41 protein-coding genes, 1 tRNA gene and 4 pseudogenes (1 of these 46 running past the window's edge) are annotated in these 57,671 nt (G+C 44.4%); 23 read left to right on the forward strand and 23 right to left on the reverse strand.

Features of this window, described 5'->3' with window-relative positions:
* Positions 1–331: 331 nt before the first annotated feature.
* The 13 genes and pseudogenes from JCM15124_RS13415 to JCM15124_RS05750 form a co-directional block, all read right to left on the reverse strand.
* Positions 332–1,491 (reverse strand): annotated as a pseudogene (locus JCM15124_RS13415) (OmpA family protein).
* Between the two features lie 170 nt (positions 1,492–1,661).
* Positions 1,662–3,509, reverse strand: a complete 1,848-nt coding sequence (gene mutL, locus JCM15124_RS05700; protein ID WP_024998658.1) for a DNA mismatch repair endonuclease MutL — start codon at positions 3,507–3,509, stop codon at positions 1,662–1,664.
* A gap of 11 nt (positions 3,510–3,520) precedes the next feature.
* A complete protein-coding gene (locus JCM15124_RS05705) occupies positions 3,521–3,793 on the reverse strand; it encodes a hypothetical protein (protein WP_024998659.1) in 273 nt (90 codons plus the stop codon).
* A gap of 19 nt (positions 3,794–3,812) precedes the next feature.
* Positions 3,813–5,753 carry an OstA-like protein gene (locus JCM15124_RS05710; RefSeq protein WP_024998660.1) on the reverse strand — a complete coding sequence of 647 codons (1,941 nt, stop codon included), beginning with the start codon at positions 5,751–5,753 and terminating at the stop codon, positions 3,813–3,815.
* The gene (locus tag JCM15124_RS05715; RefSeq protein ID WP_024998661.1) at positions 5,750–7,183 is read right to left on the reverse strand and encodes a peptidylprolyl isomerase; all 1,434 of its coding nucleotides are present in this window, start codon (positions 7,181–7,183) and stop codon (positions 5,750–5,752) included. Before JCM15124_RS05715 ends, JCM15124_RS05710 begins: the two co-directional genes overlap by 4 nt.
* Positions 7,184–7,199: 16 nt before the next feature.
* On the reverse strand, positions 7,200–8,627 hold the full coding sequence (locus JCM15124_RS05720) for a peptidylprolyl isomerase (RefSeq protein ID WP_024998662.1): 1,428 nt from the start codon (positions 8,625–8,627) through the stop codon (positions 7,200–7,202).
* Between the two features lie 111 nt (positions 8,628–8,738).
* Positions 8,739–10,222 (reverse strand): annotated as a pseudogene (guaB, locus tag JCM15124_RS13420) (IMP dehydrogenase).
* Positions 10,223–10,351: 129 nt separating this feature from the next.
* Positions 10,352–12,925, reverse strand: a complete 2,574-nt coding sequence (locus tag JCM15124_RS13425) for an outer membrane beta-barrel protein (RefSeq protein ID WP_232220097.1) — start codon at positions 12,923–12,925, stop codon at positions 10,352–10,354.
* 70 nt (positions 12,926–12,995) lie between these two features.
* Positions 12,996–13,157 carry a peptidase associated/transthyretin-like domain-containing protein gene (locus JCM15124_RS16505; protein WP_232220098.1) on the reverse strand — a complete coding sequence of 54 codons (162 nt, stop codon included), beginning with the start codon at positions 13,155–13,157 and terminating at the stop codon, positions 12,996–12,998.
* A 786-nt stretch (positions 13,158–13,943) separates the two neighbouring features.
* Positions 13,944–15,823: pseudogene (locus tag JCM15124_RS13430) on the reverse strand (DUF349 domain-containing protein).
* A gap of 207 nt (positions 15,824–16,030) precedes the next feature.
* Entirely contained in the window at positions 16,031–16,957 is a 927-nt protein-coding gene (locus JCM15124_RS05740) for a magnesium transporter CorA family protein (RefSeq protein WP_024998663.1), read from the reverse strand.
* 229 nt (positions 16,958–17,186) lie between these two features.
* Complete coding sequence (locus tag JCM15124_RS05745) at positions 17,187–18,641, reverse strand: aminoacyl-histidine dipeptidase (RefSeq protein WP_024998664.1); 1,455 nt, start codon at positions 18,639–18,641, stop codon at positions 17,187–17,189.
* A 50-nt stretch (positions 18,642–18,691) separates the two neighbouring features.
* Positions 18,692–19,705, reverse strand: a complete 1,014-nt coding sequence (locus JCM15124_RS05750; protein WP_024998665.1) for a lysylphosphatidylglycerol synthase transmembrane domain-containing protein — start codon at positions 19,703–19,705, stop codon at positions 18,692–18,694.
* Between the two features lie 77 nt (positions 19,706–19,782).
* Between JCM15124_RS05750 and rsmA the strand changes: the two genes are divergently transcribed.
* The 4 genes from rsmA to rsgA all read left to right on the forward strand — a co-directional run bounded on the left by rsmA (position 19,783) and on the right by rsgA (position 22,714).
* Positions 19,783–20,583, forward strand: a complete 801-nt coding sequence (gene rsmA / locus JCM15124_RS05755) for a 16S rRNA (adenine(1518)-N(6)/adenine(1519)-N(6))-dimethyltransferase RsmA (protein WP_024998666.1) — start codon at positions 19,783–19,785, stop codon at positions 20,581–20,583.
* 15 nt (positions 20,584–20,598) lie between these two features.
* Complete coding sequence (gene msrC / locus JCM15124_RS05760) at positions 20,599–21,075, forward strand: free L-methionine (R)-S-oxide reductase MsrC (protein ID WP_024998667.1); 477 nt, start codon at positions 20,599–20,601, stop codon at positions 21,073–21,075.
* Between the two features lie 76 nt (positions 21,076–21,151).
* Entirely contained in the window at positions 21,152–21,712 is a 561-nt protein-coding gene (gene frr, locus JCM15124_RS05765) for a ribosome recycling factor (protein ID WP_024998668.1), read from the forward strand.
* 57 nt (positions 21,713–21,769) lie between these two features.
* Positions 21,770–22,714 (forward strand): ribosome small subunit-dependent GTPase A, encoded by a 945-nt coding sequence (rsgA, locus tag JCM15124_RS05770; RefSeq protein WP_024998669.1) that lies wholly within the window; start codon positions 21,770–21,772, stop codon positions 22,712–22,714.
* A 279-nt stretch (positions 22,715–22,993) separates the two neighbouring features.
* On the opposite strand, the gene JCM15124_RS16170 is transcribed toward rsgA, so the two are convergent.
* The 3 genes from JCM15124_RS16170 to JCM15124_RS05785 all read right to left on the reverse strand — a co-directional run bounded on the left by JCM15124_RS16170 (position 22,994) and on the right by JCM15124_RS05785 (position 25,811).
* Positions 22,994–24,382, reverse strand: a complete 1,389-nt coding sequence (locus JCM15124_RS16170) for a choice-of-anchor J domain-containing protein (RefSeq protein WP_024998670.1) — start codon at positions 24,380–24,382, stop codon at positions 22,994–22,996.
* Positions 24,383–24,562: 180 nt separating this feature from the next.
* The gene (locus JCM15124_RS05780; RefSeq protein WP_024998671.1) at positions 24,563–25,012 is read right to left on the reverse strand and encodes an HU family DNA-binding protein; all 450 of its coding nucleotides are present in this window, start codon (positions 25,010–25,012) and stop codon (positions 24,563–24,565) included.
* A gap of 520 nt (positions 25,013–25,532) precedes the next feature.
* Complete coding sequence (locus JCM15124_RS05785) at positions 25,533–25,811, reverse strand: hypothetical protein (RefSeq protein ID WP_024998672.1); 279 nt, start codon at positions 25,809–25,811, stop codon at positions 25,533–25,535.
* Positions 25,812–26,161: 350 nt separating this feature from the next.
* Between JCM15124_RS05785 and JCM15124_RS13435 the strand changes: the two genes are divergently transcribed.
* The 4 genes from JCM15124_RS13435 to rmuC all read left to right on the forward strand — a co-directional run bounded on the left by JCM15124_RS13435 (position 26,162) and on the right by rmuC (position 31,333).
* Positions 26,162–26,968, forward strand: coding sequence for a GSCFA domain-containing protein (locus tag JCM15124_RS13435; RefSeq protein ID WP_036885184.1), 807 nt, complete (start codon positions 26,162–26,164; stop codon positions 26,966–26,968).
* Between the two features lie 5 nt (positions 26,969–26,973).
* Positions 26,974–27,402, forward strand: coding sequence for a Fur family transcriptional regulator (locus tag JCM15124_RS05800; protein ID WP_024998673.1), 429 nt, complete (start codon positions 26,974–26,976; stop codon positions 27,400–27,402).
* A gap of 140 nt (positions 27,403–27,542) precedes the next feature.
* Complete coding sequence (locus JCM15124_RS05805) at positions 27,543–30,023, forward strand: bifunctional UDP-N-acetylmuramoyl-tripeptide:D-alanyl-D-alanine ligase/alanine racemase (protein WP_024998674.1); 2,481 nt, start codon at positions 27,543–27,545, stop codon at positions 30,021–30,023.
* An 11-nt stretch (positions 30,024–30,034) separates the two neighbouring features.
* Positions 30,035–31,333, forward strand: a complete 1,299-nt coding sequence (gene rmuC / locus JCM15124_RS05810; RefSeq protein WP_024998675.1) for a DNA recombination protein RmuC — start codon at positions 30,035–30,037, stop codon at positions 31,331–31,333.
* Here rmuC and JCM15124_RS15855 read toward each other — a convergent pair whose 3' ends face one another.
* Together JCM15124_RS15855 and JCM15124_RS15860 are read right to left on the reverse strand one after the other, a co-directional pair.
* On the reverse strand, positions 31,334–31,558 hold the full coding sequence (locus tag JCM15124_RS15855) for a hypothetical protein (RefSeq protein WP_156930674.1): 225 nt from the start codon (positions 31,556–31,558) through the stop codon (positions 31,334–31,336).
* Positions 31,559–32,052: 494 nt separating this feature from the next.
* Positions 32,053–32,283, reverse strand: a complete 231-nt coding sequence (locus JCM15124_RS15860) for a hypothetical protein (protein ID WP_156930675.1) — start codon at positions 32,281–32,283, stop codon at positions 32,053–32,055.
* 517 nt (positions 32,284–32,800) lie between these two features.
* On the opposite strand from JCM15124_RS15860, the gene JCM15124_RS05830 reads away from it, so the two are divergent.
* From JCM15124_RS05830 to JCM15124_RS05880, 12 genes and pseudogenes are all read left to right on the forward strand, one after another.
* Positions 32,801–34,420 carry a BACON domain-containing protein gene (locus JCM15124_RS05830; RefSeq protein ID WP_024998678.1) on the forward strand — a complete coding sequence of 540 codons (1,620 nt, stop codon included), beginning with the start codon at positions 32,801–32,803 and terminating at the stop codon, positions 34,418–34,420.
* Positions 34,421–34,543: 123 nt separating this feature from the next.
* Positions 34,544–36,148, forward strand: coding sequence for a BACON domain-containing protein (locus JCM15124_RS05835; RefSeq protein ID WP_024998679.1), 1,605 nt, complete (start codon positions 34,544–34,546; stop codon positions 36,146–36,148).
* Between the two features lie 19 nt (positions 36,149–36,167).
* Positions 36,168–38,930 (forward strand): S8 family serine peptidase, encoded by a 2,763-nt coding sequence (locus JCM15124_RS05840; RefSeq protein ID WP_024998680.1) that lies wholly within the window; start codon positions 36,168–36,170, stop codon positions 38,928–38,930.
* Positions 38,931–38,941: 11 nt separating this feature from the next.
* A pseudogene (locus JCM15124_RS13440) lies at positions 38,942–39,894 on the forward strand (PorV/PorQ family protein).
* A 48-nt stretch (positions 39,895–39,942) separates the two neighbouring features.
* Entirely contained in the window at positions 39,943–41,505 is a 1,563-nt protein-coding gene (locus tag JCM15124_RS05850) for a hypothetical protein (RefSeq protein ID WP_024998681.1), read from the forward strand.
* A gap of 145 nt (positions 41,506–41,650) precedes the next feature.
* Positions 41,651–42,820, forward strand: a complete 1,170-nt coding sequence (locus JCM15124_RS05855) for a sensor histidine kinase (RefSeq protein ID WP_024998682.1) — start codon at positions 41,651–41,653, stop codon at positions 42,818–42,820.
* A gap of 394 nt (positions 42,821–43,214) precedes the next feature.
* Complete coding sequence (locus JCM15124_RS05860; protein ID WP_024998683.1) at positions 43,215–43,733, forward strand: YceD family protein; 519 nt, start codon at positions 43,215–43,217, stop codon at positions 43,731–43,733.
* 24 nt (positions 43,734–43,757) lie between these two features.
* The gene (gene rpmF / locus JCM15124_RS15075; RefSeq protein WP_084608902.1) at positions 43,758–43,943 is read left to right on the forward strand and encodes a 50S ribosomal protein L32; all 186 of its coding nucleotides are present in this window, start codon (positions 43,758–43,760) and stop codon (positions 43,941–43,943) included.
* Between the two features lie 6 nt (positions 43,944–43,949).
* On the forward strand, positions 43,950–44,969 hold the full coding sequence (locus tag JCM15124_RS05865) for a beta-ketoacyl-ACP synthase III (RefSeq protein WP_024998684.1): 1,020 nt from the start codon (positions 43,950–43,952) through the stop codon (positions 44,967–44,969).
* 80 nt (positions 44,970–45,049) lie between these two features.
* Positions 45,050–45,931: a GTPase Era gene (gene era / locus JCM15124_RS05870; protein ID WP_024998685.1), complete on the forward strand. Its 882-nt coding sequence runs from the start codon at positions 45,050–45,052 to the stop codon at positions 45,929–45,931.
* Positions 45,932–46,099: 168 nt separating this feature from the next.
* Entirely contained in the window at positions 46,100–47,413 is a 1,314-nt protein-coding gene (gene der / locus JCM15124_RS05875; protein WP_024998686.1) for a ribosome biogenesis GTPase Der, read from the forward strand.
* Positions 47,414–47,427: 14 nt separating this feature from the next.
* A complete protein-coding gene (locus tag JCM15124_RS05880) occupies positions 47,428–47,826 on the forward strand; it encodes a hypothetical protein (RefSeq protein ID WP_024998687.1) in 399 nt (132 codons plus the stop codon).
* Between the two features lie 329 nt (positions 47,827–48,155).
* On the opposite strand, the gene JCM15124_RS05890 is transcribed toward JCM15124_RS05880, so the two are convergent.
* Entirely contained in the window at positions 48,156–48,923 is a 768-nt protein-coding gene (locus tag JCM15124_RS05890) for an ABC transporter ATP-binding protein (protein ID WP_024998689.1), read from the reverse strand.
* Between the two features lie 33 nt (positions 48,924–48,956).
* Entirely contained in the window at positions 48,957–49,703 is a 747-nt protein-coding gene (locus JCM15124_RS05895) for an MlaE family ABC transporter permease (RefSeq protein WP_024998690.1), read from the reverse strand.
* Positions 49,704–49,841: 138 nt separating this feature from the next.
* On the opposite strand from JCM15124_RS05895, the gene lptB reads away from it, so the two are divergent.
* Together lptB and ettA are read left to right on the forward strand one after the other, a co-directional pair.
* Positions 49,842–50,669 (forward strand): LPS export ABC transporter ATP-binding protein, encoded by an 828-nt coding sequence (gene lptB / locus JCM15124_RS05900; RefSeq protein WP_024998691.1) that lies wholly within the window; start codon positions 49,842–49,844, stop codon positions 50,667–50,669.
* A gap of 63 nt (positions 50,670–50,732) precedes the next feature.
* A complete protein-coding gene (ettA, locus tag JCM15124_RS05905) occupies positions 50,733–52,430 on the forward strand; it encodes an energy-dependent translational throttle protein EttA (RefSeq protein ID WP_024998692.1) in 1,698 nt (565 codons plus the stop codon).
* A gap of 291 nt (positions 52,431–52,721) precedes the next feature.
* On the opposite strand, the gene JCM15124_RS05910 is transcribed toward ettA, so the two are convergent.
* Positions 52,722–53,630: a hypothetical protein gene (locus JCM15124_RS05910; RefSeq protein ID WP_024998693.1), complete on the reverse strand. Its 909-nt coding sequence runs from the start codon at positions 53,628–53,630 to the stop codon at positions 52,722–52,724.
* 323 nt (positions 53,631–53,953) lie between these two features.
* Here JCM15124_RS05910 and JCM15124_RS05915 point away from each other — a divergent pair.
* A tRNA-Gln gene (locus JCM15124_RS05915) sits at positions 53,954–54,024 on the forward strand.
* Positions 54,025–54,451: 427 nt separating this feature from the next.
* Here JCM15124_RS05915 and recQ read toward each other — a convergent pair.
* Positions 54,452–56,635: a DNA helicase RecQ gene (recQ, locus tag JCM15124_RS05920; RefSeq protein WP_024998694.1), complete on the reverse strand. Its 2,184-nt coding sequence runs from the start codon at positions 56,633–56,635 to the stop codon at positions 54,452–54,454.
* A 94-nt stretch (positions 56,636–56,729) separates the two neighbouring features.
* A protein-coding gene (gene clpX / locus JCM15124_RS05925) for an ATP-dependent Clp protease ATP-binding subunit ClpX (protein WP_024998695.1) crosses the window boundary here: on the reverse strand, positions 56,730–57,671 show its 3' portion. It continues 291 nt past the right edge of the window; the window shows 942 of its 1,233 coding nt (coding positions 292–1,233); its start codon lies off the right edge, out of view; it ends in the stop codon at positions 56,730–56,732.

Genomic DNA, 57,671 nt, shown 5'->3' on the forward strand with positions numbered 1-57,671 from the left:
CTACCCTTGATATATTCGTCATTCTTGAACATACTGATGGCTGCCCACAGCATAAAGAAGGGAATTACGCTGATAGCAATACTAATGCAACCATTGGATAATTTCTCTTTCATATTCTTCAATTGGTTATGTTTTTTCCTTTTATCTCCTTACCGGTTTCATTTCTTTGATGATACATGGATAGGAATAAAGTTCTATGCTTTTTCAAGATAACCCCCGCTCGGTTAAAAGAAAGAAAAAACAATGAAGGTGTTTTTATTTGTCTTAAACGAAAAGAAGTCGTGCCAAATAGACACGACTTCTTTGTATTTCAAGTATTATGAACTCTTTATTAGTCTGTAACCTGAACAGTTGCACGACGGTTGAAAGAGATTGGTGTCAATGTTTCTACACCACCCTTACCAACTTGGGTAATCTTGTTAGATTGAACACCCATCTTAATAAGTTCGCCTGCCAAAGTCTTAGCACGTTCCTCAGACAACCATTGGTTGCGCTTTGGAGTACCTGTTGCACTATCGGCATAACCTGTAACGAGGAGGTTGTTGTTGTTATCAACAGCGTATTTAGCAAGAGCACGTACGTTTACGAGATCCTTCTGAGAAGCGATGTTTGTCTTGTCTATATTGAAGAATACTGAGATAGGAGTAGAAATCAATTCCTTAACAGATTCGCTTATCGTCTCAACCGGCTTCTGGTTTGCAAGTGCTTCGCGGAGACGAGCATTTTCTGCTTCTGCATCGCGGAGACGTGAGTTCAAAGCATCGAGAGCTGCTTGATGTTGTGCGTTGATAGCATCGAGGTCCGGAGTCTTTTCCCAACCTGTTTTGCCAAGGTTGAACTGAAGACCTAACTCAACATAGAGGTTGTTATCGTGTGAATCCCAACCACGGTTGCCGTAGTACTGGTCGTATCCATCAAGGTCGCCTTCATAGCGATTCCAACCAGCTTCAACATAGATGCGTGCAAGTTTGCTTAAACGAGCAGAAGCCTGAACGCCTGCACTAAGACCTGTAGCATAGTAGTCGTGGCTCATAGAACGACCAACGCCCGCACCTACAAATGGGATAATGTCCAAAAAGCGGTTTTCGCTGTAGCCTAAGAACATATTGGTAAGGTTGAACATTGCCTGACCTTGTGCAATCCAATACTTGTTACCATTGTCAATATTTGAAGTTGGTGAATCGTTATCGCCCACGCGCTTACCCCAAATACCTTGTGCTTTGACACGAAGACCGAGTCCCGGAGTGAACCATTTACCAATAGCGAGTGCTACACCCGGGTTGCTACGGAAATCCTCAAATGGATTTACCTTCAAGTTTGCACCATGTTCCTGCCCAGAGTACCATGCATTCCAATCTGCACCTACTTGAACAAACCAATTGCTCCAAAAAGAATTAGTTGCAACACTATACTTTTGGTAGGCACTTCGTCTTGAGCAAAGCCAGCCATTGAAACACCGGCAAATGCTAATACCATTAAAAATTTTTTCATAACTTTTATTTTATTATACAATCAAATTATCTTTTATCTTGTAATTAGTAAGTTACTAACATATCAAATTATGTGGCAAAAGTACGCATTATTTTTTATATAAGCATCATTTCCTGTTTAAAAAAGCACTTTTTTAGGAAATATTTTTAAGAAAAAGGTAATTTTTCTCTTTATTCCAGCATTTTTTCAATGTCGAGTTGCTTTAATATTGTCAATGTCGTCTTGCCGGTTGGGGTATAGTTTACATTATTGCAAGCAAACAGCTCGTTCACTAAATTCTCCATTTCCTCGTTTCCTAAGACCTGTCCATATGGAATGGCTGCATTTCGTGCAAGGCTTAAAGCCAGAGCTTTGTCTATTTCTTCACTCGCAGAACTGCCACCTTCAAGTGTTGATGCTACCATATCGCCAACAAGGGCTGATATGTTTAAGCCTTCAATACCGGCAGGTACGCCATTCACGGCATAGCTTCCACCGCCCATATTGCTAAGTTCAAACCCCATTGTCTGCATTTCTGAAAGTATCTTTTGCAATATTGCTTCGTTACTTACAGGCAGGTTTACCATTTCAGGAAAAAGCATTTTCTGCGTGTGAGCAGTATGTTTTTTCAGCTGCTCCAGATATTGTTCGTATAATATACGTACGTGCGCGCGATGTTGGTCGATTATCATAAGTCCCGACTTAACAGCAGTCATGATGTAACAACCCTTGTATTGATAATGAGCGGGCGAACGTTCTTCGGCAAGACTCGCTTTACCTGTTTCGTTGGAAGTGAAGATTGGTTGCTCGTCAGGTTGCATCGGAACCGATGAAACATTTTCTGTATCTGTTGAGAAGTCTTTGTTTAACTCCTTGTATAGTTCTTCCCATTTTGTTTGCGATGCAGCAGAAGAATTGCTGTTCTTGGTTTCTTTAAATGGGTTGTAACTTGGATTGAAGTTTACCGTAGGTGCACTTACGTTTGCCGAAGGGTTGAAAACAGGAATATCAGGCTTGCCTTCTGTGTCGAAGTCAATAGCCGGAATATCGTTGAACTTGCCTAATGCCTCTTTTACAGCCGCCATAAGAATTTGCCAAATAGCTTGTTCGTTTTCGAACTTTATCTCTGTTTTGGTGGGGTGGATATTTACATCAATGTTTTCCGGGGGCACTTCAAAATACAGGAAGTAAGGCACTTGTTCGCCAAAAGGCACCAAACGTTCGAAAGCATTGGCTATTGCCTTATTGAAGTAAGGGTGTTTCATATAGCGGTCGTTCACAAAGAAATATTGCAATGCGCCTTTTTTCTTTGCCGATTCAGGCTTGCCAACAAAACCATAAATGCGGCAAAGCGTAGTTTCTACTTCTACTGGAAGTAGGTTTTGATTGAGTCGCTTGCCAAAAACCTCAACAATCCGCTGGCGTAAGCTACAAGCTTTCAGCGAAAATATTTCAACTCCATTGGAGTGTAGCGTAAAAGTAATGTTGGGATAAACCAACACGATTCGTTCGAAAGCAGATAGGATATTGTTCAGTTCCGTTGTGTTCGATTTCAGGAACTTGCGCCGTGCAGGCACATTAAAGAAGAGATTTTCTACTTTGAAGTTGCTACCTATGGGACAAACGCAAGGTTCTTGACCTATGAACTTGCTGCCGGAAATAGAAAGCGACGTACCTATATCGTCTTTTTCTTGGCGGGTTTTCAGTTCTATTTGCGCTACTGCAGCAATGGAGGCTAAGGCTTCGCCACGAAATCCCATTGTAGTTAAAGCAAAAAGGTCGTCTGCTTTCCGTATTTTAGATGTGGCGTGGCGTTCGAAAGAAAGGCGTGCATCGGTTTCCGACATACCTTTTCCATCGTCAATAACTTGTATTGATGTACGCCCGGCATCTACTATGAGAACGTTTATCGTCTTTGCACCGGCATCAACAGCGTTCTCTACCAACTCTTTTACTACGGAGGCAGGGCGTTGTATCACCTCTCCTGCAGCAATTTGGTTTGCCACACTGTCTGGTAAAAGTTGTATTATATCGCTCATTTTTCTCTCTTTTACATAAAATAAACTATCAATAGAACTGCCAAAATAGTTAAAACGGTTGCAATTCCGACAATCATCATGAAGCGGTTATTTGCCTTTTGGCGAGTATTTCGCTCGCTGTGGAAATTGAAACTAACTTTTTTATCGTTTGTTTCCATTGCCTTTCCGCCTTCAATCTCTAACTTTACCCGATTTTTTAGTTTGCTCAGACGTTCTTTTCGTTCATCAACGTAAATGTATTCGTGATGAAATCGTCGTGGTTTTGGTAAATTAAAGAATATCATAAAAGCGAAAAATTTACTGTTAGTTGGCAATTTGTTGGCGTGGTGGTGCAGCAACTTCGCTTGGGCGAATATCGGTATCGTCTTTGCGTGCCACCTTTCTGAATATGTCGTACTTGTCTTTTGGTCTTACTGCTTCGTACCAATGAAAGTTCGGAAGCAGTGTTTTATCGGGCGGAATTTGCGTCATAGGGTATAAAGTAGACGTGAACTTGTTCGTCCAAATCTTCTCTAACTGTCGTTGGGGCGACATATAGATGCGCATCGTATCGGTTTCTAAATAGTTTAAACCTATAAGCGAACTGTCTCTTTCTTCTATTGGATAATACACTGTTACCACATTGCTGATAGCTTGTGCTGTTCTTATTTTGCCATCAATAAACTGTGCATGCATTGTTTTCGATGCTATTTGATTGTAATGTTCCTTGTCGTTAAGCTCTTCTATTGATAGCGCATTGCCTAAAATATGTGCCTCGCGAATAGTGGAATCGTTCATAAACACTTTAATAGAGTCGCCCAGCAGTTGTCTGTTATCACTCCAAACAATAGGTTCTTGGTACATTACCAAGCAGGAATCTTTCGTGTTGGCAATGAAAAAGCCACATACGGCTTGTATGTCGGTACGATAAGCACGTACATTATCTACACCAAAAATCTTGCGGTACCCCTGTGGCGTATCAATATTGAAGGCTTTCATGCTAATGGTATCTGCATGAATAAACAATGTATCGTTACTTTCCGAGAAGTCTTTGGCAACAGGACCGGGATTGCCACCGTATGCAATGGCTGCCGTATCGGTGTAATGAACATAGTCGCCTTTGAATGCGTGCTTGCTTTTATAATCTATATAGTCTACATTGCCTTTGCCTTCGCCAACGTGCGTCTTACTATTATATAATAGGTGGTCGCCCGTTATGGTGCGTTTCTTCAGGTTGTCCACAATCTTTACGTTGCCATGTCCCTCGCTGTGTCCGGTATTTGCATTGTAAATAACGTCTTCCCCGGTTATGGTACGTTGCTCCTTGTGGTCGATAATCTTAACTTTGCCATGGCCTTCGGTATGTCCGGTTTTGCTATTGTAAGTAACATTATCACCCACCATGGTACGTTTGTTTACCTTATCGTTTATCTTTACGTTGCCATGTCCCTCTGCATCGCCCGTAGTACTGTTGTAGATTATATTGTTTCCTTCAATATCGCGCTGTGGTGATTTAATCGTAGAATAGCCATTCAGCTGCATATAGTCGGTTTTGCTGTTGTATGTTCCATCGTTCGTATGTACAACCTCACCTCGTTTTGTGCGGATAATCGATTTTCCCAATACGTTCATTAAGCCCGTATCGGTATTTCCGCGTGCCGTAGGCGTGTTGATGTCGTACTTTGGTGTGTGTATTACAACATTACCATCGAAGTTTGCATCGTGTGTTTCGGTGTTGTAATCGCCTTGGTCAGCCACTACCACGCTGTTGCCATAGGTCAATGTGCCACGTCCACCGAAGTAATTGGCTACATTTGAAATCATATTGTAGTCCAGACTATCGCATTTCAACGATTTGAATGGTTGGCGTACAACAACCTTTTCGCGTGCTTTTAAGGTTTGCAAGTAGCCATCGTAATAAGCTCGTTGGCAGGTGATACGTGTACCATCTTTGCGTTTTAAATCTACGTGCCCAAATGCTTGAAACGTACTTTGCTGTTCGTTAAGATAGGCACTGTCGCACAATAAAGTCATGTCTTTATATCGAAACTTAACATTACCTTTTGCAATTTGCACGTTAGGCAGCTCCATTTGGTTGTAGCGCAAGATGTCTGCGTAGTCAATATACACTTTGGCTCCCTGCTTCTGCTTATCTTTTTGTGCAGAAACAGAGAGCGACACGCTTAGTCCAAACAGGCATAGAATCAAGTAATTGAAGATTCTATGCCCGTATAAGTTCGTTATTCCTTTGTTATTTCGATTCATCTAATCCAACCTTCATATTCGAAATCACAGTCTCGATACTCCGGTGCCATCTTAACATAAGTTTCTTTTACCTTCTTTTCAATCCATTTGTGGATAATGTCCTGACGCTTTTTTGCAATCACAATATCCTTCATAGGTTGTAAATCTTCAGTAATTGTGGCACGGTGTTCGTCTATTCTGCTCTTCAATTTAATGATAGCACAAACTTCTTTACCTCTTGCATCTATCATTTTAAAAGGTGCTGATATGTCGCCAACCTTCATTGTTTCAACAACACGTGCTATTTCGGAAGGCAAATCTTTCATTGCAAAGTGAGAAGTACGTGCCATTCCCGTAGCATTTATCATAAGTCCGTGATTGTTTCTCGTATCTTTGTCATCTGAAATGAAAGCAGTAGCTTCATCGAAAGTGAACTTTCCTGCTTTAATATCATTGCAAATGGAATCCAAACGATTGGTTGCAGCCTCTAATGCTGCATCCGATACTCTTGGTTTCAACAAGATGTGACGGCAATTTATCTTATCGCCACGGCGGTCTATCAATTGTATGATATGGTAACCGAAGTCGCTTTCCACCACCTTTGAAATCTTTTTGGGGTCGGTTAAATTAAATGCTGCAGCTGCAAACGTTGGGTCGAGCATACCACGCCCCATATATCCCAACTCGCCACCTCTACGTGCAGAGCCCGGGTCTTCAGAATAAAGGCGTGCCAATGTTTCAAAAGAAGTTTCTCCATTCATTACTCGTTCTGTATAATTGCGGAGCTGGTCTTTTATTCTACTCACTTCTTCTGCCTCTATCTTTGGCGTTTGCGTCAGAATTTGCACCTCAACATTGGTCGGAATCATCGGAATGCTGTCTGCGGGGAGCTTCTTAAAGTATTCGCGCACTTCTGCCGGCGATACTTTCACCTCACCTACAAGTTTCTCTTGCATCTTCTGTACCAACTGACGGTTCTTGAAATCGTCGTGCAAATCTTGTCGTATCTGTGTAATACTCTTGTGTTGATACTCTTCCAGCTTCTCCTTTGAACCTATCTGGGGAATTGCAATCCAAGCGTTGATTTGCTGTTCTACGCCTTGTGCTATTTCTGCTTCGGTTACAACAATACTGTCTAATGCCGCCTGATGCAAGAAAAGCTTTTGTACAGCAATCTGCTCGAGAAGTTCACAATTGGGATTTTTCTTCCATTTTACGCCTTCAGCTTCGCTTTGCAACCGCATAATTTCGACGTCAGACTTGAGAATAGGCTCATCGCCCACTACCCATAGTACCTCATCGACAACGCTTTCAGGGTTGGCAACTTCGACATCTGTCGAGTCATTCTTTGGTACAAACTGAGCAGTAGACAGTAATCCTGTTGGCAATCCCATCATTGTAATGGCAGTGCCGGCAAGAATAAATGCCACATAATATTTTCTTATATTCATAAAATCCTTTTCAACATTAATGCTTGTTTACGGTAGCCAATACTTCCCGATTGACTGTTACCGCATACTTCTTGCGCAAATCTTTTACCCATTCTTTTTCCAACACCTCTTGGTAGTCAGATACTACTTGGCTGCGCACATCGTCCAACTCTTCCGGAGCTTTGAGTTTCTTTCCATAAACAGCATCAATAGGATAGTCCTTTATAGGCTTTACTTCTGCTTTTTGTTTGAAGATCTCTCTGTCTATCAATGGATTGTCGCCTGCTTTAAACAGTCCTTTCTCTACACGAACGCGGATAGTGCTATCGTTATTGAACTTAGTGCGCAATGTTTTTGCCCATTCTTTAAATGGTATTTTTGCGATACAGTCCTTTACAGCCTTTACATCGTCTTGCTTTTGCACATGGTAAGCAATACCTTTGAAGCGCGGTTCTTTCCAAGCATAGTTCTTTTTGTTCTTCTTAAAGAACGATTGCAATCCCTCTTCGTCGGCTGCAGCCTTGTCCCAAATGGTGCGAGTACTCATCTCGATAAGAAGAAGTCCGTCGTGATATTCTCTTATAAGATGCTTTAAATTAGCATCTTTGGCTTCCATTTCCGCAAGTCTCTTTTCCACTAACTGCTGTGGGGTAACGCCATTGCCTGCCTCTACCGCCATATTCTTCAGCTTCTGGTCGATGATTTGCTCGCGCAAATTGCGTGCCTCAATGAAGTGATAAATATCTGCTTTCAAAGAGTCGTATGGTTGGAACTCCTCTTTTTCGATATACTTAATAATATGATAGCCAAATGGAGAAAGCACAGGGTGGCTTATTTCGCCCGGCTTCATAGAGAACAAAGCATTCTCAAAGCTCTGTACGGTTTGTCCTTTCGTAATCAAAGACAACTCTCCGCCACGTGCTGCAGAGCCCGGGTCGTCTGAATATTTCTTTGCCAACTCGGCAAAGTTGCCACCTTTTTTCAACACATTATATATAGAGTCGGCTCTGTTGGCAATTGCCGTTTGTTCGCTGTCGGTAGCTTTTTGCTTGAGCGCAAGCAAGATATGCGCACAGCGAACCAAACCGCCATTACTTTCTATTCTGTCTCTTGCTTCCTTATAAATCTTCCGTGCCTCTGCCTCTACGTCAGCATCGGTAATCATTGTTGGGCGTACCTGCTGGTCGCGATAAGTCATAAACTCCTGTTTGAAAGAAGTAAGTGTATCGAGTTTCGCATCTAATGCCGCTTGCACCTTCAATTTATAATTGATAAACAAGTCTACATATTCTTCTATCGACTTCTTGTCAATTACCCCTTCTGTATTATTTTTGTTGTAAGAATACTCAAATTCAGAACGGGTAACAGGCTGACCGTTCACTGTCATGATAATCGGGTCGTTTTGCTGTGCAAAAACCATTGTGCTGCTAAGCAGTGCGGCAGCGAAAAATGCTATTATTCTCATTTCAAACGATATTCATTCTATGCCTCGTTTGTGTTGAGGCTTGTTTTTAACTTATTATTTATAGTGAAACAATATTCTTCTCCCGTTATAACGAGAGCGGAGTTTGTTTTATTATTCCGGACGCGAATAGTTTGGTGCTTCGCTTGTTATGGCAATGTCGTGTGGGTGGCTTTCCATCACACCTGCGTTGGTAATGCGTGTGAAACGTGCATTATGAAGTTTCTCGATCGAAGCCGCGCCGCAGTATCCCATACCCGAACGCAAACCGCCCACAAGTTGATAAATTACTTCCTGCACAGTTCCCTTATATGGAACACGACCTGCAATTCCTTCCGGAACAAGTTTCTTGTTGTCGCTGATGTCGCCTTGGAAATAGCGGTCGCGCGAACCGTTCTTCTGTTCCATAGCTTCCAACGAACCCATGCCGCGATAGCTCTTGAACTTACGTCCGTTGAAGATGATGGTGTCGCCCGGCGACTCCTCTGTTCCGGCCACCAATGAACCAATCATAACACTACTGCCACCTGCAGCCAATGCTTTTACTACGTCGCCCGAATAGCGCAGACCACCGTCGGCAATCAATGGAACATCGGTATCTTTCAATGCTGAATAAACATCGTAGATGGCACTCAATTGCGGTACACCTACGCCGGCAACCACACGTGTGGTACAGATTGAACCCGGTCCGATGCCCACTTTCACAGCGTCAGCACCATTTTCAACAAGGAACTTTGCCGCTTCGCCCGTTGCAATGTTGCCTACTACGACATCAAGGTTGGGGAAAGCAGCCTTCACATTGTGCAATTTGCTAATCACACCTTGTGAATGTCCGTGTGCCGTATCGATAACTATGGCATCGACACCGGCTTCTACCAATGCCGAAGCACGCTCCATCGTATCGGCTGTAACTCCTACACCGGCAGCAACGCGCAAGCGTCCTTTCTCGTCCTTGCATGCCATAGGTTTGTCTTTCGCCTTCGTTATGTCCTTATAGGTAATCAAGCCCACCAAGTGATTGTCCTTATCGACAACCGGCAGTTTTTCTATTTTGTTCTCTTGCAATATTTGTGCAGCCGCTGTAAGGTCGGTTTGTTGGTGTGTCGTTACAAGGTTTTCGCTTGTCATTACCTCGTCGATGGTTTTATCGAAGTGGCGTTCGAAACGTAAATCACGGTTGGTAACAATACCTACCAAGTGGTTTTCATCATCAACAACAGGAATGCCCCCGATATGATATTCAGCCATCATAGCCAAAGCGTCTCTTACGGTGCGCCCCCTGCGAATGGTAACCGGGTCGTAAATCATGCCGTTCTCGGCACGCTTCACGATAGCAACTTGTCGGGCTTGCTCTTCGATAGCCATATTCTTGTGTATCACACCGATTCCTCCCTCGCGTGCTATGCTATTGCCATCGAGCTTTCCGTTACGGTGTCCATTGCCGCCGTAACAAAAGGAATGTTCAGCTCTATATTACGCGAGAACTTGGTTTTCAACTCCACCCCTTTGGGTAGTACTTCTGAATAAGCCGGTATTAAAAGGACGTCATCGTAGGTTAATCCGTCCATTACGATTTTATCTGCAACAAATGAAGACATATATGTATATTAGAAAATTTATTGCGTGCAAATTTACTAATTATAATTCATACCCACTGCCATTTATATGGTTTTTCTATCGTGCATTAAAAGTATTTAACGCATTGACTTACTTCGAGTCCTTAATGGTTATCTTCTTTGTTTTTTGTTCTTTGCATCGAACTTGTAAGTGAAGGATATGCGTGCGTAATGGTGCATCCATTCTTCCCAGATCTCGGTGCGTTGCGTTGGTGTTACGGTAGAATTGTTCCACATGAATTGGTTCAGAATGTCGTTAAGCTCTATGCCCAGCACGCCTTTACCTTTCCAAAAGAGCCACTTCGCACTTGCGTCCCATATGAAACGGTGCTTGTTTAGTTCCGGACTTAGGTAACCGGAGCGTAACCGGTCTTCGAATTTTGTAGAAAATTCCCACCGGTTTAGCTTTGCCAAACATTTCAGTCCTAAGTTGTAATCGCCAAATGTGTTGTTGTATTCACGTGCCAGCGAATATCTGTTCCGGCGCAAATTCATTGTGCCAAAAAGGGTAAGTTCAAGCCAATCGTGCTCGTAGCTAAGTTCCGGCGATAGGTTCAGCGTAAACTGTTTCAGCTTGTTCTGTTGCTTTGCTACCGTTTCGTCGAGTGCAGCAAGATAGCCATACGATGTTGTGAAGTAGGTTTCAGCTTTCGTAGATAGGTGGAAATTGTCGCCAATGCCCTTGTCTAACACTGCACTGAAGAGCCATTGGTCGCCACCCCGCACGTTTTCGTCGTGTGTTCGGTAGACGCCTGTGGTTGGATTATAGTAGTAAACACTTGCTATTGGGTTGATGTTGTGCGTGTAGCCGGCCTTCAGCAACAGCATGGATTGTATTCTTGGCAAGGTTTGTCTGTACGTTATCACGCTGCTGTGCTTGTGGCTTCGGTGCAGCAGTGGGTTGCCTTCCTTAATCCAAAGTGGGTCCGTATCGTCGCAATAGGCAAGACTTGAAAGCAAATCGGGTAGGGTTGTAGCATAGTTGAACGTAAAGCTGAAGTTGCTGCGCTTGCCAACCTTCCATTTAATTTCCATATTTGGGTTTGTCAGTATGCTGTTTCGGGTTGCTGTGGTGTCTAATCTGCCACGTTGATAGTCTAAGTTTTCGTGCAGCCGGTTTACTTTTATGTTCGGAATAAACTGCCATTTGCCCAGCTTGTAGGTCAGCCCTAACTGTGCTGTATGGGTTGTTGTGCTTTTGTGGCTGTCGAAACTGTTGGCTGCATCTTTCACGTTGTCAATGTCGTTGTCTAACTTCGACTGCACATTGGTGCTGTAGAAGTCCTGCCGTACCGACTCGTTAAGTTTGTCGAATGTGTATCCTCCCGTTAAAAGCAAGTTCTTTTTAACGTAATATCTCAGTTCTGTGTATGCCTTAATGTCTAAATTATGTAAGGGCGAATGGCTGTATTGGTACAGCGGCGACTGCACTCCCTGCTCCACATAGTCTATCTGTTGGTTCGTATTCGTGCGGTAGTTGCCATTGCTGTAATTTACTATTGTACCAAAAGAAAGTTCGCCTTTCTTTCCTAAGAAATGCACCCATTTAGCGTCTAACGTGGTGTTTAGCTCTTTGTTTGTGCTTTGTGCGTAGGTGCGTTTGCGGTTAATGAGGTGGCTATATATGTCGTCCCCATGCTGTGCCATTAAGGCAGGGTCGAGCGGAAAGTTGCCAAAGGCTTCCGGATTGCTGTTAAATCGGGCACTGCCGGTTTCTTGGTTCTTCTTTTGAAACGTATATTCCAATTCCGCATTAGCCGTTATGTAGTTTACGGAATCGGCGAAAGTGAAAAGGTTAGCCCTTACCGATGGTGCTATTTTGTGGTCGTACCATTTGTTTCTACTTAGTCCCCACGTCTTTGCGTTGCCTGATGTCGGTATGGTCCGGTCGGTTTTATATTCCGTTCCCCGGCCGTCAGTGTGGTTAAAGTTGGAACTGAATGATACATTATTGTTGTTAGAGAACTTGTGCGTGCCCTGTTTCCAATTGTGTTGCCACGCTGCTGCAGCACTCTGTGCTTTGCCGAAGTTGTCGAAAGCCCCCTTGTTGTACCAATCAATTCCCAGCTTTTGGCTATAGTCTATGTTGTTGGCATCGAGGCTTATCAGCGTTGGATTTTTGTCGCTCAAGAGGTTTGCCTGAATAGCGGCTTGGTAGTTCTTGGGTGTTTGCAGCTTTGCAGTCATGTTGCCGTACCACTTGTCCATGAAACCGGGCTTGATGTTAATGTCTAAAACGTTGTCGTCCTTGCCATCGTCGTTGCCCGACTGCCGTGCCAGTTCGCTTGCTTTGTTGTAGGTTTTTATGTTTTTCACCGCCTCGGCAGGTATTTCTCCTACGATGCTGCCGCCGCCAAAGATGTCGCGACCATTCATAAGCATACGCAAAGGCTTGTTGTTCCAGTAGAGTTTGCCTTCCTTTTCCACCACTCCCGGCAGGCGTTTAATCAGCTCGTCGAGCCTTGCTCCCTCTTTCAGTTTGAAGGCTTCGGGGTGGAAGACGATGGTGTCGCCACTCATTGTAAAGCGGCGCGCCTTTGCCGTAACTACAACATCGTCGAGCATCAGTTCGGTAGGTTTCAGCAGAAAGTCGCCTAAATCCAACGTGTCTGTAGTTGTATAGCCTGCCGAATAGGAATGCTTTGTTGTTGTTTCATAACCTATCATGCCGGCTTTAACATTCATACGTCCCTCAAATCCGCTTGAACAGAAGAATTTTCCTTCTAAATCGGAAGTTAAGTCTATTATTTGTGTGCTATTGCCATTTTTTTATTTCCACCTTTACAGAAGCATTTTCTATTGGTTCTTTGGTGTTCGCATCAAGTACGCGACCCTTTATCGCATCGGCGTAAACGGTGGTGGAGATAGATAAAAGCGCAAGCAAGAGCGTTGCAAAAAGTGTATGTTTCAACTTCATTGTATGTACTGGATTGTTCGGTAATATCTGTTCAAGACCATACGCATGGTAGTCTTTATTTACAAAAATAGTTGTTTTATTTCATATAGGTGTTTCTTTTTATTGTTTTTGTTGGAATTTAACATATTGAAAATCAAGGAACTTATCATATCCTACTATCAGTTAGACACCCTACTTGTTGTTTTTCATCTCAGCGTAACGAAAGTGTATATCGTTTAAAAAGAATGGATTATGATTTAATATACTTATAAACAAAAAGAAATGAAGCTATCTTCGTCCTTGAAATCTTACACCGAATGCACGTTATTCATGAACGTTTTCGTTCAACCAAATGAGCAATGCCAAATTAATTTAAGCATTGCCATGTCGAGAAAACGCACTTTTCGAGGAACGTGAAAAGAACGAAAAGAAGACCTTAAAAGTGTAAATATTTTTCAGAAGCATTAGCGTTGCGTAACTATCTATGCACCAATACATTACAAAACCTATTGTTTTGCGTTCCAAAACCGTAGGTTTTGCACGGTAAAAGCGTAGGTTTTACAACGCAAAACCTACGGTTTCGCAATGCCAAAGCGTAGTTATCATTTTTTAAGAGAATTATCTTTACAGAATAAGGGCGTTTTTCAGCTCTTATCATAAGCAAGAAAAAGAAAATCAATCTCTCTAATAATCTTCCAATTGAACTCATTTTCTTAGCAAAGAAAACTAATCAAACAAGCTTTTATACCCAAACAAAAAGGCAGCCCGAATGTCGGACTGCCTTTTGTTTGTATGCGAACGAAAGGTTTAATCTTCCTTTTCAGCATCGATAGTCTTTATTTTTTGCTTTGTTTCTTCCAACTCGTCTTTCAGCTTTTGCACACGACGGTTCATATCGTCGATAAGGCTATTACCCTTCTTGCTGCTGATATTGAGGAAGCCAAGGTTGTTTTCGTAAGTGTTTATCTCCTGCTTCAGCTGCTCAAAGCGACGCATAAGGCGGCCGCGCTCGTTGTCGATAGCGTTTTCGCCACGCTTTGCCACCTTCTTCAAGTTGTTGCGGAAGTTGTCTATACGGCGGCGAGAAGCTTGATATTTAATGTTTTGTAGAGTTTGTCGAGTATTTCGTGATACTCTTTGAACATCTTGTCCTTTTCCTTGAATGGCACATGCCCTATCGTATTGAACTCATCGGTGAGCTTGCGCATTTCTTCCTGTAGGTTCTCTACTGTACCTTCGGCAAGTTGTTTGAGCTTTTCTATAATCTCATTCTTTTTTGCAAGATTTTCACGCTCATTGCTTCTCTCGTCGGCATGAATGGCATTGCGGGCTTCGAAGAAGTGGTTGCACGCTGCAAGGAAGTCTTCCCAAAGCTGGTCGCCCAATCGTTTTGGCACCATTCCGATGGTTTTCCATTCCTTTTGAAGGGCAATGAGCTTGTCTGAAGTCTTCTTCCAATCGGTAGAATCTTTCAATGCCTGCGCCTTTTCTACAAGTTCTTGCTTGCGCTTTGCGTTTTCGGCGTACTTCTCTTTCAGTCCTTTGAAGTATTCGCCCTTCTTCGTGAAGAACTCGTCGCATGCAGCACGGAAGCGTTCAAAGATTTTAGTGTTCATCTTCTGAGGCGTAAAACCGATGGTTTTCCACTCTTGCTGCAAAGCTATGATTTCTTTTGACTGGCTGTCCCAATCGCTTGTATTCTTGCGTTCCTGCTTTACGATGTCTTCAATCTTCTCACAAAGTGCAGTCTTCTTGACAAGATTTTCTTCTTCTTCAGCACGTATTTCTTCAAAATGCTGCTGATGACGCTTGTTGATTACCGTGCTGGCAGCCTTGAAACGTTGCCATACTTGCTCGCGAAGTTCCTTTTCAACAGGACCTGTTTCGCGGTATTCTTGGTGCAAATCTTGTAGTTGGTGGAAAGCACTGATAACGTCTGACTCTTCTGCAAGCTTCTCTGCAGCTTCGCAAAGTTGTGTTTTCTTCTCAAGATTTTTCTTAAAATCGTATTCACGTGCTTCGCGGTTGAGGTTCAGTAAGTCGTAATACTGCTCAACATATAGTTGGTAGTTGCGCCACAATTCGTTTACCTTTTCGGCCGGAACGGGTTTTATGGTTTTCCATTCTTGCTGCAACACCTTAAATTCCTTGAAGTTATTGTTTGCTTCCTCCGGTGTTGTAGCCATCGTTTTTATCTTTTCAATAATGGCTTCTTTCTTCTTCAGGTTTTCTTGCTTAAGGTCTTCTTGTTCCAAGAATGCTTTTTGGCGTTTCTCCTTAATAACTGCCATTGCAGCTTTGAAAGCCTCTTCTTCCTCATCGGGCAATACCTGATACTTCTCCGGCTCGCCACCTGCTTCAAGATAAGCCTTTTGCTGCGCTTCGCGCTCAGCAATATGAAGTCGATAGAACGACGTCTTCAGATGGTCTATTTCAGCTTTCTCCGGAGTATCCTCGCTGTCGGCAATTGTTTTCATGCGCTCTACAATCTCCTTCTTAGAGCTATAGAGTTTGTTTGCGAGGGTATCTTCTTCCCTTAATTGTTGGTTGTCAGCTGCCGCTGTTGCCGTTTCTTGCGCAGTTTCTGCTGTTGTTTCGGCTTCGTTTACGGTTTGTTCTGCTGTCGTTTCAGACTGCTTTACTTCTTCTGTTCCCTGATTAAGGGCATTCTCTTGAGAGTCCATCATTTCACTGTTAGTTTATGATTCGAGTTTTTTCATTGATTTTACGCTGCAGCCACCTTATATAATAGCTGCAAGTGCAATACTATCTATTAAAGTGCAAACTTAGATAAAAAGTTTTAAACCACCTAAATTTATACTTTCTTTTTTATGCTTGGATTTAAAAATTATATTTGTTTTGCTTGTTTTCGTACTATATTGACATTATTTGCGCTATATTAGGCGTTTATGGCGCAGTATCCACCACGTCAGCCCCGATACGAAAACAGAAATGATAAGTGCAATTCCAAATCCCCATTGCGAAGTTTCCATACCATTTATAAGGTTCATTCCGAAAAGCGAAGCGATGAGTGTAGGGAACATCATGATGATAGACACCGACGTAAGCGTACGCATCACTGTGTTCATATTGTTGTTGATGATGCTCGAATAGGTATCCATTGTCGATTCGAGAATGTCGGTATAAATGCTTGCAGTTTCGCGTGCCTGACTCATCTCGATATTTACGTCTTCGATTAGGTCGGCGTCCAACTCATCGACTTGCAGCTTAAACTTTAGTTTAGCCAGCAAATTCTCGTTGCCACGGATAGATGTAACAAAGTAAGTGAGCGAATCTTGCAGGCGGCTCAAGCCGATAAGGCTTTCGTTGTTCACCTCTTGGTCAAGGTTGTGCTTCGCTTTATCTATAAGTGCGCTTATCTGTTTCAATCGCTTCAAGTACCAGACAGCAGAGCAAAGGAAAAGTCGGAATATCATATCCACATAGTCGGTGAAGCCTTCTCCACGCTTTTGCTGGAACGAAACGAAGTCGAGCATCATATTGGTCTCGAAGTTGCACACCGTAATGGTTACGTCGCGCTTGTGAATAATACCCAAAGGCACTGTTGTATAAGGTGTGCGGGAACGTATTTCCTTTACGTAAGGAATACGCAAGATGATGAGCATCCAACCGTCGTCGTACTCGTAACGTGCACGCTCGTCGGTATCGCTAATGTCCGAAATAAAGTAATCGGGGATATTATAAGTTTCTTCTAATTCTTGTTGTTCTTGCTCGGTAGGGCAAGTTACCTGTATCCAGCAGTTAGGCTGCCATTCCTTTATCGTATTCAGCTTTCCGCTAATATTCCAATATGTCTTCATTTTTGCTAATCTCCAATTAGTTTATTTTTAGTGGGGATTAGCATCTGTCAGGGTGCTATCCTCACGTCATTCGTTTAAAATATTCGAAAGATAATCGTCCATTATAAATTAAAATATTGGTTTTACGCCTGCAAAAGTAGATAAAAAAATCCGTTAGCACAAGTAAAACACTAAGTTTTTAGCTTGACTAACGGAATTATTACGTTATAAGGAGTAATTTTTTATTGCCTTATTTTACAGGAATTTCCTCCAAAGCCTTCACCAACAAATCCCAGAAAGGCTGCGCAGTATCTACTTTAAAACGTTCTGTTGCTGTATGTGGGCTACGGATTGTCGGGCCAAGACTTACAACATCAAGGTGTGGATACTTGCCAAGAATAATTGAACATTCAAGTCCGGCATGGTCTACCTGCACAATTACATCTTCGCCGGTTTGGTCTTTATAAACTTTCTTCAACAAGTTCAAAATTTCGCTGTCCGGATTTGGGTCCCAGCCAACGTAGCTTGCGCTGAACTCTGTCTTCATACCGGCCAAGTCGAAGCAGCTCTTAATCTGTGTTGCAAGATATTCTTTCATATCCTCACGAGCAGAACGAGCAAGGATTTTAATATTGGTATTGTTTGCATCGATATTGATAATAGCAAGGTTTGAAGAGGTTTCAACAACGTTAGGATAAACAGGAATCATACGCAAAACACCGTTGTGAACTGCATAGATAGCGTTGATAACATTGTCTTGAATTTCTGCAGGAACAAGTGCAGCAGGCTTTTCAGCGTCTTCAACAAAGAATTCGATGTTGTTTTCAATCGTCTTAAATTCGCTTTCAAGCAATTGACGCTGTGCTTCCACCATTTCTTTAAGTGCTGCAACCTTGTCATTAGCCAATGCGAGTACAACTTCTGCCTTGAAAGGAATAGCATTGCGCATATTTCCACCTTGCCATGCAGCTAAGCGTACACCAAGTTCTGACATTGCCTTGCGAACAAAACGTACCATTTCTTTATTTGCATTGGCACGACCTTCATGTATTTCAAGACCGGAGTGCCCGCCGCGGAAACCTTTCAATGTAACCTTAACAGCTGTTTCTTGGTCGTTGGCAACTTCTTTATATCCCAATGTAGAGGTAATGTCAATGCCACCGGCTGAACCGATAGCAAACTTTCCCCAGTTTTCAGAGTCTAAGTTCAGCAATATGTCGCCGTTCAATTCGCCTGCAGGAAGGTCGTTTGCACCGAACATACCGGTCTCTTCGTCCCTTGTGATAAGTCCTTCAATAGGTCCGTGCTTCAAAGTTTTGTCTTCCATAATACCCATGATAGCCGCAACGCCAATACCATCGTCAGCACCAAGTGTTGTATTGTTGGCATAAACCCAACCATCGGTTATGTGGGTTACGATTGGGTCGGTTTCAAAGTTATGGTTGCTGTCAGGACTCTTCTGTGGTACCATATCCATGTGCGCCTGAAGAATAACACCTTTGCGATTTTCGTAACCCGGAGTCGCCGGTTTGCGCATTACGACATTACCGGCAGAGTCGATGAACGCTTCAACTCCCACTTTCTTTGCGAAGTCGAGCAAGAAAGCCTGCACTTTTTCCATGTGTCCTGACGGACGTGGAATTTGTGTCAAATCGTCAAAGTTACGCCAAAGAAGTTCCGGACTGAGATTTCTAATTTCACTCATAGTTTTGTTTATTTTAAAGGGTTAGTATATGTTTGTTTTATATCTGTTTCTTAATTATCAACATTGCTTGGTTTCAATTCTTCCTTGTGCGTGAATGCCAATGCTATCCATGCGTAGACACCAAGCAAAATCACCAACAGTGTTTGCAGCGTATGCACGATTAGCACGAAATAGAGTGCTCTTACTTCAGCCACACCATAGATTATAAGCATTGTTTTCACTGCAAAATGCCACGGTCCCGCCCCATTCGGCGTTGGAACAATAACTGCTATCGAGCCAACAACGAAGCATACCAACGCAGAAGTTACACCCAGCGGGCTCGTTTCTTCGAAACAGAAGAACGTTAAGTAGAAGTGCAGGAAGTAGCTGCCCCATATAGCCACGCTGTAAAACAAGAATAGCGGCATGTTTTTTACACCTTTCACAGAGATGACGCCTTGCCAAATTCCCGCCAACGTATCTTTCACCTTTTTATATATAGGTATATGGCGACGAATGATGTACAGCAAGATTACAACAGCCAATGCACAAATGCCCGTAACGAGCCAACCGGTTGCAGAAAACTTATTGAAGATGTTGTCTACACTTGTTCCTGTTCTGAAGAAAAAGTTTGTAAACACTTTTATTTGCGACAGAATGGCAACCGCTGTTATCAGTAACACGATGACGGTGTCTACTGCTCGCTCGGTAACAACTGTTCCCAAAGCCTTTGGAAACGACACTTTATCGTAACGGTTCAACACGCCGCAGCGTGCAAACTCGCCTACACGAGGTATTACAAGGCTGACTGCGTAGGAAAGAAAGATGGAATTGACACAAACCGAGTTGCGTGTTTGCTCGCCCATAGGCTCCAATACCTGCTTCCAACGCCAGCCGCGAAAGGTTTGTGCAAGTATTCCGAACGGCATAGACAGCAACATCCACGTCCAGTCCATTTCGTTCATCACCACCTTGCGCATCTGCACGAAGTCGAAGCCACGATACATCCAATAAAGAATGCCACCGCCCAAAATAAGAGGTAGCACAATTTTAACGATATTATAGAGCAACTTCTTCGTTCCCATTCTGAAAGCAAAGATACTATAAATGCTTTTAAATACAAAATAAATTTTCTAACTTTGTAGCCAAATAAAGAAAATTTATGAAATCAGTAAAGCCCAAAAAGAACCTTGGACAGCACTTTCTAACCGATCTGAATATAGCGAAGCGCATTGCCGACACTGTGGACGCTTGTCCCGATATACCGGTTTTAGAGATAGGACCGGGTATGGGGGTGCTTACCCAATACCTTGTGGAAAAGCCCCGAGAAGTGAAGGCTGTGGAAATAGATGCCGAGAGCGTGGCATACCTTTACGAGAAGTTTCCAACCTTACAAGAGAACATCTTGGGTGAAGACTTTCTGCGTATGCACCTCGAAAACGTATTCGGCGGCAGGCAGTTTGTTCTTACAGGCAACTATCCCTACGATATTTCGTCGCAGATATTCTTCAAGATGCTCGACTACAAAGACCTCATTCCTTGTTGTACGGGCATGATACAGCGCGAAGTTGCCTTACGTATGGCAGCGCAACCCGGCAACAAAACGTATGGCATTCTTTCGGTATTAATCCAAGCGTGGTACGATGTGGAATACTTATTTACGGTCGATGAAGACGTTTTCAATCCGCCTCCAAAGGTAAAGAGTGCCGTTATCAGAATGACACGTAATAATGTCAGCAAGCTCGATTGCGACGAAAAACTCTTCAAGCGTTTGGTAAAGACGGTGTTCAACCAACGTCGCAAGATGTTGCGCGTCAGCTTACGCCAGATGTTCCCAACCAAACCGCAAGAAGATTTCTACGAGCAGGAAGTGATGACAAAACGCCCCGAACAGCTAACAATTGCGCAATTCGTAGAACTTACCAATATCGTAGAAGCCGAATTGGCAGCCATAAACGCATAAACAAATAAAGAAACAATGAATAAAAAAGAAACATACGAACTATTGTTAAAGCAAATTGCTGCCCTCATAGAAGGCGAAGCAGACAACAAGGTGGGTGTTTTGGCAAATGTTGCAGCAGCCATTCACCACACTTTCGACACTTTCTTCTGGACCGGTTTCTACCTCCTGAACAAAGAAAACACGTTGCAGTTAGGTCCTTTCCAAGGCACTCCTGCCTGCTTCAACATTCCTGTGGGGAAAGGCGTCTGCGGAACAGCCTTCGCAGAGCGTCGCACACTCGTAGTCCCGGACGTAGAAAAGTTTGCCGGGCACATTGCCTGCAGCTCGCTTTCTCGTTCGGAAATCGTAGTGCCTATATATGATAAGGAAGGCGAAACCGTTGGCGTGCTCGACATCGACAGCACAAAGCTGAATGCTTTCGACGATACCGATGCCCAATACTTAGAGCAAGCCATGCACATTTTAGCAGCTGAAATCTATGCAAACCGATAGAAAAAAGCCTATAAACTTTGCACAGTTACGAATAAATCCCTAAATTTGTATTTAGAAACAATTAATACGCATACTTATGATAGACGTTAAAGAAACATTAAACGAAGCCGAAGAGCGTATGGAAATGGCTGCTATGTATCTCGACGAGCAGTTGCAACGCATTCGCGCAGGACGTGCCAACGTAGCAATTCTCGACGGAATACGAGTAAGTTCATACGGGTCGATGGTGCCACTCAACCAAGTTGCAACCGTATCAGTGCCCGACCCTCGCACCATTGCTATCAAGCCTTGGGACAAAAAGGCTATCCGCGATATTGAAAAAGCCATTATGGACTCTGACGTGGGCATCACCCCGGAGAACAACGGAGAGCTTATTCGCCTCAATCTGCCACAGCCGACCGAAGAGCGTCGCCGCGAACTTGTGAAGCAAAGCAACAAGATTGGCGAACGCACAAAGGTGGAAGTACGCAACGCCCGTTCCGATATTAAAGACAAACTGAAGAAGGCTATCAAGGACGGACTTTCAGAAGACTTGGAGAAAGACGCAGAAGAAGACTTGCAGAAGATACACGACAAGTACATCAAAAGGATTGACGCGCTTCTCGCTGACAAGGAAAAAGAAATTATGACAGTGTGAAAACATTTCCCTTTATTTGCCTTGTTGCAGGCAAATAAAGGGTTTCTTGTATAATAAATGCGTGGCTTAGTAATAAAGAATACAGGTAGTTGGTACACCGTAAGAACCGACGACGGACGAACTATCGAAAGCAAAATAAAGGGCAATTTCCGCTTAAAAGGTATCCGCTCCACCAATCCGGTGGCAGTGGGCGACTACGTGCACCTCATCATCAACCAAGAAGGAACAGCCTTTATTTCCGAGATTGAAGACCGAAAGAACTATATTATCCGCAAGTCGCCCAACCTCTCCAAGCAAAGCCACATCATAGCAGCCAACCTCGACCAAGCTTTTCTTGTGGTTACGGTGAACTATCCCGAAACTTCAACTACGTTCATCGACCGCTTTCTTGCAAGTGCCGAAGCCTACCGCGTGCCCGTTGTCTTGGTTTTCAACAAATACGACCTGCTCGACAACGACGAACGACGATACCAAGATGCCGCTATCCGTCTGTACGAAAGCATCGGCTACAAGTGCATAACGCTGCAAGCCACCGACGAAGCTCCGGCGGAACGAAGCATCGAACAGCTGAAACCGCTACTCAAAGACAAGGTTACACTGCTGAGCGGCAATAGCGGCGTTGGCAAATCTACCATTATCAACGGCTTGCTGCCCGATGCCCACCTGCGTACCGCAGAAATTTCCGACTCGCACAACACGGGAATGCACACCACGACATTCAGCGAAATGTTGCAATTGCCCTACGGAGGCTATATTATAGATACGCCGGGCATAAAAGGTTTCGGCACTTTCGACATCGACAAGGAAGAACTCACAAGCTACTTCCGCGAAATATTCAAGTTCTCCGAAGCGTGCCGGTTCAACAACTGCACCCATACACACGAACCGGGGTGCGCCGTTCTCAAAGCCTTGGAAGAACATTACATTGCCGAAAGTCGCTACAACAGCTACCTTTCCATGCTCGAAGACAAGGACGAAAACAAATACCGCGAGGCATTTTAACCCCAATCGGTCGTTAGCGTCCTTGGACCGGTTTTGTTCGATTGTTGCCGTGCAACATAAAAAAAGCCGCCCCGGCAATCCCTGCCAAGGCGGCTTTACGTTTTAACAGTTCTGATTAGATGTGGAACTTGAATACAAACGGTGTTATGTTATACACCTTTTGCAAAGCGTGTGTTCTGCATCATTCAGCATTTATACTTAAACATTTAAACGGTGCTGTGCACCTTTTTCCGATGGTGTTCCGCACCCCGTTGCCGAGATGCGAAACACGGTTGTTTCCTACTGCTTCACTACTTTTTGTCCGTTCACGATGTATATACCCTTCGGCAGGTTCTTCAGCTCGCCTTGCAGACGTACGCCGCTAAGGGTGTAGATGCCTTTCTTGGCAGCTGCCGGCACGTCGGCCGTGATGTGCTCTACTGCGGTTGGATCATTGTAGACCTTCACCTCGTCGATGTTGATGCTGAACTGGTCGGTAGAGTTGAAGTGGCGGAAAGCAACGTACTGCGTACCTGCAGGCAGTGCCACGTCGAAGAACTTCCATGGGCTTTGGTCCATTGGTTGGATACCGGGGGCACCGGCAATTTCGCTTATCGTCCATTCCTGTACAACCTTGAAGTCGCTTTCGTTCTTACCCGTGGTAGAAGCACATACGGCAAAGTGTTCCTTTGCATAGTTCTTATCCTGCGCACAAGCATAGAACGTTACGCGTGTAGCACCTGCCACTTTCGGTGTGATGAGGTAGTTGTCCGGTGTAAAGGCACCGACGTAGTTTATGTACGATTCCGATATAGCGCACTTGCCTGTGCCGCCATAACCTTGATTCTTTCCATATTCTATCCAGTTGTTGCCATCGCCGTCGGCATCGATGGTGCTCCAGTTAGAAGGCAGTTGATAGTAATCGGGACGTCCTTCTATAGCTGCGGTAGTACCGTCGAAGTTTTCATAGAGCAAGAGGTCGTCGCCACCACCGCCGGTCGGCTCGATGACTATCTTGTCCGTTACAGTCTCTCCGTTCAATACTACAGCGTGCTTTGCCGGGTCGAACACGGCTTCTGCAGGTTGGGTAATCTTGCAGCCTATCAGGTTGAGCTGACCTATGTTTAAGATAGCACCTTGTGCACCAACTGACCCTTTTCCTATGGCTGTTACCTTAGCATTCTTGATGGTAACTTTCTCGGTTGCATCTCTTCCATTGATGCCGTATGCTGCGGAAGCATTCACGGTACAATTCTCGATGGTGAGGTCGGCTTTAAACGGGAATATGGCAGTGTTTTGGCTTTTCAGATTGAGCACTCCGCCGCCTGTTATATACACCGACTTAAAGAAGCGGAAGGCCGGCATGTGGTCGGCAAGAGATTGCACGTTGTTTGTACCCACCACGTTTATTTTCAAGCCTTCGATGTTCGAATCGATGGAAAACTTTCCTCCTGCATTGATTGTAGCATTTTGCAGGGTGAGCACGTTGCTGCTTGGGTCGTACTTCACTGTTCCGTTTACGCCGCTAATTACAGAGAGGTCGTTGCAGTTGTCAGATGTTACCTGTACGCCGGCAATCCAGAGCTGGTACTTCTCTTCCTGCGCCTGCGCCTGCTGCGGCAGTGCGAGCATTGCGATGAACAGCGCAGCTATCGCTGCGTAGGTGTTCTTAAATAAATTTGTTTTCATTGTTTTTTTTATTAAAAAGTTAAATTTGTTTGTTCGTCAGAGAGGGAGTCGCCCTGCAGGTTACGGCGGACTGAAAGGTCGGGTTCTGCAAGTGTGTGCTCTGCTTTTGGGGCTGCCCCGAATGGTTGGTACAGCCCGTCGGCTCTTGCAGGGTTGGCTTCCCCTCTTTTAATGAGAGATTTACGGGTGCTGGCTTCCGCCTCCTTCGCCCGATGGCTTTCCGCTTTCCTTTTTCTTCCTGCGCTTGGGGTTGAACACGTTCAGCTCCACGTTTTTGGCAGCTTCTCGCATTTGTGCCTTTGGCGTGAAGACGATGCGCGGCTTCTTGAGCGTCTCTGCGCATACGTCGATTTCTTTCTCAATCATCTTCGACGATACCACGACACGGAACGAGCCGAGGTCTGCCAAATCGACGCTTGTGCCCATGAGTAGGGCGTCGCGCACGATGGCACCGAGCGATATGAGGGCGTTCGACACGTCGCCTGCCGAGAGCGATGTTTCGCGCACGATGCGGTCTATCACCATCTTGTTGGTGAGGTTCTGTTTTGCCTTGGGATAAGCGTAGTAGACGGTATTTCCCTTGTTCTTTCCGATGGTCATTTTCTTTGACCTGACTTCGAATTCTATCATAATATAGAATGTTTTAAAATTGTTGTTTAATAATTGTTTTTACTGTAAATTTGTTGCTGTCGAGGTTGTAGTTCGGTTGCGCCTTTTGTCGTAACTCCGTTACTACGTTTGTCGTAACTCCGTTGCGACGATTGCCGTAACTCCGTTGCTACGTTTGTCGTAACTCCGTTACGACGATTGCCGTAACTCCGTTGCGATGATTGTCGTAACTCCGTTACTCCAAAACGCGCTGTTCGGTTACTGTTTTCCTCGTTCTTCTCTGTTGCTCTTTCCCCGCCGCTGTGGGTGGGGTGAGCGTGTTTGGCGGTCGTTCGTTCATAATTTGTTCTTAATTAGTTTTGAAAGGTTTAATAATATATTTTCTTTTGTCCTGCACACCTTATTATATAATGTAACAGGTGAACATTTTCAAGTTGCGCTGCCGGTATTCCGCTTTCTTCCGTACACCTTATTATATAATGTAACAGGTGAACATTTTCAAGTTGCGCTGCCGGTATTCTGCTTTCTTCCGTACACCTTATTATATAATGTAACAGGTGAACATCTTCAAGATGCGCTGCCGGAGGGTGCGTTGGCGTGGCGGAAGTCCGGAGTCTTCCGGCTCGTCGCTTTCCTGCGACTTGTTGGCTGCGCTCTTCAGCGGCGGTCGTTCCCGACAAGGTTTGCTGTCGCCCTTCTGCGCGCGACGTTCAAACTCGATGTCTATCATCTCGCGTATGGTGTCGAGCAGCTCCAAGCGGTCTTCCGAAAATTGCAAGTTCCGCCTTTGCTTTGGCGTAAGCTTTTTGTCTGCCTTCATATACGTTAGTCGTTTAATAGTTTTGATGTTGCAAATTTAAGGGGTAAATGCACAAAAACACCTTGCAAAATCGGACAAAAATATGTCAGTATCGGACATTCTACATTTTTGCGATCTTGCGAAATCGGACATTTCACCCGTGTAACTCATTGTTATATTGCGTTTTACTACTGACAGATTAAGAGCTTTTAACAAATGGCGATTTTTGAGTATTGGAAGCCCGAATTTTGGAAAAAACGCAATGACGGCAACAAAATGATTTCTGCCGAAATCGGACCCTTCCGACAGGAGATTACAAAAAGATTTCTAAACTTTTTGTGCTTCTGAACAAAAGCAGTACCTTTGTAAATATGGAGTTTAGAACGATAGTTAATGTGCCGAAACCGAGTTTCGAGATAATGCCGTGCGAACGTGTATTGTTCGTTGGCTCGTGTTTCGCAAGCAATATCGGTGAGAAATTTATAGATTGGAAATTCCGAACCCTTGTAAATCCGTTCGGCGTGATGTACAATCCTGCTTCGATACTGCACACGGTAGAACGAAGAACCGAGGTTTTCGACACCGTCTTCATTACTTTGGGCACCAACCACGTTTATATTGAGAGGGCTACGGGCGAAATTGTAGACAACTGCAACAAACGTCCGCAACGGCTTTTCGATGAGCAGGAACTCGGCATAGCTGCCTGTAAGGACTATCTGCGCCGTGCCATAGAAGTGCTGCGAGCGCGCAACCACGATGTAAAAATAATATTCACGGTCAGTCCGATACGCTATGCAAAGTATGGCTACCACGAGAGCCAACTCTCCAAAGCCGTGCTGCTCTTAGCCGTTCGCGAAGTGATGGCCGGCCATGCCGACGGTAATGTGGCATATTTCCCTGCCTACGAGATTGTGAACGACGAACTTCGCGACTATCGTTTCTACAAAGCCGACATGCTGCACCCCAACGAGCAAGCTGTGGAATATATCTGGGAACGCCTTGTCGATGTGTATTTCTCTGCCGCAGCCAAAGATTTTCTGCGCGAGTGGAAGCCGGTGAAAGAAGCCCTTGCCCACCGTCCTTTCAACCCGGAAAGCAGCGAATACAAAGAGTTTATGGCGCAAACAATGGAGCGGGCAAAGCTATTGTCGCAAAAATACAACGGATTAACAATATAAAGCCAATGAAATCAGAGCAGATTTTAGAGCATCTTGCAAAGCACAACGTAAAGCCTACTGCCAACAGAATATTGATTGCAGAGGCTATTTCCCGATACAACGGACCGGTTTCGATGAAGGAATTGGAAACGCAACTGCAGACCATAGACAAGTCGAGCATATTCCGCACGCTCACACTGTTCAGCAATCGGCACGTGGTGCATCAGGTAGAAGACGGCAACGACATTGTGCGCTACGAACTTTGCATGAGCGACGACTACGAAACCGACCGCGATATGCACGCCCACTTTTATTGCGAACATTGCCAACGCACCACTTGTCTGCACGAAGTGGATATTCCCGACATTCATCTGCCCGAAGGTTACAAACTCTCCAACGTGAATTTTATGCTGAAAGGAATATGTCCCGAATGTGCAGTAAAAGAGAAACGATAAGGATAAAAAAGGTGAAAAAGAAAGTCAAAGCCATACGCCTGCTTCGTTTTTGCAGTATCTTTGCAGTCTGTAAATGATGGAAAGCAGCCGACTTCATACATTTTACAGCAGCCTGTCTGCTTTCTGTTAATATTTCAACAATGAGCTATTCAATAGAAAAAATAACACAATTAATAAACGCAGAACGGTATGGCGATGGTGCTGCAAGCATCAGTTTCCTACTGACAGACAGCCGTTCGCTCTGCTTTCCCGAAGAAACACTGTTCTTCGCACTGAAGTCCGACCGCAACGACGGGCATCATTACATTCCCGAACTGTATCGTCGAGGGGTGCGCAACTTCGTGGTAGAGAGCGTTCCAAAGGATTTTTCTACACTTTATGCGCACGCAAATTTCCTGAAAGTGGGCAACACGCTCGCTGCCCTTCAGCAGCTGACAACCTGCCATCGCAAGGCGTTCGATATTCCCGTCGTAGGTATTACCGGGTCGAACGGCAAGACGATGGTGAAGGAATGGCTGTCGCAGCTGCTTGCCTACGACAAGAATGTAACGCGTTCGCCCAAGAGCTACAACTCGCAGATAGGTGTTCCGCTGTCGGTGTGGCTGCTGAACGAAAGTTCGCAAATCGGTTTAATCGAGGCAGGCATCAGCAAAGTGGGCGAAATGCAGGCGTTACACGATATTATTCAGCCTACGGTGGGCGTGCTGACGAGTTTAGGTGCTGCCCATCAAGAAAACTTTTCGTCGTTGGAAGAGAAGTGTAACGAGAAGCTGTTGCTGTTCAAAGGCACGCAAGCCTTGGTCTATCAGCTCGACGATAAGATAGCGGCGAAGTGCATTGCAGCGAGCCATTACGATGGAAAACTGCTTGCTTGGTCGGAACACGACCTCACTGCCGCCTTCTTTGCAGACCATATAGAGAAGAGCGACACGACATCGACCGTCTCTTATATATGGCAACAGACCACACGCGGCAGCTTTACTTTGCCTTTCATCGACGAGGCAAGTGTGAGCAACTGCATCACCTGTGCTGTCGTTGCGCTGCACTTTGGCATTCTGCCCGATGTGTTGGCACAGCGTATGGCAACACTCGAACCGGTCGCAATGCGCCTTGAAGTGAAAGAAGGGCAACACGGCTGCACGCTCATCAACGATTCTTACAACTCCGATATAAACTCGCTCGACATCGCACTCGACTTTATGAACCGCCGTCCCGACCAAAAACAACGCGAGCGTACACTTATCTTAAGCGACATTTACCAAAGCGGCGAAACCGAACAGCAGCTTTATGCCGACGTGGCAGCATTGGTAAAGAAGCGCGGTGTAACGAAGTTTATCGGCATCGGCACCGCACTTGGACGACAGCAGCAGTCTTTTGAAGGTTTGGAAACAAAGTTTTTCTTTGAAAACATAGCCGATTTCATCGGCAGCAAAGTGTTTAAGTCCCTGCACGACGAAGTAATTTTGCTGAAAGGAGCACGCTCTTTCGGTTTCGACAAGCTCACCGAACTGTTGGTAAAGAAGGTGCACGAAACTGTATTGGAAGTGAATTTGAATGCCGTAATAGACAATCTGAACCGGTATCGCTCTTTCTTAAAGCCCGAAACAAAGCTCGTTTGTATGATAAAAGCCGATGCCTATGGAGCCGGAGCAGTAGAGATTGCCAAGACTTTGGAGGACCATCGCGTCGATTATCTTGCTGTTGCAGTGGCTGACGAAGGTGCTACGCTGCGCCGAAACGGCATTACAAGCAACATTATGATAATGAACCCGGAGATGAGTTCGTTTAAAACGCTCTTCGATTACGAGCTCGAACCGGAGGTATATAGCTTCCGTTTGTTGGACGCACTGATTAAAGCAGCGGAGAAAGAAGGCATTACGGGCTACCCTGTTCATATCAAACTCGACACGGGAATGCACCGTTTGGGTTTCAATCCTCGTACCGACATCGACCTTCTCATAGAGAAGCTGCGCCATCAGAATGCGTTGATACCGCGTTCGGTATTCTCTCACTTCGTTGGTTCGGACAGTAATGACTTCGATTCGTTCTCTGCCGCACAGTTTGCACTGTTCAAAGAGGGCAGCAAGAAACTGCAAGCGGCTTTCAGTCATCGCATTTTGCGCCACATGGACAACTCGGCAGGCATCGAACACTTCCCCGAACGACAGCTGGATATGTGCCGATTGGGACTCGGACTTTATGGTATCAACCCGCGCGACAATGCCGTTATAAGCAACGTATCGACACTTAAAACCACCATTTTGCAGCTTCGGAATGTTCCGGCAGGCGAAACTGTGGGCTATTCTCGCCGCGGCATCATCGAAAAAGACAGCGTCATAGGAGCCATACCGATTGGATATGCCGACGGATTGAACCGTAAGTTAGGCAATCGCAACTGCTATTGCCTTGTCAATGGTAAGCGAGCCTACTATATGGGCAATATCTGCATGGACGTGGCATTGATAGATGTAACGGGAATAGACTGCCAAGAGGGCGACAGCGTTGAAATATTCGGCGACCATTTGCCCGTAACGGTGTTGAGCGATGCAATAGGCACCATTCCATACGAGGTATTGACAACGGTTAGCAACCGTGTAAAAAGAGTTTATTTTCAAGATTAAATACAAGCAAAATGGTTTTTCTTTATTTCTTTTCGGGTTTATTTCTCGGTGCGCTTCTTGCCTTTTTGTGGGCACGAAGCCAAGTTGCCACTACCGCACAGAAGCTGTCTGCCGAGCTTGCTGTTGCAAAAAGCAGGTTGGAAACGGCACAGAAGAACGCTGCCGACAGCGTAAATGCAGAGCGTGAACACAGTCAGAAACTGCTCGGCGAAATGCAGAAGCAAATGGAAACCGCCAAAAAACTGATGCAAGAAGAAATGCGCACAATGGCTGCACAAATGCTTTCGGAAAGCAGGGAACACCTGAACACTGCCGACAAAGAACGGTTAGACGCACTTCTGAAGCCGCTGCACGAGCGCATAGATGCGTTCAACCGGAACGTAACGGCTGCAACAAAGGAGGGAGCAAGCAACAAAACCGAAATAAAAACAACGTTTGAAGAGACGATAAAACTGTTGCAGGAAGTTCAAACCGCAACCGTGAAAAGTATTCGTGAAGATAACGAACGCGCCATAAAGGAGTTGAGCCGGCAAACCGAGCGCATCGGCAACGATGCAGCATCGCTGACGCAGGCACTGAAAGGCGACACCAAGATGCAGGGCGATTGGGGCGAGATGATATTGGAAACCACTTTGGAAAGTTGCGGACTGACGAAAAACGAACAATTCTTCCTGCAACGAAACTATCAAGATGCAAAAGGAAACAGCTTCCGTCCCGATGCCGTTATCGATTTGCCCGGCGGTGAGCACGCCGTTATCGACGCAAAGGTTTCGCTGACAGCTTATCAGGCTGCCGTAAACGCTACCGATACAACAGAACAGGAGCAGTTTCTGAAAGAACACATTAAGTCTATAAAGAAGCACGTCGATGAACTTTCGGCTAAAAACTACGAAAAGATAGTGCCAAACTGCATTGGCTATGTGCTTATGTTCATTCCTTACGAAAGCGGATACGCAGCAGCGATTAAGACAGACCCTTCTATTCTGCAGTATGCCTACCGCAAACACATCATCTTGCTAAGTCCGAGCAACCTCTTGATGGCTTTACAGCTTACCCACACGATGTGGCAGAACTACCGTATGAATAAGAATGTAGAGGAAATTTTGCGCATATCGAACGACCTTTACGATAAGTTTGTTTCGTTTGGAGAGACTTTTTTGAAAGTCGGAACAGGCATACAGAAACTTCAAAGCGATTACGAGAAAGCCCATTCGCAGCTTAGCGAAGGCAAGGGAAACATTGTTCGCCGCCTCGACAATATGAAGATGTTGGGCATAACACCCAAGAAAGAAATTCCCGATGGCTTATAGTTACACCTTATTTATATATGGCAGTGGCAGTGCTTCGCAGATTTTACGAACACCATAAAGGATAAACCCCAATCGTTCATTAGCGTCCTTGACCGGTTTTGTTCGATTGTCGAGCAGATGTGCCGCCATTTCATCGAAGGCGTAGCGGGCTACGGTGAGATGGAATGGCGGCGCAGATGCCGGCAAGCGGACGAAAGCAGCAAGGAAGCATGACGGTAATAACAAAGATAAGAAAATGCGTCCTAATGAGCGATTGGGGTTAAGGGCTGATTTCAGACACGGAGTCAGCCTTTATTTATACCAATTGCAGCCTTACGTTACTTCTCCTTTTTTTCCTATTGTATGGCTGAAAAACGGGTCATAAAACTGTAAAAATTATTCGCAAGCGTTGCTGTCGCATAACAGCTTTATTACCAGCGCATTACAAAACCTATTGTTTTGCATTCCAAAACCGTAGGTTTTGCACGGTAAAACCTACGGTTTAACAACGCAAAACCTACGGTTTCGCAACGTCAAACCGATTATATCACTTTTTAACAGAATTATCTTTACAAAATTAAAGGCATTTATTAAGAATGCACCTCAGTCGCCCAAAAGGGAAAACTACGCCTCTAATTAAATTTATACCCAACTCTTTTACAGTGCTGCCGACGTATCATTATTATTGGGTATTTTCTTTAGCAATCGGCAAATACATACAAATAAACTTGGTTACTTCGCTAAAAATAGATAAGTTTGCAGCCGAAAATTACAATTATAAGTAGGTGTTCATAATTAATTGACATTGTATTTATGGCTATTTCCCGGTCAGTCTGCCGTCTTGAAGAAAGAGTGTAGCGGGCTACACGACTGATGAAAGGCGACAGAATGACGGAAAAGAGACGTGAAGACGATGGCAAAGTGAAAGCATAAAAGATAAAAGCAATATAGATACGTTTAATTTTGAACACCTACTTACGATGGACAAATAAACTATGAGAACTAACCGAAAAGCAACTTTGTTGCTGCTCGCTGTAAGCTCAAGTGAACTGAAAAAGAAGAAAGAGGATAATGCTGAGTTTCATTTTGCACCCACAAAAACAAACCCTATCACCCATTTGTTACAATAAAAGCGACATTATGGGCAATGCTGTGCGATTTTTTCTTAAGGAAAAAGACAATTGCAAAAGATATGACAAGGCAGATATGATTAATTATTAGCAATACAAACAAAATACTGTTAAATTACATATTGCAGGAGAATAATAAAGTAATAAACGTTAAATCATTAGTTCCTTTTAACTAATAGATTTGCTTTTATCCTCATTTATTAGTATATTTGCAATACGAAATCTAAACAAACTTTAAATATGTATAATAAATTGAATAAAGAAATCATATATATCTGTACAAGTTACTTAGCTCTTTCACAGTATGTCAGTCTAATCTTTAAATATTAATTTTATATCAAATAAAACCTTGAAAAGTATGGATTTAAAAAAGACCATCTTTCCCCTGTTCTTAGGTGGAATTCTTCTTTGCCTGTTTTCATGCGCAAAGGAAGACGAATTTGAGTTACCTACATTGGTTCTTTCAGAAAACAATGTAACTTTTGACAAAGGAGTTGGTGAAAGAAACATCAGCGTAACCACTAACCAAAGTAATTGGATAGCCTCATCTCCGCACGAGGGCGAGTGGGTATCGGTTATTCAAGATGGCAACATTCTGAAAATAAAAGTTGCTGAAAACAAGATGGGTACCGACCGCACAAGCTACGTTGTCGTGAATGCCAACGGTGCTACCGGAAAGGTAGAAGTGAAACAAAGCGCAGCCGACGTGGTGCTTGACATTACACCAACAGCAATTTATCTTCCACAAATGGGTGGAGAAAAGGTGGTTGATGTTACAAGCAATTCATCGGTCTACGAAATTACAACCAGCGAAGAAGTAGATTGGCTTAAGATACTTAAGCGCGATGAAGAGATAAAATTGATTGCCAAACGTAACGATACCAATCATAAGCGCGAGGTAAAACTATACGCAAAGAGCGGTAACGAGACTCGTGAAATCGTCGTATCACAGTCGGGCATACAACGTTATATCCTTCCTATCAACCCCGGTATGCCACAAGATGCTCACAAAATCATGGAATATGAACTTGGACGCGGCAGCTACTTACGCGATTATCAAACTGCCATGCCCGGCTTCGGACTTGAGGAAATGTACACTTTCATTACCCCTTCGCCCATATTCACGTTGATACAGTATTGCAGCCCTGATGGCGTTACGTCTTCGCAGATTATTACAGTCGGCGACGGAATTGGTGCCGTAGAAGCCGTTAAGGATAAAGCGTTCGAGAAATTCCTCACCGACAGCGGGTATGTACGCAACAATTCCGAATCGGACAGAGAGTACACGAACGAGAAAGAACTTATGTCGTTGAAGATTTATATATCTGAAAAGCCCGGTAACCAAGGCGTAAACCTTACATTCAAGCCTATTACGAAACAAATTGGAGAGTACAAGACTTTTGAGAAAGTGCCTTACTATCCTCTTGAACTCTTGCAGGTAGCAACAGTAAAAGTACCTGAAGTTGAACAATTTGAAAAGAATGCGGGAAGCAAAGAAGAAGAACGCACTTATAACGAATATAAGAATACCGAAGTGTCTCAGCTCCAATATACGCTGAAAGAAAATGCAGACCCAAGTGCTGCTTACGGTCGTATCCACATGTTCTATACAACAGGCAATGACGGAAAAGCTCCCGAAAAACTTGGAAGCGTACAGATTGGTGCTCTTCTCTTCAAGGATACCAACCTTGGTCTATGGAAGTATGGAAACAAATGGATTGTAACGAAAGAGTTCCAAAAGAAACTTGGAGAAGAAGGATTTTCTTTCCTTCGTTCTGCAAACAACACCCACTTCTTTGCTCGCGAACGCGACCATCTGCTCATCGCCGTTACATGCGTAGTAGACAACAACGTTCCTGTTCTTGCATTACTTTACAACTACGACGAGTCTGTATTCGGCGGAGGTAGTAAGAGTTTGAAGGCTCAAGGGAAAATGATGAAAAACTTTATGAAAGTAAAGAAAGTTTTGAAGTTTTAATTAAATGGTATAAGTAGGTGTTCATAATTAATTGACGATGGCAAAGTGAAAGCATAAAAGATAAAAGCAATATAGATACGTTTAATTTTGAATACCTACTTACCTTATTTAAATTTATTCGATATGCGTATAATGAATTTATATAAACTGCTGCGACTCTCATCTGTATGCCTGTTATTAGCAATGGTAGCAGGCTGCGCCGAGAGTGTTGATTTCGAACAACCGCAGCTGAGCGTCTCTGAAAAGGAGATAAAGTTTACCAATCAGATTGGTGAGAAGACCATTTCCGTGAACACGAACTGCAAGGAATGGATTGCAACAACTCCCAAGAGTTGGATACATCTCACCCAAAACGGAAACGAGTTTATCGTAAAAGTCGATGCAAACACGACCGGAGCGGAAAGAAGCAGCTACATTCTTGTAGATGGCGGCTTGGCTGTTGAAAAGATAATGGTAAACCAAAGTGCTGCCGACCTTTCGTTGGAAATTGCCAATGGCGAAATTATCCTGCCACAAGCAGGAGGCACAACCACCGTGGACGTAAATTTGGAAAGCAACATGTACGAAATGGTTCAGAGCGAAAAACCTGATTGGTTGCAGATTATCAAGAAGAAGCACGCTTTGAAGTTCATTTCCAAAACAAATCACAGTGCAACGGAAAGAAGCATAAAGCTTATAATATCGAATGCAGGAAAGAGCAACGAAGTGATTGTTAAGCAACCGGGTGTAGCTACTTTCATATTGGCATGCAACCCCGGTGCTCCTTTCAGTCTTTTCAAGATGATGGACTTTGAATATCGCCGTGGAAGCTTGCTTTCAGAGTATGGTGCTCCGGACCCGCAAATGGGATTGTACGAAGAAAGTTATACTTTCAAGACGCCGTCCCCTTTATTCAAGGAAGTATTCTATGTTCACGACACACAATACTTTATGCCTACCCGCATCTTCACACGTTCGTTGGTCAGAGAAGGTGTCGAGGCTGTGAAAACGCAGGCTTTCCAAGATTTCGTAAAAGCCAATGGTTATGTAAGAGATACAAAAGACCCTAACCATTACATCAACGAGAAAGAACTTATGACAATGGACGTGGACATTTTGGAAAGCAATAATAGTGTCGTGTTGTTCTTCTACCAGATGCACATTCAAGACAAAGAATACGAAACATTCAAAGAACTTCAACTCGGACCACTCCACCTCCTGAATAAAGCCGACCAAAAAGTCAGTGAGGTAGAGGAATACGAAAAGAGTCAGAACAGCGAAGAAGTTAAACGACAGATTTCTAAAAACAGGGAAATTGAAGCCATCGTCTATAAGACAACAGACCCCATATTGGTAACTCGCACATACTTCTTATATACGCGCGGTGGAGACTATCCGGCTCCGCAAGAAATGGTAGGAAGCGTTGAGCAGTATAGCCTTAGCTTCAGCCAACCAAACTTAGGTATATGGCAACATGGTAAAGAATGGTTTGTAACTCGTGAGTTTGATAAGCTGCTTACTTCAAATAACTTTGAGTTTGTAGGCTACACCGGCAAGTTCCATGTCTATGCCCGTCGCTCTGATTATCTGACATTGGCAATCTCCGGTGAAAAGTTTGTCGATGTGAATGAAGGACAGCCGGTAATGCAAATCGGCGTACTTTACAAACCAAATGTCTTTGCCGGAAGCAAGCAAGAGATGCTGACAAAGGTAGAGAATATACTTAAGAAACACAATCGAAAGAAATAATATTGAAAGAAATATAGTAATGAAAAAATCTATTATATATTTATGCGCGTGTGCTATCTTTGGTATGATGCTCACAACATCGTGCCAAGATAACTTAGATTTGGAAGCAACCCACTCCGATACACGCTCTGTTACCATTGATAAAGATATGTTTGCAGTAAAAGGCTGCATCAATGTAAAGTTGGCAAAGGGTACCAACCACGCCATACCAAGCTCTCCTAATGGAAACGTAGAGATGCAGAATGTACCTTCAGCAATGGCTTCGGCAATGAGATACTCAGGTGCTTATAAAATGGAAAGAGTTTTCAAGCCTGCAGGAATCTATGAAGCACGAACAGTAGCAGAAGGGCTCGACCGTTGGTACACTATCTATTTCGACGAAAGCAAAGATGTTTCTGCCGTGCTACAACAGTTCGATAAAGTAAACGGAATAGAGTATGCAGAACGTGTCCTGCCCATTGCACGTCCGAAAGTTACGGCAAAGTCCTATACAAACTCAAATGCAAGCGCAGATATGCAAGCTGCTTCAGGTGTCTTTAACGACCCATATCTGTCAAAGCAGTGGCATTATTACAATGACGGCTCGGTAAGTGCACACGCAAAGAAAGGAGCAGACTGTAATGTAAAGCCCGTATGGGAAAAGTACACAACCGGTAAAAGCAATGTCATTGTTGCCATCGTCGATGGTGGTATCGATGTTACCCATGAAGACTTGATGGATAACCTCTACATCAACGAAAAGGAGAAGAACGGCCAACCGAATGTTGATGATGATGGTAACGGATTTGTAGACGACGTTTACGGTTATAACTTCGTAACGGCAAACGATGTTGTCGGAGGCAAAATCGAACCCGACGACAGCGGACATGGCACACACGTTGCCGGTACTGTTGGGGCACGCAACAACAACGGAAAGGGTGTTGCAGGTATAGCAGGTGGCGACGGAACTGCAGGAAGTGGCGTGCGACTTATGAGTTGCCAAATTTTCAGAAAGGGAGATGAACAAGGTGATGCAGCAGCAGCCATTAAATACGCAGCTGACAATGGAGCCGTCATCTGTCAGAACTCTTGGGGATACCCATCAACAGCCAATGTTACTGAAATGCCCAGATTACTGAAAGAAGCTATCGACTATTTCATCAAGATGGCAGGTTGTGATGCTACAGGACAGCAACGACCAAATTCTCCAATGAAGGGAGGCGTTGTCATATTCGCTGCAGGCAACGAGAACAAAGAGTTTTCTGCTTATCCGGCCTGCTACGCGCCGACAGTGTCAGTTTCTGCTATGGCTTGGGATTTCACTAAGGCAAGTTATAGCAACTTTGCCAAATGGGTTACCATTATGGCACCGGGTGGAGACCAAGACACTTTCGGCAACGAAGGAGGCGTTTTAAGCACTGTACCAAAGACCAGAGACGCTTCAGGCTACGCCTATTTCCAAGGAACATCAATGGCTTGTCCACACGTTTCAGGTATTGCAGCACTTATTGCATCGTATTTCGGAAAGCAAGGCTTCACCAATGAAGAATTGAAGACACGTTTGATTACTGCATACAGACCTTTCAACATTGACGAATTAAATCCAATATATAAAGGAAAGTTAGGTAAAGGATACATCGACGCTGAAGCAGCCTTTGAATCTGATACAAAGATTGCACCTGAGAAGGTAGGAACATTGACGCTTACACCGGACTTCGTGGATATTACTGCCGAATGGAGCATTGCAAAAGATGAGGATAAGACCGCAGCGTTCTACAGATTGTACATCAGTCCTAACGAACTGACTGCTGATAATCTCAAGGATATGAACTATCAGGAAATAAATGGTGTGGGACACTATTTAGGCGAAACGCTTAAGTTTACTTTCGACAATCTAAAAGATAACAAGACGTACAGCATTGCCGTAATAGCAGTAGACCGCTGGGGCAACCTCTCTGAACCTGTTATTCAGAAATGTACAACGAAACTTAACCATGCTCCGGAAGTTACCGGTTTCCCGGAAGGAATTATCGAATTAAACAACAATGACCGAAAGACTTTCAGTTTCAAAGTTACCGATCCCGATGGACACGAATGGGATTTAAAGACTACCGGCGAAACCAAAGGCGTATCGTACACAGTTAATAAATCTACTGTAACCGTTACCATTGTTCCCGTTCTCGAATCGGGCAGCTACACTTGTACGTTTGTTTTCTCAGATGATTTAGGAGCAAAATCAGAGAAGAGCTTTACATTTAAGATTTTGAAGTATATGCCTCCGAAGTTGGAGAAGCCATTCGACAACTATATAATAGGATTAGATGAGGGCTCCGTGAATATTCCTTTGAAAGGACATTATACCAACAGTGGCAGCAATCAGCTTTCTTACAAAGCCAATGTTTCAAACAGCAACATCGCCACAGTCGAAGTCAGCAACGACAATCTTCAGCTAAAACCGTTGGCAAAGGGTATAACCCGCATTAGCGTTCTTGCATCAGATGGTCATCAAACCTCTTCTGAAGGCTCTTTCCAAATTCGTGTCGTTGAGAAAAAGTCAGCCCCTGTTTATGCAGTTTATCCGGTTCCGGTGAAGAAAGACATCAATGCTCTGCTCAATCCTGAAGTAAAACAGGCGGAATTTGTTATCAGTTCTACCGTAGGAGAGCAGGTAATGAAAGCTACCGTAACTCCGGACAAGAACAATGTTGCTACACTTGACCTTGCCAAACTACACTCCGGAACTTACAAACTTACCGTGCATACGAGCAAGGGCAATTACACTCAAATGTTCATTAAACGATAATTACAACGAGTATGAAGTCAAAACACATCATCATAATTGCTTGCGTAGCACTTTTCGGTGCTACGCAGGCTAATGCCCAAGGGCAAGACCTTTCAATATTAACTGCAAATACCGATGCCCGAACAGCCGCTATGGGCAATGCATTGGTAGCTGCCAAGGGAATGTATTTATACAATAATCCGTCTGCACTTTTCGGTGTGGATAAGAAATTTACGGCAGATGTTTCTGCTTCCCTATACGAAAAGGAAGAAAATGTTGAAGGTACATTCGGGCTATACACAGCTGCTGTGGGCTATAAGTTCGCCAAACGCCATGCTGCATTTGCCGGTTTCCGCTATGCAGGTGGATTAAAAATCAAGGGATACGATATGCTTGGAGAACCAACCAAAGATTACAAGCCCTACAATTGGACCATAGATTTTGGCTATGCTATATGATTGGCAAAGGTTTTTCAGCCTATGCAACGGGAAGTGTTATCTTCAGCCATCTCTCAAAAAACGCCAATGGTGGTGCATTTACCGTAGGAGCTTCTTATCAGAACAACAATATGACAGTAGCAAACAAGCATGCAAACTTCATGGTAGATGCCAAAGTTGCTGCAATCGGTCCTAAACTCGATTACGGCAATGGCTACAAGGTTTCAATGCCTACACATGTTGCAGTAGGTGGAACGTTGTCGGTGGATATGGCAGACAAGCATCAAGTAGGAGCAGCATTGTCTACACGTTATTTCTTCCAGCCATCAGAATCTAAGGTTTTCATGGTTGGCGGCGGACTCGAATACACCTATAATAATATGGTGTCGGTGCGGGCAGGCTACGAATATGGCGACCACAACCTCAGCCACCTTACTATGGGTGTAGGCATAAAGTATCGCGGACTACGTCTTAACGGAGGTTATATGCTGAAAACAGTTGATGCCGGAAGCAGCTATTGCACCGTTGGTGTCGGATACGATTTCTAAAATACAATGAATGAATTATTTATTTATCTAATCTAAAAATATAGAATTATGAGAAAAACTTTATTTTCTATCTGCGCATTAGCATTGAGCTTTACAGCTTCAGCACAGATAGTAGACACACCAAAAGGAAAGCTAATTGATAATATGTATCGCAGCAGCGAGTCTTGGGTAAAGAAAGGCTGGATAGGAACAGAACCCGGTGTATACGAAGGCTTGGTTTCTAAAATTGTGGAAGGCGAAGATGGCTGCCTTTACGTTTACAATCCTCTTTCCGGACTTGACAGTAAATCTTGGTTGAAATTAGACAAGGTGAGCGACGGAAAATACAAGGCGGCTTTGCCACAGGTATTCCATAAAGATACAAGCGGAGGAGACGACGATGAAGATTCAGGCAACTCTGAACGTATATTTACCCTTAACCGCATGTCAATCAAAGACAACAACCAGTACGAAGTTGTGGCAGCAAACAAGAACTATATGGAGTACACTTGGGACGGCTCTACTCTTAAAATGTTAGGAGTAGGTTCCAAGAACGAAATATTGGGAATGGTAGACAACAGCAACACGTGGGATAACCATTATGGCGACTGGTCTGTAACCATTCAAACTTTCGACAACAAACTTGTTACCCCTCCTGCTTCTGCTGTTAAAAAGCAGTACAGTCTTACTTGCAAGGGAGAAACATCTCCACGCATTATCGAGGCTGCAGTAGATGGCAACGACATTTACTTGAAAGGAATTTCAAAAAGCGCGAAACTTGCCAATGCGTGGGTGAAGCTCACAACAGACGGAAACAAGGCTGTATTGCTGACAAACCAGTATCTTGGCAAAGCTATAAAAGCTGATTTCCTTAAGTATTCGAACGACCCATCGGAGTATCACGCTTTCGCAGCAGCTTTCAATGATGCTACAACCATTGCAGAAAAGCTCGAATTCAGCATCAATACTACAAACGGAGTGCTGACCAACGACAAAGTACTCAGAATTATGATGGGTAAGAGCAGTGAAAGCAATATACCAAAAGAAGACCTTGAAGTTCTCGAGAATTTAGTATTGACTCCATTCCAACAAAAGGCAGCCAAACCAGAAACGCCAAAGTTGCACTACTGTTCGGCTGTTGAGAGCTACGATTATTCGACAACTACCATCACTTTGGCTTTCTATGTAAGAAATGTTGATGTTGATGGCAACTATCTCGACCCTGACAAGATGTACTATAATGTTTACCTCGGCGATAGCACAGAACCTTTCAAGTTCACAAAAGCCCAATTCTTCTATATAGAGAAAGATATGATTGACATTCCTTTCAACTATCAAGACAAGAAGAATGAAGACATCAAGGTCGTGGACGACCAGCGCATCTTGCACTTCTACGACCCTTCTATAAAGAAGATTTCCGTAGTAATGGTGTACGAGGAAGATGGCAAGAAGTATTCAAGCGAACCAATGACTACCGAAGTTGTCTATGCAGGTATCGAGAATGCCACCATTAACGACAACACCACCGAGAAGTACTACTCTGTCGATGGTTACAGACTTCAACACTTACAGAAAGGTCTGAACATCGTCAAATCTTCTAACGGAACAACCAAGAAGATTTTCGTAAAGTGATAACCTGTCTTTAGCCTTGTTATCATTAAGGTTACACAACGAGGGCGCATCCGAATTTCAGGTGCGCCCTTATTGTTTTCATACCTGCCAAAGAGGGTGTAACGACATGCAATAAAATAGGTTTTCGGTCGTTTATATAAACGTTATGCAATGGACAGATAGAATAAGGCAGGTAAAAATAATTCTTGTTGTGGCGGCAATTGCAATTGCAGTTGTGTCGTTGGTAGCATCGAATATCCTCACGAAAGATTTGGCTCGGCAAGAGCGCACTAAGATGGAAGTGTGGGCAGAGGCTATGCGCGCATTGAGCCAAGCGGACGAAAACACCGACCTTGCATTGGTTCTGAAAGTGCTCAACGACAACAACACCATTCCCGTCGTGGTGCTCGACAACGATGAAAACGTAACCGATTTCCGCAACGTCGTTATCGATGCCAAGAACTACAAAGACAGTCTGTTGTATGTATCGGCTATGGCAAAACGCCTGAAAAGCAACAAGCAAGACATAAGAATACAACTTTCCGAGGCTTCAAACGAATATATCGACGTCTGTTACGACGACTCGCTAATGCTGAAACGACTGGCACTCTATCCATACGTGCAGTTAGGTGTGGTTATGCTCTTCGTTGTCGTGGCTATTTTTGCCCTCCTCACATCGAAGAGAGCAGAGCAAAACAAAGTCTGGGTAGGTCTTAGCAAAGAAACAGCCCACCAGTTGGGCACCCCCATTTCGTCGCTTATGGCGTGGACCACCATATTAAAGGAAACCTATCCCGACGACGATTTGCTGCCCGAAATGGACAAAGACGTAAAGCGGTTGCAGCTGATTGCCGACCGTTTCTCGAAGATTGGTTCGCTGCCCGAAGCCGTTCCGGTGAGTCTGAGCGAAGTGCTCGACCATGTTATCGACTATATGGACCGCCGCACATCGAAGACAATCCGGCTGATAAAAGTATTTCCTGCCGACGACATAATTGTCCGCCTCAATGCTTCGCTATTCGAATGGGTAATAGAAAACCTTTGTAAAAACGCAGTCGATGCCATGGGGGGCGAGTCGGGAACAATTACGCTACGTGTAGAAACCGTTGGCGAGCGTGTCATAGTAGAGGTCAGCGACACGGGCAAAGGAATAAAAAAGAAAGACATACGCAACGTCTTTCGTCCCGGATTTACCACCAAGAGCCGTGGCTGGGGCTTAGGTTTAAGTCTTGCCAAACGCATCGTGGAAGAATACCACAACGGCAAAATCTTTGTGAAAAGTTCCGAATTGGGCAAGGGAACCACATTCAGGATTGAACTGAAATCAAGCCAATAGCCCCTATTAACAGTAGGTACATTTCCTCGTTATTATACAAGGGAAATGCCGAAATTTTCCTTCTGTTTTGTAAACATAATTCTGTTAAAAAGTGATAACTACGCTTTGGCATTGCGAAACCGTAGGTTTTGCGTTGTAAAACCTACGCTTTTACCGTGCAAAACCTACGGTTTTGGAACGCAAAACAATAGGTTTTGCAACGCACTGATAACAAGCGAGTTAAACCAAAGATATTCTTCGGAAAAATATTTACACATTTATCGTCTTCTTTTCATCTATAAAATAAGGTGTGTAAAGTTGTCGCTACAAAACTTCTCGAGAATATCCAAACACATAATTTTTGCTTTTAATTTGCTTAATATCAGAAAAATATTCGTAACTTTGCACACCGATTATGGACTTGGATATCCTTAAAATAGATTTGAAAGGTCTTGCAGACGGCTTGAACAGCTTCGAATTCGACCTTGACGATGCTTACTTTAAGGCAGTTAATGCTCCCGAAGTGAGTCGCGGAAACGTGCACGTTTCATTGAAGATAGTGCGCACGCAGAACGATTACTTCACACTCGATTTCCATGAAAAAGGAACGGTTGTGTTGCCGTGCGACCTTTGTTTGGACGATATGGAGCAACCTATCGAGACGCAACAGCGTCTTGAAGCTAAGTTTGGAAACGCATACTCAGAAGACGACGACCTTGTTACGGTAGCTGAGAACGAAGGAATACTCGACGTTTCATGGTTCGTCTACGAATTTATACTTCTTGCTCTGCCTATCAAGCATGTGCATGCACCTGGAAAATGCAACCCTGCTATGATAAGAGCCCTTGAGGAACACTCTGCCGCCCGAAGCGGTTCGGAAGACGAGAAACCTATGGATTCGCGCTGGGAAGCCTTATTAAAATTGAAAAAATAAAAAATATTAAACGTTTAAAGAATTATGGCACATCCTAAAAGAAGACAGTCAAAGACTCGTACACTCAAAAGAAGAACTCACGATAAAGCAGTAGCTCCAACATTGGCAGTATGCCCTAATTGCGGTGATTACTACGTTTACCACACTGTTTGCGCAAGTTGCGGCTACTACCGTGGTAAGGTTGCTATCGAAAAGGAAACTGAAGAGTAAACGAGAATGGAGAAAATAAATGCCATTATCACCGGTGTCGGTGGCTATGTACCCGATTACATCCTCACCAACGAGGAACTGTCGCGCATGGTCGATACCACAGATGAATGGATTATGGAACGTGTGGGCATCAAGGAACGCCGAATCTTAACCGAGGAGGGACTTGGTACAAGCTATATGGCGCGCAAGGCGGCAAAGCAACTCTTGGAGAAAACAGGAGCCGACCCCGACAGCATTGATGCACTTATCGTTACAACAACAACTCCGGACTATAAATTTCCATCAACAGCTTCTATCGTTATAGGCAAGTTAGGCTTGAAGAATGCCTTTGGTTTCGACTTCTCTGCCGCTTGCTGCGGATTTCTTTATTCGCTCGACGTAGCTTCAACGATGATTCAAAGCGGACGCTATAAACGCATCATTGTTATAGCTGCCGACAAGATGTCGTCGGTTGTAGACTACACAGACCGTCAGACGTGCGTGTTGTTCGGCGACGGCGCAGCAGCAGTTCTTGTTGAAGGCACTACCGAAGAAAACGTTGGCGTACAGGATTCTTTCCTTCGTACCGATGGCAAAGGTCTGCCATTCCTGCACATGAAGGCAGGTGGCTCTGTATGTCCTGCATCTCAATTCACGGTAGACCGCCGCTTACACTACCTCTACCAAGAGGGACGCACGGTGTTCAAGTATGCCGTAACAAGCATGAGCAGCGACATCATGGAAATTTTGAAGCGCAATAACCTCTCCGGAGACGATGTTGCATGGGTTGTTCCACACGAAGCTAATCTTAGAATCATCGAAGCTGTGGCTAAGCGTGCCAATGTTCCATTGGAGAAAGTGATTATAAACATTCAGCACTATGGCAACACCAGTGCTGCAACCATTCCACTTGCACTTTGGGACGAAGAAGCTAAGCTGAAGAAAGGCGACAACCTTATATTCACAGCTTTTGGTGCAGGCTTTGTTCATGGCGCATCTTACTACAAGTGGGTATACGACGGAGCTTCTGCAACAGCAAAGAAATAAAATTCTTAGTTCGTACATAATAAAAGATGAACGCATCTTTCTTTGCAAACAAAGATAGGTGCGTTTTTTAATTTAAAGATATGCATAAAGCAGGATTTGTAAATATAGTAGGCAATCCCAACGTGGGTAAAAGCACGCTGATGAACCAACTCGTCGGCGAGAAAATCAGTATTGCTACATTCAAGGCGCAAACTACTCGCCACCGTATCATGGGCATCGTGAATACGGAAGATATGCAAATAGTGTTCTCAGATACCCCCGGGGTGCTGAAACCGAACTACAAGATGCAGGAAATGATGCTGCATTTTTCCGAGTCAGCCCTTGCCGATGCCGACATTCTGCTCTATGTTACCGACGTTATAGAGAAGCCGGAGAAGAATGCGGATTTCTTGGAGAAGGTGGCAAAAATGCAAATTCCGGTTATCTTGCTCATCAATAAAATCGACGAAAGCGACCAAAAAACACTCGTTGCCCTTGTTGAAAAGTGGCACGGACTGCTGCCCAAGGCTGAAATACTGCCTATTTCGGCTAAGAACAAGTTCGGCACCGACACGCTTATGAAGCGTATTAAGGAGCTGTTGCCCGAGAGTCCGGCTTACTTCGACAAAGACCAGCTGACCGATAAGCCTGCGAAGTTCTTCGTAACGGAGATTATCCGAGAGAAAATTCTTCGCTATTACGACAAGGAAGTGCCCTACTCTGTCGAGGTGGTCGTGGAGCATTTCAAGGAAGACGAAAAGAAAATACACATCAATGCTATCATTTATGTAGAACGCGACAGCCAGAAGGGCATCATCATCGGGCATCAGGGACTGGCATTGAAGAAAGTTTCTACCGAGGCACGCAAAAGTCTTGAGAAATTCTTTGATAAGAAAATATACTTGGAAACCTTTGTTAAGGTGGACAAGGATTGGCGCAACTCACAGAAAGAGTTGGGCAATTTCGGCTATAATCCCGAATAAGGAAAGAAGCCAAACAAAACAACAAGCAACGCCCTGACTGTATGTAGGGCAAACTCTCGCATGGCGCGAGGGCTGGAGACGTGGTCATCTTCGGCAAATATTCATAAGGTGCAGACCTCACCTTGACCCCTTTGAGATGTTTCTCAGCGTGGGAAAGACCATCAATAAATGGCAAATTTAGTAGCAATCGTAGGCCGTCCCAATGTGGGCAAGTCTACACTTTTCAACCGATTAACCCAAAGTCGCCGCGCCATTGTAAGCGATACGGCAGGCACAACACGCGACCGCCAATATGGCAAATGCCAATGGAACGGACGCGAATTTTCAGTTGTCGATACCGGCGGTTGGGTTGTTAATTCCGACGACATATTCGAAGATGCTATCCGTAAGCAAGTTTTAGTGGCTACGGAGGAAGCCGACTTCGTGCTTTTTGTTGTCGATAACGAAACCGGCATTACCGATTGGGACGAAGATGTTGCACAAATTCTTCGTCGCAGCAAGCTCCCTGTAATTCTTGTTGCCAACAAAGTAGACAACAGTGGCGAATACTATATGTCGGCAGAGTTCTATCGTTTAGGTCTTGGCGACCCTGTTTGTATCAGCGCACAGACGGGCAGCGGGACGGGAGAATTGCTCGACTTGCTTCTCGAGCGCATGAAAGATGCTCCCGAAGAAGGACTTGAAGACGAAATACCACGCTTTGCGGTTGTCGGTCGTCCCAATGCCGGAAAGTCGAGCCTTATCAATGCCTTCATCGGCGAGGACCGCAACATCGTAACAGAGATAGCGGGCACGACGCGCGACAGCATTTATACGCGCTACAATAAGTTTGGGTTCGACTTCTATCTTGTCGATACGGCAGGTATCCGTCGTAAGAACAAGGTAACAGAAGACCTTGAGTTCTATTCCGTTATGCGCTCTATTCGCAGCATAGAGAATGCCGATGTGTGTATTCTGATGATTGATGCCACACGCGGAATTGAGGCGCAGGATATGAATATCTTCCAGCTGATTCAGCGAAACAACAAGAGTTTGGTGGTGGTAGTGAACAAATGGGACCTTGTAGAGAACAAGGATCAGAAAGTAATCAAGACTTTCGAGAATGCCATTCGCGAGCGTATGGCTCCGTTTGTAGACTTTCCCATCATCTTTGCATCGGCACTTACCAAGCAACGCATCTTCAAGATACTCGACGTAGCAAAGCAAGTGTATCTGAACAGAAACATGCACATTGGCACAACCAAGCTCAACGAAGTGTTGTTGCCCATCATTGAGGAAACGCCGCCACCATCGGTAAAGGGCAAATACATCAAGATAAAATACTGTTCGCAGTTGCCCAACACGCAAATACCATCGTTTGTGTTCTATGCCAACTTGCCACAGTATGTCAGAGAACCCTATCGCCGCTTTTTGGAAAACAAGATACGCGAACGTTGGAACCTTAACGGTTGTCCCATCAATGTGTTTATACGTCAGAAATAAACAGTTATAAAAGTATGAAACGACTACTTTATGCCTTGCTTCTCGCAGTTCTTCTCCTTCCTTCTTGCAGCAGAAAGAAGGAAACAGACCACGGTGCAATAGCGGCAGAAGCAGCGAAGCACTATTACGAAAATCTTATTTCGGGCAAATACAAACAGTTCTTAGAGGGTATGAACCTGCCCGACAAACTGCCTGAAAGTTACGAACGCCAAATGCTCGAAAACTTCAAGGTGTTTGCCAAACGACAAGACAAAGAGCACAAAGGCATAAAGAAAGTAAGCGTTCGTAGTGCCCGGTTCTTTGCAAAAGACAGTACGGCAAGTGCTTTCCTTTTACTTCATTATGGCGACAGCACCACCGAACAAATAGTAGTTCCTATGCTTAAGAAGCACGGTTTATGGTATATGCGCTGATGCAATTATTATAATAGAAACCAAACAACGATGCCGTTTATTCAGAAAATGAATAAGCGGCATTATTGTTTTCGCAATTCGGTGGAACAAAAGATACCGAGCAACCAACAAAAAGATACCGAGCAACCAACGAAAAGATACCGAGCAATCAACAAAAAGATACCGAGCAATCAACAAAAAGATACCGAGCAATCAACGAAAAGATACCGAGCAACCAACAAAAAGATACCGAGCAATCAACAAAAGATACCGAGCAATCAACGAAAAGCTCCTAAGCTTTCGTTGGAAAGCTTAGGAGCTTTAAAAGTATATCTCCACGCTGATACTGTTTACTTGGCTTCTTCGTTCTCTACTTCTTTCACTTTCTTGAACAAATCGGACGCAAATACAAGGTCGTTCAGTTTTTTGTTATTCGCCGACATCACCAAATCCTTGTTGCCTTGCCATTCTGCTTTTCCGTCGGCAATGAAGACAATGTTTTCGCCAATACCCATTACGGAATTCATATCGTGGGTGTTGATGATGGTCGTAATGTTGTACTCTTTTGTAATATCCGACAAAAGCTCGTCGATTACCAGCGAAGTTTTAGGGTCGAGACCGGAATTCGGCTCGTCGCAAAACAAGTATTTAGGGTTCATTACCACCGCCCGCGCAATGGCAACACGCTTTTGCATACCACCGGAAATTTCTCCCGGATATTTGTTTTCTGCTCCTGTGAGGTTCACACGGTCGATACACTTCTGCGCTTGTCGGTCTCTTTCTTTCGATGTCATATCCGAAAACATATCGAGCGGAAAGCGAACGTTCTCTAAAACCGTAAGCGAGTCGAACAATGCCGAGCCTTGGAAAATCATTCCCATCTCCCTTCGCATGGCAATCTTTTCCTTTTTGCTCATCATTACGAAATTACGGTCGTCGTAGAGCACCTCGCCGCGTGTGGGTTCGAGCAGTCCGACAAGGCATTGCACCAGCACAGTTTTTCCCGCACCGCTCTGTCCGATGATAAGATTTGTCTTACCATCTTCAAATTTCGTGTTTATATCGTGAAGAACCTCTTTGTCTCCGAACGATTTATATAGGTTTCTAACTTCTATCATCTTTGTTTACGCCGATTAAGAAAAGGTGTCGTGTCAGCTTAAAAGTTGTGTCAGGAATACATCGCTGAACAAAATCAGCACGCTGGAACTAACCACCGCATTGGTAGAAGACGTGCCCACTTCTACCGAACCGCCTTTCACCGTATAGCCAAAGAACGACGACACACTCGCAATGATAAAGGCAAAGAAAAGGCTCTTTGTGATACTCATATACATGAACCACGGGTTGAAGTCGTGCTGAAGTCCTGCCGTCAGGTCTACGGGTGTGATAATGTGGGCAACGTAAGCAGTTGCGTATGCTCCCACGATACCCATTGCAGCAGAAAAGACAACCAAGAACGGCATAATCGTAATAAGTCCTACTATCTTCGGCAGTATCAAGTAGCCGGCAGAATTAATGCCCATAATCTCCAAAGCATCGATTTGCTGGGTAACACGCATTGTGCCCAATTCGGAAGCAATGTTCGACCCCACCTTTCCTGCGAGGATAAGACACATGATACTCGACGAAAACTCGAGCAACATAATTTCGCGCGTAACGTATCCCGACACCCAAAGAGGCATCCACGGACTTTGCACGTTCAGTTTTATCTGTATGCAGATAACCGCTCCGATGAAGAACGAAATCAGCAAAACGATGCCGATGGAATCGACACCAAGCTGCGACATCTCCTTGACATATCGTTTTAAAAACATACGGAAACGTTCGGGACGACTGCATGCACGCCCCATTAAAAGCAAGTATCTGCCGAAAACTGTAAGCCAATTGAATATAAGCATTGTTGTTAGTTTAATCTACGCAGATGCAAAAGTAACCAAAATCCGCTAAAAAACTGCAATATAAACCATTGTTTTAAGTAATATCAATGATATTAGCATTTATTTTACTACTTTTGCAACACAGAAACAAAATAGCAGATGCTCGACACTGAAAACATAATCATTGAACCCGAAAGCAATAAAAGCAGCGTTCTTCGCACCGAAGGACTCGTGAAGCGATACGGCAAACGCACCGTTGCCAACGGCGTAAGTATCAATGTGCGACAAGGAGAGATTGTTGGCTTGTTAGGTCCGAACGGCGCAGGCAAGACAACATCGTTCTACATGACTACCGGTTTGGTTGTTCCAAACGAGGGACACGTTTACATCGACGAACAGGAAATTACCAATTATCCTGTCTACAAGCGTGCCAAAGCCGGCATCGGCTACTTGCCGCAGGAAGCAAGCGTATTCCGAAAGATGAGCGTCGAAGACAATATTATGAGCGTGCTGGAGATGACCAAGCTCACCAAGCAGCAGCGCATAGAGAAGATGGAAAGCCTCATCAAAGAGTTCCGCTTGGAGAAAGTGCGCAAAAACCTTGGCGACCGTCTTTCGGGAGGCGAGCGACGCAGATGCGAAATAGCACGTTGCTTGGCGATAGACCCTAAGTTCATTATGCTCGACGAGCCTTTCGCAGGCGTGGACCCTATTGCGGTGGAAGACATTCAGCACATTGTCTGGCGGCTGAAGTTCCGCAATATCGGCATTCTCATTACCGACCACAACGTGCACGAAACGCTGAACATTACCGACCGTGCCTATCTGCTCTTTGAAGGGCAGATACTTTTCAAAGGAACACCCGAAGAACTGGCTGCCAACAAGATTGTGAAAGAAAAGTATTTGGGTACGGAATTTGTGCTGCAAAAGAAAGATTTCCAACTGTTGGACGAACGCAAGCGAGCAAAAGAAGCAGACGGAGAATAAGGGCAGGAGCGAGAAAGGGTGTTCATAATTCCTTTTATATAAATCAAAACAACAATAAAATAAATGGCAACAGTAGACGACAAGAAGATTATCTTCTCAATGGTGGGCGTATCAAAGATTATCCCGCAAAATCAAAAACAAATTCTGAAGAACATTTACCTCTCGTTCTTCTATGGTGCCAAGATAGGTATCATCGGTTTGAACGGTGCCGGTAAGTCCACATTAATGAAGATTATTGCGGGTATCGAGCAGCCGACATCGGGCGAAGTGGTGTTCAGTCCCGGCTATTCCGTGGGCTATCTGCCCCAAGACCCGCCACTCAACGAAGAGAAAACCGTCAAGGAAAACGTACAAGAAGGTGTGCAGCACGTTTACGACGCGCTCCGCGAGTACGACGAAATCAACGTGAAGTTCGGTTTGGAAGAATACTATGGCGACCCCGACAAAATGGACAAACTGATGCAACGACAAGCCGAAGTGCAGGACATCATAGATGCTACCGACGCTTGGAACATGGATTCGAAGCTCGACCGTGCCATGGCAGCTCTGCGTTGCCCTGCCGGCGACCTTCCCGTAACCCATCTTTCGGGTGGCGAGCGTCGCCGTGTGGCACTCTGCCGCCTGTTGTTGCAAAAGCCCGACGTGTTGTTGCTCGACGAACCTACCAACCACTTGGACGCTGAAAGCATCGACTGGCTGGAGCAACATCTGCAACAATACGAAGGCACGGTCATTGCCGTTACCCACGACCGCTACTTCCTCGACGATGTAAGCGAATGGATTTTGGAACTCGACCGCGGCGAAGGCATTCCATGGAAGGGCAACTATTCTTCATGGCTCGACCAGAAAACAAAGCGTATGGAGCAGGAAGAGAAGACGGCTTCAAAGCGCAGAAAGACGCTCGAACGCGAATTGGAATGGGTTCGCCTTGCGCCAAAGGCACGTCAGGCAAAGGGTAAAGCCCGTTTGAACTCGTACGAACAAATGCTCAACCAAGAGCAGAAAGACCGCGAAGAGAAGCTCGAAATCTTCATTCCGAACGGTCCTCGCTTGGGCAACAAGGTAATAGAGGCGCAACACGTGCAAAAGGCATTCGGCGAAAAAGTACTCTTCAGCGACCTCAACTTCATGCTTCCGCCTAACGGCATCGTGGGCGTGATAGGTCCGAACGGCGCAGGCAAAACCACACTCTTCCGCCTTATCATGGGCTTGGAAACGCCCGACGGTGGCAATTTCGAGGTGGGCGAAACCGTAAAGCTCGCTTATGTAGACCAGCAACACAAGGACATAGACCCCGACAAATCGGTCTACGACGTCATTGCACAAGGCAACGAAAACATAAGAATGGGCGGACGCGACGTCAATGCACGTGCCTACATCTCGCGTTTCAACTTCTCCGGCACCGACCAAAGCAAACTCTGCGGTGTTCTTTCCGGTGGCGAGCGCAACCGCTTGCAATTGGCTTTGGCATTGAAACAAGAAGGAAACGTGCTCTTGCTCGACGAACCTACCAACGACATCGACGTGAACACCCTGCGCGCATTGGAAGAAGGTTTGGAAAGCTTTGCCGGTTGCGCCGTTGTTATCAGCCACGACCGTTGGTTCTTAGACCGTATCTGTACGCACATTCTTGCTTTCGAAGGCAACGGCGAAGTATTCTTCTTCGAAGGAACATACTCTGAATACGAAATAAACAAGGCACGCCGACTTGGCAACGAAGACATAAAGAAAGGTCGCTACCGCAAGTTGATGGAAGACTAACCGGCTTTCGTAGCAGGTAAAGCAAAGGAAAAAGGTGAGCAAAGCATACGTTTTGCTCACCTTTTTTATGTACATAAGTGCGTAGTAAATCACGCTCATTATATATGACAATTTGGTTTTGTGGGTGTTAGGAGTGCGATAAATCGCACCTACGCTGTTGCTACATTGTTCGTAGGACAATGTATTGTATTTGCGTTAGTGCTGTAAGGGCGTGCTTCATCACGTTCCTAACATCAAAGAAAAAGAAGATTGAATACAAACAATACAATGAATACTTGTTATATCCTGCTGTCATCTTACTACATCTATCTCTTCATGAGGAAGTTCTATTGCTCCTATACGATTTCCTGTCGTTGAATAGACATTTAAAGAAGGATAAATAAAGTTCCTAACAGCGAAGTCATCATCTTCTGGTGCTGGGATATCCTTAGATAATAACCTTGATTTTGTTGTCAGAATCACTTTTCTCGCAAGTCCTTGTTCTGCAACAGGAAGACTAGTATCGTCCATACTCATAAAACCGATAAACTTCTCTTCTACTACCTTCTTTTTATTTGTTACTGGGTTTAGAATGACTGTAAGATAAGTTGGATGTGGAGTCATCGATGTATTCCTCGCAGCTATTACAACAATTGGAGTTGCATTTTTCCTATGTATCAATCCTTTTCCACCCGATGATGTTCTGTATGTTTCATCATTGTTTTGTATATCGTAATTCCAATATACCCCATCTATCTGCATTTCAGTATATGTCCCTACATGATGCGAGAATATCTTACGCAGTTTCTTTGCAGAGTCATCATACATCCAAATATTATAAAACGAGCTGAACTCGTCCTCTGAATCAGCAATAGGTTGAATGAAAAAGTAAAAAGTTCCAAAGTCTTGAATGCCATTAGCAAGGCTACTTTGCCCTAGATAATCTCGTTTCCGAGCAACTTCCAACTGGCTATATGAAATGGTATCTTGTCCATAAAACGCTACAGGATATGCATCTTTAGGTAAACCATCCGCATAGAACGGAGCCAAAGGGTCAGCAATTGACCTTCTTTCATTGCATCTTGCCTCTTGTCGCTTCGTCGTATCCGATGCTTGCACATGCCCACAAGACACTAAGGAAACCATAATTGCTATTAATACAATTACTTTACTAACACTCTCCAACACAGATTGGAACACATAAGCATTTCTTATTAACATAACATCCTCTAATATAATAGTTTAATAATTTAACCTACAAATAAATATCAAGCAGAATGATTTCATTACTGTTACGTCCACAAAGATAAAGAAAAAAAAGTCATATAGTCAAATCGCTAATCAACGAACAAAGTAAAAATAATTTTTCTAACAACTGGCAGAGTCAACCAGCAAGTGCAAAATATAATATTTTGCACTTGCTGGTTGACTCTGCCTCATACCCACAGAAAACAAGAATTCGAAAAAAAGTTCGGATAATTTTTGCACTTAACTAAAAAAGTAGTAACTTTGCAACCGCAAATCGGAAAGAGATGCAAACATATTGGGATATGGTGTAATGGTAACACAACAGATTCTGGTCCTGTTATTCTTGGTTCGAGTCCGAGTATCCCAACACAACAAAAAGCCAAATAGCAAATTCAGCTATTTGGCTTTTTTGATAGACCATAAAACAGTAAATGTTTTCCACAAATATAACTATTGCGTAATTACCTCCTTATCAATACTTTGCAAAACCTATTGTTTTACAAAGTAAAAGCATAGGTTTTGTACGGTAAAAACGTAGGTTTTGCGTTGCAAAGCCGCCGCTTTTGGAAAACGGAATCAAAGCTTCCGGTTTTCTTAACCGTTTTTTATTGTTTCACAAAAATATTAGCTTGTTTTTCAAATGTTAAAATATGGAGGCGGAAACTACCAATATGCTACCTATATGGTTGTTGCTTTTATGCTTGTTTGCAGCTGCATTTTTAGACAAATCGTAGTGCAATGAGGATAAAACGAAACCGCCCTTTCCAAACGGAAGGGCGGTTTCGCTAATCATATTAGTTTGCCATTTCGGATATAAACTTTATGCGAACCAAACGAATATCTTCCTCGGTGTAGTCCTCGTCAAGTTCTTTGAGGGCTTCGTCGATGTTGTCGGTCTGACTATTCATAAAGTAATCGTAGATGTCTTCTATCTTTTCGTCGTCGTAAATATCTTCCAAGAAGTAATCGATGTTTAGTTTCGTGCCGCTATATACAATTTCTTCTATCTTTGAAAGTAGGTCGTCGAAGCCGAGTCCTTCGGCAATGGCAATGTCGTCTAACGGCAGTTTGCGGTCGATGCCTTGAATAATCTTCACCTTTTGCATCGATTTCTTAGCTACCGTGCGCACGCGCAGTTCTTCGGGACGCTCGATGTTCTTTTCCTTACAATACTGTTTAATGAGCTTGCAAAACTCTTCGCCGTAGCGTTTTGCCTTTCCGATGCCCACGCCTTGTATATTTTGCAACTCCTGTTCCGTAACAGGATACATCATTGCCATTTGGTCTAACGACGGGTCTTGGAAGATTACGTAAGCAGGAATACCTAATTTGCGTGCCAAATGCTTGCGCAAGTCTTTCAACATGGCATAGAGTTCCGGGTCGGCAACGCTTGTTCCGTTCACCAAACTCTCGTCGATGTCGTCGTCTTTAAATTCCTTGTCCATCACAATCATAAACGATTGCGGGTTTTTCAAGAAGCGTTTGCCGGCTGCCGTGAGCTTCAGTAAGCCGTAATTCTCTACGTCTTTCTTCAGAAAACCGTCTAACATGGCTTGGCGAATAACGGGATTCCATACCTTCGGGTCTTCTTTCTCGCCGAGTCCGAACTCTTCGAGAAGGTTGTGCTTGTGGTCTCTTATGTCGTCGGTACCACGACCTTTTACAAAGTCGATGACATATTCTTGGCGGAAATTCTCCTTCAATGCCTTCACTGCCTGCAATACAATGAGCAATGGCTTTTGTGCTTCAATCTTTTCTTTGGGGTGCAGGCAGTTGTCGCACATGCCGCAATTGTCTTTCGGATATTCTTCACCGAAGTAGTGGAGTAGCAGTTTGCGGCGACAAACCGACGATTCGGCGTATGTTTCGGTCTCTTGCAGCAGCTGTCTGCCTATGTCTTGCTCGGCAACAGGCTTGCCTTCCATAAAGTTTTCGAGCTTTTTGAGGTCGTTTTTCGAGTAGAACACGATACATTTGCCTTCTTCTCCATCACGTCCGGCACGCCCCGTTTCTTGGTAATAGCCTTCCAGACTCTTAGGAATGTCGTAGTGGATAACGAACCGTACATCGGGTTTGTCGATGCCCATGCCGAAAGCAATGGTGGCAACAATGACGTCGATGTTTTCCATCAGGAAGTCGTCTTGTGTTTTCGAGCGTGTTTCCGAATCGAGTCCGGCGTGATAAGGCTCTGCCTTTATGTCGTTTGCCTGCAGAACGGCAGCCAGTTCTTCCACCTTTTTGCGTGAAAGACAGTAGATGATGCCGCTTTTACCGAGGTTCTGCTTGATGAATTTGATAATCTGCCGATTGGTGTCTTCCTCGTTTTTCTTCGGTCGTACCTCGTAGTAAAGGTTAGGACGGTTGAACGAACTCTTAAATTCGGCACAGTCTTCAATACCCAAACTCTTCACAATATCTGTGCGCACCTTGTCGGTGGCAGTGGCAGTAAGGGCTATTATCGGTGCTTTGCCAATCTGGTCTACTGCTTGTCGTATCTTGCGGTACTCCGGTCGGAAGTCGTGCCCCCACTCCGAGATGCAGTGCGCCTCATCTATGGCATAGAAACTAACCTTTACCGTCTTGAAGAACTCTATGCTTTCTTCTTTGTTTAACGATTCGGGAGCAACATAAAGCAACTTTGTTCTGCCGCTGTGAATATCGGATTTAACATGGTCAATCTCTGTTTTCTTCAACGAAGAGTTTAGGTAATGTGCCACGCCGTCTTCTTCGCTCATACCATTAATGACATCTACTTGATTTTTCATCAATGCTATTAAAGGTGAAATAACGATAGCCGTGCCTTCCATTATGAGCGAAGGCAATTGGTAGCAAAGGCTCTTACCGCCACCTGTAGGCATCAACACGAAGGTGTTGTTGCCCTCTAACACGTTGCGGATAATAGCTTCTTGTGCACCTTTGAACTTATCAAAGCCGAAAAAATGCTTTAGCTTTTCTGTGAGATTGACTTCTGTTGCCATGTTGATAGTTTAGTGTTCCTTATATAGAAAGGTAGGTTTGTTGTCGTCGCACCCACACCTTTGTATTGGAATGGGTGCAACGTTCGTATGTGTTTCAGGCTGTTTCGAGTTTGTTGAACTTCGCCTTGTCTAATTGTTGTTGTGCGTATTGGGCTGTTACTTCGTACTTCTTCACTTTCTTAGAAGGCAGTTCGAACATCGTGTCCATCATAACAGCCTCGACAATAGAGCGCAGTCCACGTGCACCCAACTTGTATTCCACAGCCTTATCAACGATATAGTCGAGCGATTCTTCGGTAAATGTAAGGTTGATGCCGTCCATTTTGAAGAGTTTTATGTATTGCTTGACTATCGAGTTCTTTGGTTCGACAAGTATTTTGCGCAGTGCTTCCTTGTCTAATGGATCGAGATAGGTAAGCACAGGCAAACGCCCGATGATTTCAGGGATAAGTCCGAACGAGCGTAAGTCTTGCGGAAGCACGTACTTCATTAAGTCTTTCTTGTCTATTTTCGCCACATTCTGCACCGAGTTATAGCCCACCACGTGCGTGTTGAGGCGTTGTGCTATCTTGCGTTCTATGCCGTCGAATGCGCCACCGCAGATAAAGAGAATGTTTCGCGTATCTACGTGAATGTAATCTTGGTCCGGGTGCTTGCGTCCGCCTTTCGGTGGAACGTTCACCATTGTGCCTTCGAGCAGCTTCAGCAATCCTTGTTGCACACCTTCGCCGCTTACGTCGCGTGTTATGCTTGGGTTGTCGCTCTTTCGTGCTATCTTGTCTATCTCGTCGATGAATACAATTCCCCGTTCGGCAGCAGCCACATTGTAGTCGGCTACTTGCAGCAAGCGCGAGAGAATGCTCTCCACATCTTCGCCCACATAGCCGGCTTCGGTAAACACGGTAGCATCGACAATGGTGAAAGGAACGTCTAACAGTTTGGCTATGGTACGTGCCAAGAGGGTTTTTCCCGTACCTGTCGAGCCCACCATAATGATGTTGCTCTTCTCCACTTCTATGCCGTCGTCGTCTTTCGG

Source organism: Prevotella falsenii DSM 22864 = JCM 15124 (genome assembly GCF_000613945.1).
Taxonomy (GTDB): Bacteria; Bacteroidota; Bacteroidia; order Bacteroidales; family Bacteroidaceae; genus Prevotella; species Prevotella falsenii.

Excerpts from the sequence above, each read along its gene's own strand:
- JCM15124_RS05830 (WP_024998678.1), top strand. The coding sequence starts at position 32,801 with ATGGATTTAAAAAAGACCATCTTTCCCCTGTTCTTAGGTGGAATTCTT.
- frr (WP_024998668.1), top strand. The coding sequence starts at position 21,152 with ATGATAGACGTTAAAGAAACATTAAACGAAGCCGAAGAGCGTATGGAA.
- JCM15124_RS05705 (WP_024998659.1), bottom strand. The coding sequence starts at position 3,793 with ATGATATTCTTTAATTTACCAAAACCACGACGATTTCATCACGAATAC.
- lptB (WP_024998691.1), top strand. The coding sequence starts at position 49,842 with ATGCTCGACACTGAAAACATAATCATTGAACCCGAAAGCAATAAAAGC.
- JCM15124_RS05805 (WP_024998674.1), top strand. The coding sequence starts at position 27,543 with ATGAGCTATTCAATAGAAAAAATAACACAATTAATAAACGCAGAACGG.
- JCM15124_RS05745 (WP_024998664.1), bottom strand. The coding sequence starts at position 18,641 with ATGAGTGAAATTAGAAATCTCAGTCCGGAACTTCTTTGGCGTAACTTT.
- mutL (WP_024998658.1), bottom strand. The coding sequence starts at position 3,509 with ATGAGCGATATAATACAACTTTTACCAGACAGTGTGGCAAACCAAATT.
- ettA (WP_024998692.1), top strand. The coding sequence starts at position 50,733 with ATGGCAACAGTAGACGACAAGAAGATTATCTTCTCAATGGTGGGCGTA.
- JCM15124_RS05865 (WP_024998684.1), top strand. The coding sequence starts at position 43,950 with ATGGAGAAAATAAATGCCATTATCACCGGTGTCGGTGGCTATGTACCC.
- JCM15124_RS05910 (WP_024998693.1), bottom strand. The coding sequence starts at position 53,630 with ATGTTAATAAGAAATGCTTATGTGTTCCAATCTGTGTTGGAGAGTGTT.
- msrC (WP_024998667.1), top strand. The coding sequence starts at position 20,599 with ATGAATAAAAAAGAAACATACGAACTATTGTTAAAGCAAATTGCTGCC.
- JCM15124_RS13435 (WP_036885184.1), top strand. The coding sequence starts at position 26,162 with ATGGAGTTTAGAACGATAGTTAATGTGCCGAAACCGAGTTTCGAGATA.
- JCM15124_RS16505 (WP_232220098.1), bottom strand. The coding sequence starts at position 13,157 with ATGAAGTTGAAACATACACTTTTTGCAACGCTCTTGCTTGCGCTTTTA.
- JCM15124_RS05800 (WP_024998673.1), top strand. The coding sequence starts at position 26,974 with ATGAAATCAGAGCAGATTTTAGAGCATCTTGCAAAGCACAACGTAAAG.
- rmuC (WP_024998675.1), top strand. The coding sequence starts at position 30,035 with ATGGTTTTTCTTTATTTCTTTTCGGGTTTATTTCTCGGTGCGCTTCTT.
- recQ (WP_024998694.1), bottom strand. The coding sequence starts at position 56,635 with ATGGCAACAGAAGTCAATCTCACAGAAAAGCTAAAGCATTTTTTCGGC.
- JCM15124_RS16170 (WP_024998670.1), bottom strand. The coding sequence starts at position 24,382 with ATGAAAACAAATTTATTTAAGAACACCTACGCAGCGATAGCTGCGCTG.
- JCM15124_RS05855 (WP_024998682.1), top strand. The coding sequence starts at position 41,651 with ATGCAATGGACAGATAGAATAAGGCAGGTAAAAATAATTCTTGTTGTG.
- JCM15124_RS05835 (WP_024998679.1), top strand. The coding sequence starts at position 34,544 with ATGCGTATAATGAATTTATATAAACTGCTGCGACTCTCATCTGTATGC.
- JCM15124_RS05785 (WP_024998672.1), bottom strand. The coding sequence starts at position 25,811 with ATGAAGGCAGACAAAAAGCTTACGCCAAAGCAAAGGCGGAACTTGCAA.
- JCM15124_RS05710 (WP_024998660.1), bottom strand. The coding sequence starts at position 5,753 with ATGAATCGAAATAACAAAGGAATAACGAACTTATACGGGCATAGAATC.
- JCM15124_RS05720 (WP_024998662.1), bottom strand. The coding sequence starts at position 8,627 with ATGAGAATAATAGCATTTTTCGCTGCCGCACTGCTTAGCAGCACAATG.
- JCM15124_RS05840 (WP_024998680.1), top strand. The coding sequence starts at position 36,168 with ATGAAAAAATCTATTATATATTTATGCGCGTGTGCTATCTTTGGTATG.
- JCM15124_RS13425 (WP_232220097.1), bottom strand. The coding sequence starts at position 12,925 with ATGAATGTTAAAGCCGGCATGATAGGTTATGAAACAACAACAAAGCAT.
- JCM15124_RS05895 (WP_024998690.1), bottom strand. The coding sequence starts at position 49,703 with ATGCTTATATTCAATTGGCTTACAGTTTTCGGCAGATACTTGCTTTTA.
- der (WP_024998686.1), top strand. The coding sequence starts at position 46,100 with ATGGCAAATTTAGTAGCAATCGTAGGCCGTCCCAATGTGGGCAAGTCT.
- JCM15124_RS05715 (WP_024998661.1), bottom strand. The coding sequence starts at position 7,183 with ATGAATATAAGAAAATATTATGTGGCATTTATTCTTGCCGGCACTGCC.
- JCM15124_RS05750 (WP_024998665.1), bottom strand. The coding sequence starts at position 19,705 with ATGGGAACGAAGAAGTTGCTCTATAATATCGTTAAAATTGTGCTACCT.
- rsmA (WP_024998666.1), top strand. The coding sequence starts at position 19,783 with ATGAAATCAGTAAAGCCCAAAAAGAACCTTGGACAGCACTTTCTAACC.
- JCM15124_RS05740 (WP_024998663.1), bottom strand. The coding sequence starts at position 16,957 with ATGAAGACATATTGGAATATTAGCGGAAAGCTGAATACGATAAAGGAA.
- JCM15124_RS05850 (WP_024998681.1), top strand. The coding sequence starts at position 39,943 with ATGAGAAAAACTTTATTTTCTATCTGCGCATTAGCATTGAGCTTTACA.
- JCM15124_RS05890 (WP_024998689.1), bottom strand. The coding sequence starts at position 48,923 with ATGATAGAAGTTAGAAACCTATATAAATCGTTCGGAGACAAAGAGGTT.
- rpmF (WP_084608902.1), top strand. The coding sequence starts at position 43,758 with ATGGCACATCCTAAAAGAAGACAGTCAAAGACTCGTACACTCAAAAGA.
- era (WP_024998685.1), top strand. The coding sequence starts at position 45,050 with ATGCATAAAGCAGGATTTGTAAATATAGTAGGCAATCCCAACGTGGGT.
- JCM15124_RS05780 (WP_024998671.1), bottom strand. The coding sequence starts at position 25,012 with ATGATAGAATTCGAAGTCAGGTCAAAGAAAATGACCATCGGAAAGAAC.
- JCM15124_RS05880 (WP_024998687.1), top strand. The coding sequence starts at position 47,428 with ATGAAACGACTACTTTATGCCTTGCTTCTCGCAGTTCTTCTCCTTCCT.
- rsgA (WP_024998669.1), top strand. The coding sequence starts at position 21,770 with ATGCGTGGCTTAGTAATAAAGAATACAGGTAGTTGGTACACCGTAAGA.
- JCM15124_RS05860 (WP_024998683.1), top strand. The coding sequence starts at position 43,215 with ATGGACTTGGATATCCTTAAAATAGATTTGAAAGGTCTTGCAGACGGC.